This is a genomic window from Pseudomonas sp. CF161 (genome assembly GCF_000416215.1).
Taxonomy (GTDB): Bacteria; Pseudomonadota; Gammaproteobacteria; order Pseudomonadales; family Pseudomonadaceae; genus Aquipseudomonas.
Genome location: NZ_ATLP01000090.1, coordinates 1 through 55,415, shown reverse-complemented (window position 1 = coordinate 55,415; position 55,415 = coordinate 1). Strand labels below are relative to the sequence as shown.

Here is a 55,415-nt window from a genome sequence, read left to right as displayed (position 1 = left end):
TGCGCGATGATGTTCAGAGCGGTGTCTTGGCCGCGCCGCTGGGATTTGTCGAGGATGGCTCGCGCTATTGCCTGTTCTCTCCCGCAGCGCTCAAACAGGGCAGCCTGGAAATGGATCTGCTGAACTGGTTGCAGACAGTGGAATGAGGGGCGGCGCGCTTCAACCGTCTGCTGCCAGACACAGGCCTCGCGGCCCAACCCCAAACGTAGCTTGAGCAAACGCGGCTAGGCGCGTTGATGCGGCAATAGGCGACTCTATTGGCGACCGTACTTCCAGGAGCTTTTCCAGTGTCTGACGTGCCGATCCATTTCGCTTACACAACACGCTTTAACGCCGTACTCGCCTACATTGACGCCCACCTCGAAGGTGACCTGTCGGTGAAGACGTTGAGCCAGGTGGCGAACTTTTCGGCGTTTCACTTCCATCGGCAATTCACCGCGTTCGTTGGCGTGCCTGTCTCACGTTATGTGCAACTGATGCGACTGCGGCGCGCGGCGCATCGCCTGGCTTGCGCCGCGGATCACTCGGTACTGGACGCCGCGCTCGGTGCCGGCTTTGAAAGTCCCGAGGCATTTTGCAGGGCGTTCAGGCGGGCATTCGGCATGACGCCCAGCGCGTTCAGGAAGGAACCGAACTGGCAGGTCTGGAGTGCGGTCTTCGCCATCCCTCACTTTTCTAGGACGATCATCATGCACGTACGAATCGTAGATTTCCCTGAAGTCAAAGTCGCAGCGCTGGAGCACTGCGGACCCGCCGGACTGGTCAATGAGAGCGTGGGTACGTTCATCAAATGGCGTATGCAGAGCGGACAGTCGCCGGTGGCATCGAGTCGCACCTTTGGCATTCCCTACAACAACCCCGATACGACACCTGCCCACGCATTCCGCTTCGCAATCTGCGGCGAGATTCACGAGGCCGTGGCGCCGAATGAGTTCGGCGTGCACGAAATTGTCATCCCGGGCGGGCGCTGCGTCGTGGTGCGACACACCGGGTCGCCGGATCACATCGGCGAAACGATCTATCCGATCTACCGCGATTGGCTGCCTGCCAGTGGCGAGGAGCTTCGTGATCATCCGCTGTTCTTTCACTACCTGAGCGCCTACCCCGAAACCCCGCAGGAGCAATGGCAAACAGACGTGTACATTCCGCTGCAATAGCGGGGCAGGCCGCTTTCGGCCCTGAACGGGCGTTGATGAATGTCTGTTCAGGGGCGAAAGATGCTTGCTCACACGTGCGGGAGGTTCTTCCGGAGAGGCGGAGGGCGCAGTTCACGGCCTGTCCCGGTGGCAGGCACTCATGAACCGCGCCAAGGGAAGGGTTACTGAGACACCGCCGACATCAGCAACTTGCGAATTTCCCCGGTAATGGCACTTTTGGTGCCCTGTTCCAGGATCCCCACCCGGCGTACCGCCAGGTCGCCCGGCAACGGCAGCACCCGCAGGCTTGGGTCTTTGTGCCAGTCGAAATTTTTCAGCAGCGGCACAATCGCCACCCCGACTTGCTGGCGCACCAGGTCGGCGATGCCGATGATCGAGTTCAGCTCCAGGATCTCCAGCGGTTCGACCGATTCACTCTTGATGATCGACTGCACCTTGCGACCCACTGCCGTGGACCTGTCGTAGCGAATAAACGGCTGGGTTCTCAGCAACTCCACCGCGTCGTTGATGCCGGCGGTCTGCGTGGCATTGGCGAGCATGACGATGGGTTCGTTGTAGAGCAGGGTCCAGCTCAAGCCACTGAAGTTTTGCCGCGCAGTCTCGATCAGCAGCGCGGCGTCGAGTTTGGCGGCCTGCACCAGGTTGACCACTTCGTCGGAACGGGCGGTCATCAGGTTGACCGATATCCGGGGGTGCAGTTTTTTCAGTTGCACCAGGCAATTGGCGAGCAGGCCCATGCCAGAGGTAATGCCGCCGATCGACACTTCGCCCTCCATGGCCTCGCCGTCGGGGGCTTCGGCGATCATTTGTTCGTAGTCCGCCAGCAGGCGCTTGGCCTTGGGCAGCAATAACACACCGTCGCGGCTCAGCTTGATCTGCCGCTGGCTGCGGTCGAACAGCGGGCGGCGCATTTCCTCTTCGAGTGCGCGCATTTGTTGGCCGACGGCGGCGTTGGTCAGTGCCACGCGGTCGGCCGCAGCGGCAAAACTGCCGTACTCGGCGACGGCGATAAACGTCTTGAAAAAGCGAATGTTGCTCATGGGTCAACTCGCAGCCGTGGGGAGGGGCTGATCGTAAAGGTTTTGTTTGCTCAGGTTAAAGTTTAATTAGTTTTTCTTTTTATAGCGCCCGGCCAATACTCAAGCCCGAACTGACTCGGCGAACTTTCCATGAGCAATCCAGATACCCATCCAGATACCAACCCCATCGACGCGGCCTTGCGTGCGGCCAAAAACGTGTATCACCTCGGCGCGACCACGGTGTACTCGCACCACGAGGACAGCCGTTTTGCCTACACCCTCTATGTGCCTGAAACCATCGAAGACAGCTCCCGGCCAGTGGACCTGGTGGTGTCGCTGCACGGCTCGACCCGTGCGATGGAAATTTATCGCAATGGCTTCGCGGAGTTTGGCCGCTGGAACGATTGTGTGATCCTGTCGCCACTGTTCCCGGTCGGCGTGCTGGGTGACAGCAATGGCGATGGCTACAAGCAACTGGTCGAGGGCGATATCCGTTACGACCAGGTGTTGCTCGACATGATCGCCAGCGTCGGCAAGCGCTACGGGCGCCGCTTCGATACCTTTGCGCTGTTCGGCTATTCCGGCGGCGGGCAATTCACCCACCGGTTCTGCTACCTGCACCCCGAGAAACTCTGGGCGGCGTCCATCGGTGCGCCGGGCTCGGTGACCCTGCTGGACGCCGAGCAGGACTGGTGGGTCGGCGTGCGGGACTTCGCCACGCGCTTTGGCAAACCGTTGAACCTGCAAGCCTTGCAGCAACTGCCGGTGCACATGGTGGTCGGCGATTCAGACCTCGAAACCTGGGAAATCACCCACCGTGAAGGGGGCAAACACTACATGGCCGGTGCCAACGCGGCCGGACGCACGCGCCCGGAGCGCCTGGCCAGCTTGAAGGCGAGTTTCGAAGCCGCCGGCGTGCACGTGCACTTCGACCTGCTGCCCAACGTCGCGCATCAGGGCATCAAGGCCATGCCGGCTGCCCAGGACTTCTTCGCCAAGGTCTTGCGCCGCAAGCGCAGCCTGGGCTGATACACCGCTGGTAGATGCACTCAGAACAGGCCGTATAACAATAACCAAGGATTCACTCATTCTGATGCCGGTCCTGCCCTGGCCCTCGCCACTGACCGGAAAATTTCTTCAAGGAGTCTTTCTCCCGTGAACAGTTACGTAAAGACGGCCCTGGCCGTCGCGATGTCGGCGTGCACCTTTTCCATGGCCGTCGCCCAAGACAAGGTCATCAGCGTCGGTCTCAATGGTGATATCCGCAGCACCGACCCGGGCGTCAACCGTGACGACAATACCGATGCGGTGATGATGCATATCGTCGAAGGTCTGGTGGCGTATCGCGAAGACACCAGCATCGCGCCGATGCTGGCCAGTGCCGTCGCGGTCTCGCCAGATGGCCTGCGCTACACCTTCAGTCTGCGAGACGGCGTGCACTTCCAGAATGGCCAGCTGTTGACGGCCAAGGATGTGCAGTGGACCTGGCAGCGTTACCTGGACCCCAAGACCCAATGGCGTTGCCTGGCGGAGTTCGACGGGCGGGGTGCGGCCAAGATTGTCGATGTCGCCACCCCTGACCCGAAAACCGTGGTGTTCACCCTGGACCAGGCCAACGGCTTGTTCCTCGCCGCGATGGCTCGCCCGGATTGCGCCGGCAGCGGCATCCTGCACCCGGACTCCCTGGCCGCCGATGGCAGTTGGCGTGCCCCGATTGGCACCGGTCCGTTCACCCTGGGCAAATGGCAGAAGGGCCAGTACGTCGAGCTGGATCGCTTCAAGGCATACACGCCGCGTGCCGAGGCCGAGGCGGACGGATACACCGGCAACAAGCAGGCGTTTGTCGACAAGGTGCGTTTCGAGGTGATCCCCGATTCGGCCTCGGCCAAGGCCGCGCTGCTCTCCGGTGGCGTCGACCTGCTGCCGGACGTGACGGCGATGGACGCCGCACAACTCAAGCAGGTCAAGAACCTGCAGATCCAGGTCAGCCCGATCATGACCATCAGCGGCCTGCTGTTCCAGACCCGTGACCCGTTGCTCAAGGACGTGCGCATTCGTCGCGCGGTGGCGCTGTCCCTGGATTACGCCCAGATGGTGGCGGCCTTGTCCGATGGCTTGTCGGTGGTCAACAACTCGGTGATCCCCACCGCCAGCCCGTACTACGACGACACCGCGCACCAGGGCTACAGCTACAACCTCGACGAGGCCCGGCGCCTGTTGAAAGAGGCTGGTTACGGCGGCGAAAAAATCCGCATGCTGGTCAACAAGCGCTACCCGCAGATGTTCGACATGGGGTTGCTCAGCCAGGCCATGACTCAGGCGGCGGGGCTGAATATCGAGATGGAAACCCTGGAGTGGGGCACGCAGCTGGAGCGCTACCAGACCGGCAGCTACCAGATGATGTCGTTCTCCTACTCGGGGCGTTTCGATGCGGCGCAGAGCTACGAATCCGTGATTGGCGACAAGCAGAAGGAACCGCGCAAGGTCTGGGACAACCCCGAGGCCCTGGCGATCTTGCGCGAGGCCCAGCGTGAGGTGGACCCCGCCAAGCGCCAGCCGCTGTTCGACAAGCTGCACACCTTGATGCTCAAGGATGTACCGCTGGTGGTCATCTACAACGGCACGGCCATCGGCGCCATGGGCAAGCGCGTTGAAGGTTATCGCTCCTGGCCCGTTGCCAAACCGCGCCTGTGGGGCGTGAAGCTGGCTGACACTTCCAAGTAAGGCGTAGCGCTATGTTTCGATTCATATTGCACAGGCTCGGCATGGCGGTGCCGACCCTGCTGTTGATCTCGGTGATTGTATTTGCCTTGATTCGCCTGATCCCCGGCGACCCGGCGCTGCTGATGCTGGGCGACATGGCCGACCCGCAAAGCCTGGCCGACATGCGCCGCAGCCTGGGGTTGGACCACTCGGTGGTGACCCAGTACCTGATCTGGATCAAGTCGGTGCTCAGTGGCGATCTCGGGATGTCCATCAGCAGCCGCCAGCCGGTATTGGAGTTGCTGATCGAGCGCTTCAGCGTCAGCGCCACAGTGGTGCTTGTCGCGGTGTTACTGGCGACCCTGCTCGCGGTGCCGGTGGGGTTGCTCGCGGCCTGGAAGCAAAACAGTGCGCTGGACTTGGGCCTGGTGGCTACGGCGACCTTGCTGCTGTCGGTGCCGAGTTTCTGGTTGGGCTTGTTGTTGCTCTATGTGTTTGGCATTCAGCTCGGCTGGTTGCCGGTGATCGGTTACGTCGGCTTCGCCAGCGACCCGCTGAAAGCCCTGACCTATGTGGTGCTGCCGATCATCACCCTGACCCTGGTGGAGTTCGGCGCGATTGCGCGGATGGCGCGGGCCAGCACCATCGAAGTGCTGCGCCTGGAGTACATCGCCCATGCGCGGGCCAAGGGGTTGTCGGAGGGGGCGGTGCTGTGGAAACACGCTCTGCGCAACGCCTTTGCGCCCACCTGGACCTTGATTGGGCTGATTCTCGGCAATTTGCTCGGCGGTATTGCGGTACTGGAAACCGTGTTCACCTTGCCCGGTATCGGCCGCTTGATGGTCGATTCGATCTTCTCCCGTGACTACCCGGTGCTGCAGGGTTGCCTGCTGCTGGTCACCTGCATCTACGTGTTGGTCAACCTGTTGGTGGATCTGTTGTATCCGCTGTTCGATCCAAGGGTGAAGCTATGAACCTCAAGACTCCTACCTTGCCGACCGAGCTGGATGCCCAGCCTCGACGTGCCTGGCGTTACCCGCCGTTGAATGCGTTGATCGGCGGCAGCCTGCTCGCGGCACTGGTGTTGCTGGCGTTGCTCGGCGTGGTGTGGACGCCTTATGACCCGCTCAAGCTGGACCTGTTGTCGCGCCTGCACGCCCCCGATGCCGTGCACTGGCTGGGCACCGATGAATTCGGCCGTGACGTGTTCAGTCGATTGATCATTGGTGCACGCACCAGCCTCTGGATCAGCCTGCTCTCGGTGAGCGTGGCGGTTATCTGCGGCACGGTAATCGGTATGCTTGCCGGCTACCTGCGCGGCTGGACCGACCGCGTGCTGATGATGCTCAACGATGCCTTGCTGGCGTTTCCGGGCATTCTCATGGCCCTGGGCATCATGGCCATCGTTGGTGCCAGCCAGTACGGCATCGTGCTCGCCCTGGGCATTGCCTATACCCCTTCAGTGGTGCGGGTGGTGCGCGGCAGTGTGTTGTCGTTGCGTGAGCTGGAGTTCATCGAGGCGTCTCGGGTGATCGGCAACTCCGAGCTGTACACCATGTTCCGCCATATCACCCCCAACTGCCTGGCGCCGCTGTGTGTGCTGGGCACCAGCATGTTCGGCTGGGCGTTGCTCTCGGAGAGTGCGCTGAGCTTCCTCGGCCTGGGTGTACCGCCGCCGGCCGCGACCTGGGGCAGCATGCTTTCGGCGAGCCGCACCTACATCTCGACAGCACCGTGGCTGGGGATCTTCCCGGGCATTTTTATCAGCCTGACGTTGCTGGCTATCAATCTGTTCGGCGATGCCTTGCGTGATCGTCTCGACCCGCGCATGAGGAAATGAGCATGAGCGTTCCAGTGCCATTACTGGCCGTTGAAAATCTACAGATTCGCGTCGGTGCGGACGGTCCGCTGGCCGTCGATGATTTCAGCTTCACCATGGCCCCTGGCGAGATTGTCGCGCTGGTCGGCGAATCGGGCAGCGGCAAGACCATGGCCGCACGCGCTGCCATTGGCTTGCTGCCGGCACCGATGCAGGTGTGTGGTGGGCGCATCATGTTCCAGGGCGAACCGCTGGACAGCGGCAATGCCAAGGCGATGCGTGAAGTGCGCGGTGCGCGGATCGGCATGGTGTTCCAGGAACCAATGGTCTCGCTCAACCCCGCGCTGACGATTGGCCGGCAGATGAGCGAGGCGCTCAAACTGCATACCACGCTGGATGCGGCGACCATCCGCGAGCGCTGCAGCGCCATGCTGCAACGCATCGGGATCAAGGATGCCGAGAAATGCCTGGGGTCCTACCCGCACCAGTTCTCCGGCGGCATGCGCCAACGCATCATGCTGGCCTCGGTGATGTTGCTGCGTCCGGCGCTGCTGATCGCTGACGAGCCCACCACGGCGCTCGATTGCCTGGCACAACTGGACGTGATCGAGTTGATGCTGGAGCTGACGCGCGAGCAAGGCACGGCGATTTTGTTTATCAGCCACGACCTGTCCCTGGTGGCGCGTTATGCCCACAAGGTGGTGGTGATGCGTGCGGGCAAGGCGGTGGAGCAGGGCCGTATCGAAGACATCCTGTTCGCGCCGAAGGCCGACTACACCCGGCAGTTGCTTGAAGCGCTGCCACGGCGCGGCGAGCTGGTGCCGTTGCCGGCCGCCGAGCATGCGCTGTTGCAGGTTCGGGATGTGTGCATCGAACACCCGGGGCCGCGCAGTTTCTGGGGGCGCAGCGTGCCCAAGCGCGTGGTGCATTCGGTGAACCTGAGCATCGCCCCGGGCGAGACCTTGGCCCTGGTCGGTGGCAGCGGTTCGGGTAAAACCACCCTCGGGCGGGCCGTGGTCGGGTTGGTCACGCCCTGCGCCGGGGCCATCCTGTTCCAGGGCGTGGATATCCTCAAGGCCGCCAACCGTGCACACCGCCTGCAATGCCAGATGATTTTCCAGGACCCGTATTCGTCCCTCGATCCACGCATGACCGTCGGCCAGATCATTGCCGAGCCGCTGCGCCATGAGCCGGGGCTGACGGCCGCGCAAAAACGCCAGCGAGTCACCGAGACCCTGGCTGACGTCGGCTTGCCCGAGCAGTTCCGTGAGCGCTTTGCCCATCAACTCTCCGGGGGCCAGCGCCAGCGCGTGGCGATTGGCCGGGCGCTGGTCAGGCGGCCCAAGCTGGTGATTGCCGACGAGCCGATTTCGGCGTTGGACATGACCATTCAAAAGCAGATTCTTGAGTTGTTCGAGCGCTTGCAACGCCAGTACGGGTTTGCCTGCCTGTTCATCTCCCACGACCTGTCGGCAGTGGAGCGCATTGCTCATCGGGTGGCGGTGATGAACCAGGGCGAAGTGGTCGAGATGGGGCCGCGCGACACCCTGTTCGACAGCCCGCAACATCCCTATACCCGCCGGCTGCTCGCAGCGGCCAGCCCCTTGGAGAAACGTGCGGATGGCAGTTACCGCCTCCGCGCCGGTGTGATTTAGGTACTGCTGCACCCCAGGCCATGTGTTGAACCCCAAACCTTCGTCAATCGGTGATTGGCGAAGCGGGCGAAGCCATGGCCGAAGAAAACAAAAACAACCCCACTCAACCTGTCTGCCAGGAACCTCCACATGAATAACCGCATCAACAAAGTTGTCACCCGTGCCAGCGTCATGGGCGTGGGTTTCATGCCCTTGTTTGCCCAGGCCGACTTTGTCGCCGACAGCAAGGCCTCGCTTGAATTGAAGAACTATTACTTCAACCGCGATTACCGCGAGTCCAGCGGGCAGAACAAGCGCGCCGAGTGGGCGCAGGGGTTTATTCTCAACCTCGAATCGGGCTTTACCGACGGTACGCTGGGGTTTGGCCTGGACGCGGTCGGCATGCTGGGCGTGAAGCTCGACTCGAGCCCGGATAACTCCGGCACCGGGCTGCTGGCGCGCTCCAGCGTGGCCGAGCCGGGCGCTCCCAGCTATGCGCGCCGTGCCCATGACAATTACTCCAAACTCGGCATCACCGGTAAGGCGCGCATGGCCCAAAGCGAGCTGCGAGTGGGCTACATGGTGCCGGACCTGCCCACCCTGCAACCCAACCTCAGCCGTCTGTTCCCGCAGAGTTTCAGTGGCACAGCGTTCACCTCCAAGGACATCGACAAGCTGACCCTGACCTTGGGCCAACTCGACCAGGTCAAGCAGCGCGACTCGACCCACTACGAGGACATGGGCCTTACCAGCCAATACGGCGCCTACAAAAGCAGCGCCAAAAGTGATGAGTTCCGCTACGCCGGCGGCGAGTACAAGCTCACGCCGACCACGCTCGTGACCTATCAGTATGCGCAACTGGAAAGCCTCTACCAACAGCACTACCTGGGTTTGAAAAACAGCTTCAAGTGGGGCCCCGGTACGTTCAAGACCGACATCCGTTACTTCAACGCCAGTGAAGACGCCGCGGCCCTGGCCGGCAAGGTGGACAACCGTGCGTTGAGTACCCGTATCGGCTATGGCCTCTATGGCCACAACCTCAGCGGCGGTTACCAGGAACAGTACGGCTCGACGCCGTTCACCTACGTGGACGGCACTAACACCTACCTGTTCACCGAGTACCAACTGGCCAACTTCTCCCAGACCGGCGAGCGCGTGTGGCATGCCCGCTATGACTATGACTTCGCCAACCTGGGCTTGCCGGGCCTGCTGTTCTCGACGCGTTACGCCAAGGGCGACAACGCCAAGGTCATCGGCTTCAAGGGCGAAGGGCGCGAGTGGGAGCGCGATTTCAGCCTTGGCTACGTGGTGCAAAGCGGCACGTTCAAGGATGTGTCCGTGCGTTGGCAGAACGCCAGCGCCACCAGCAACTTCACCCGTGACACCAACGAAAACCGCGTGATCCTGGGTTACACCGTGGCGCTCTGGTAGCAGTAACGGCGGGCAACAGGGTCAGCCTGTTGCCCGCCAAGGCAGTGGAAATGAGGGGATAGATCAGATGACGAGTTTGCCGTTGCGGCGGGCACTGCCCAGCCAACAACGCGTATCGGCGCGTGGCGTGAGTGATTTCATTGAGGCGGTGAACGCTGCGGGCCTGGAGTTGCACAGTTTCATGCTGTACCGCGACGGCGCGGTGGTGGCCGAAGCGTTTTGGGCGCCTTATCGCGCCGAGCGCTTGCATGTTCAGCATTCGGTCACCAAAAGCTGGGTATCCATGGCCATCGGGCTGTTGGTGGATGACGGCGTGCTGTCGCTGGAGGCCAAGGTGGTGGACTTTTTTGCCGCCGATTGCCCGTCACCCATCAGCGCCAATCTGGCAGCCATGACCGTGGGCGATTTGCTGACCATGCGCACCGGCCATCGCCAGGGCATTTCCGGCGGGGCCTGGCGTGGGCGCAGTGAAAGCTGGGTCAAGCTGTTCCTCGATGAACCGGTTGAAGACCCGCCAGGGCAGCAGTTTATCTACAGCAGCGCTTCGAGTTTCATGCTCTCGGCGATTGTCAGCGTGGTCAGCGGCCAGACGGCCTTTGAGTTGTGCAACGCCCGTATTTTCCAACCCATGGCCATGGGGACCATCGAATGGGACCTGGCACCTGGCGGCTTCAACACGGGCGGCAATGGCCTGAGTTGCAGCACCGAGGACTTGCTCAAGTTCGGCGTGCTGCACTTGCAACAAGGTAACTGGGAAGGGCAGCAGTTGCTGTCCCGGGAGTGGGTGGCCGACGCCACCCGTGGGCATGTCGATGATGTCTGGATGGGGGCCTTCGACGGCAAACACTACCAGGGCCGCGACTCGAGCGACGCCGCTGTCACGCGCCGCGAAGGCTACGGCTACCAGTGGTGGATGACCCTGCACGGTGGCTACTACGCCTCCGGGGTATTTGGTCAGCAGTGCATCGTCTTGCCACGCCATAACGCGGTGATTGCGTTTACCGCCGGGCTGCCCCTGGGCGAGCGGCGCTTGCACAGCCTGCTCTGGGAACATCTGTTGCCGGCGCTGGGCGTGCCCGCCGACGGCGCCGCGGATGCCGAGTTGGCGGCGCTGTTGGCAAACCAGCGGCGGCCGTCCCTCTCGGGGGCGTCGACCGCGCCGCGTCACGCCGAGTTCAACGGCACGTTTGTGATAGAGGCCAACGCCGATCACGTCAGCGAAATACGCTTGGTGCTGGGCCCTGACCATTGCGACTTCTACCTCACCGACCCCCGTGGCACCCACTGCATTCGCGCCGGGCTGGCCGACGGCATCGAAAGCCAGACCAGCATGACCGGCCATTATCTGCATCACCAATACCAGCCGGAACTCACCCCAGTGGTGGCGCAGGCGCGCTGGACCGACGACGGGGTATTAAACATGACCTGGCAGTTTGTCGAGATGGCGTTTTGTGACCGTGTCAGCTGCCGGATTGAACGCGGCATTTTGTACGTGGAGCGCAGCGTCAACGTTAACGCAGGCCCGTTGCAGCGCCCGACGCTGATCGGCCATCCAAGAACCGCTTTGCAGGAGTTGCTATGAACGATATTTCCAACCCGACGGGTGCCGAGTGTGGCGCGTTCTGGGCGCCGTTTACCCCGATGCGCCAGTTCCAGCAGCAACCGATGATGTTCGCCAGCGCTGACGGCATGTACTACACCACCACCGATGGGCGCCGGGTACTGGATGCCATGGCCGGGCTCTGGTGCGTGAATGCCGGGCATGGCCAGCCGAAAATCGTCGAGGCCATTCGCGAGGCGGCGGGGCGCCTGGACTTTGTTTCGTCATTCAAGATGAGCCACCCCCACGCCCTGGAGATGGCCGAGCGCCTGATCGACATCAGCCCAGCCGGCATGGAGCAGGTGTTTTTTACCAACTCGGGTTCCGAGGCCGTCGACACCGCGTTGAAGATTGCCCGGGCCTATCACCAGGCCCGTGGCGACAGCCGCCGCACCAAGTTTATCGGGCGTGCCAAGGGCTATCACGGCATGGGTTTCGGTGGGCTGTCGGTGTCGGGTATCGGCCGGCAGAAGCGTGACTTCGGTCCGCTGTTGGGCGAGGTCTCGCACCTGCCGCTGCCTTACGACGCGGGTATGCGTTTCAGCGCCGGGCAACCGCAGCAGGGCGTCCATTACGCCGACGCGCTGACCCAACTGTTGGAGATTCAGGATCCGAGCACGGTGGCGGCGGTGATCGTCGAGCCGGTGACCGGCTCCGGCGGGGTGTACCCGCCGCCCCAGGGGTATCTGCAACGCTTGCGCGAGATCTGCACCCGGCACGGCGTGCTGCTGATTTTCGACGAAGTGATCACAGGATTTGGCCGCGTCGGCGAAAGCTTCGCCGCCCAGGCGTTCGGCGTAACGCCAGACCTGATCACCACCGCCAAAGGCCTGACCAACGGCGCCGTGCCCATGGGCGGCGTGCTGGTCAGCGGAGCGGTGTACGAAGCGTTCATGGCCGGGCCGGCGAATGTCATCGAGCTGATGCACGGCTACACCTATTCGGCGCATCCACTGGCGTGTGCGGCCGGGTTGGCGACCATCGAGGTGCATCGCGAACTGGGCATCAATCAACACGTCAACGCGGTCAGCGGGCCCTGGCAGTCGGCGGCGCTGGCGCTGCGAGGTGTGGGACCGGTGCTGGACGTACGCACCATCGGTTTGCTGTGCGCCGTCGAACTCGAACCGCGCCCCGGTGCCGCCGGCGCGCGGGGCAGTGAAGTGGCGCAGTGGTGTTTTGAGCACGGCGTACTGGTGCGCGGTTCGGGCGACACCATCGTGATTTCACCGCCGTTGCTGATCAGCCGGCAGGAGATCGCCCAGGTGTTCGACACCTTGGCGGGTGCCTTGAGCCAGGTGGCCTGAAGGGAGTCAAGGGTATGTCCGATTTGTTTGAGTTCTACATTGACGGCGCCTGGGTCAAACCCCACGGCGAAACCGTCGAGACCGTGATCAATCCGTCCACCGAGCAACGGGTTGCGCGCATCATCCTGGGCGACGCGCAGGATGTAGACCGTGCGCTGGGCGCGGCCCGGCGGGCGTTTCCGGGGTTCGCCGCGAGTTCGCTCGAGGCACGTATCGACTTGCTGCAGCGCATCATCGAAACCTACAAGCGTCACAGCGAGGCGTTGATCGAGGCGGTGCATCTGGAGATGGGCGCGCCGCTGTCTCTGGCCCGAAGCGCTCATGTCCCGGCAGGCCTGGGCCACCTGGCGCAGGCGCTGGAAGTGCTGCGCGAGTACCGCTTCGAACGGCGCCTGGGCCAGACGCTGGTGGTGCGTGAGCCCATCGGCGTATGCGCCCTGATCACCCCCTGGAACTGGCCCCTCAATCAACTCACCTGCAAGCTCGCACCGGCCCTGGCCGTGGGCTGCACCGTCGTACTCAAGCCCAGTGAGTGTGCGCCGTTGTCGGCGCATATCGTCGCGCAGATCCTGCATGAGGCCGGGGTGCCGAAGGGGGTGTTCAACCTGGTCAACGGTAATGGGCCGGGGGTTGGCGCTGCGCTGGCCAGCCATGCCGAGGTGGATATGGTGTCGTTTACCGGCTCGACCCGCGCTGGCATCGCTGTGGCCAAGGCGGCGGCCGATACGGTGAAGCGTGTGTCCCAGGAACTGGGCGGCAAATCGGCGAATATCCTGCTCGACGATGCCTACCTGCCCAGCGCGGTGCTCCATGGGGTACAGGCCTGCATCCGCAACAGCGGCCAGTCGTGCAATGCGCCGACACGCCTGCTGGTACCGCGCGCGCAGCAACAGGCGGTGATTGATATCGCCCGGGAAGTGCTGGCCCAGGTGTGCTTCGACGACAGTCACCCGACTTCTGCCATCGGCCCCGTGGCCAATGCCCTGCAATTCGAACGGGTACAGACCATGATCGCCCAGGCCATCGCCGAGGGTTCGCGCTTGATCGCCGGGGGGCTGGGACGACCACCAGGGATTGAGCGCGGCTACTACGTGCAACCTACGGTATTTGCCGACGTCACCCCGGACATGCTGGTGGCGCGAGAAGAAATCTTCGGCCCGGTCCTGGCGATCATGCCGTACGACAGCGAAGCCGAAGCGATCGCCATCGCCAACGACAGCCCTTACGGCTTGTCAGGTTATGTCACCTCGACCAGCCTCGAACGCAGCCGCGGGGTTGCGCGGCAATTGCGCACCGGCATGGTCCACCTCAATGGCGCCCGCGCCGACCAGGCCGCGCCGTTTGGCGGCTATAAGCAGTCGGGGAATGGGCGTGAGTGGGGGGAGTTGGGGTTTGACGAGTACCTGGAGAACAAGTCGCTGTTTGGCTACTGACGGCTTCAGAGGTGTGCGAGGGGCGACAGTTAAATCAACCGCCCCTTGGCACTACGTCGTGCTCCGTGCTTCTTCCATGACCCACTCCACGAACGCCTTGACCTCAGCGCGTTGCATGGCGTCCGGCCGGGTCACCACGTAGTAGGCAAAGCGTGCAGGCCAGGGTTTGTCCAGGACTTGCACGAGGCGGCCGGCAGCGATTTCTTCTCGCGCATATTCCACTGGCACCAGGGCCAGCCCCTGGCCGGCCTCCGCTGCGCGAATCAGCAGAAAGTCATCTTCAAAAGCGCTCCCGCGTTCGGCGCGGGGGTCTTTGGCAACGCCATGTGCCGAGAGCCACAAGGACCAGTCTGCGCGGTCAGAGTCGTGCAGCAACGGCAAGTTGAGGCAGTCCTGGGGCTCAGTGATCTCGGCGCTGGCGGCCACCAGGGACGGGCTGGCCACCGGCACCAGCACCGGCGCCATCAAGCGCGTGACCTGCAGGTTGGGGTAGACCCCCAGCCCATGCCGTAGCGCAACGTCGACCCGGTCCCGGCGCATGTCCGTCACGTTGGACGTGGCTTCGACCCGCACCTCGATGTGCGGATATCGCAGGTTGAAACGGCCCAGGCGCGGCACCAGCCACGAAGCCGCGAACGTGGCAACGGTGCTGACGGTCAAGGTTTGCCGGGACTTGAGGTGTTCCAGGGACAGTACCGCCTCCTGAATCTGCTCGAACGCCTGGAGCAAGGCGGGATAAACCCCGGCCCCGGCTTCAGTCAGGCGCAAGCCACTTCTCTCACGGGTGAACAGCGCCATGCCTACCCGGTCTTCCAACAGCCGAATCTGTTGGCTTACCGCGCCTGACGTGACGTTCAGTGCCTGGGCCGCCGCCTTGATAGTGCCGCGCTGGCCAACCTCAACGAAGGTGCGTAACGCCAGGTAGGGCAGGGAGGTGGCCATTAGATTTAGTTTTCCTAAATTCGTCGACGAAAAATGATCGTTTCCGCTGTGCAGCTGCGGGTCCGATCATAAGCCTTGTTTAGCGAAGTTAAACAGCGTTAGAAAAACTATATCAATCAGGATGCCCTTATGAACCACCCTCGCTGGCGGCTCTGCCTCATATTGCTGTGCACGACTCAGTTCGTCGCACTGCTCGACTTTTCCATCACCATGATCCCTTTGCCGCAGATTCAGGAAAGCCTGGGCTTCACGCCGGGGGCCTTGCAGTGGGTGATCAATGCGTACGGTGTCGCCATTGCAGGCTTCTTGCTGTTGGGCGGGCGCGCCGCCGACATGTTTGGCCGCCGACGGGTGTTCCTGGCCGGGTTGCTGATCTTTACCCTGGGCTCGCTGCTCGGCGGTTTCTCACAGACCCCCGCGATGCTGATCGCCACCCGGGCCATGCAGGGCTTTGGCGCGGCGCTGTTTTCGCCCGCAGCGTTTTCGTTGCTGCTGGCGTTGTTTCCCGATCAGGCCTCACGCAACCGCGCATTGGGTGCCTGGACGGCGGTGGCGGCGAGCGGGTTTGTCGTGGGCCTGATCCTCGGCGGCATCATCACCGACATCCTCGGATGGCGCTGGGTGCTATGGATCAACGTACCCGTCGGTGTGGTGGTGATAGCCCTGGCCGGTTCCCTGCCGGCGGGGCAGCGCGATGCGACAATGGCCGCGAGACGCCTGGACCTTGGCGGCGCGATGTTGGTCGCAGCGGGTGCGGCCACCCTGGTGTTCGCCTTTGCCAACAGCGAGCACGTCGGGCTTGCGTCTCCCGTGACCTATGGACTGATTGCATTGGCCATGGGGCTGCTGGCGCTGTTTGTCTGGGTAGAAAGCAAGGTTGAATACCCGTTGATGCCGATCCCGGTTTTCTGGCGTCGCATGACCGGCGGCGCGAACCTGGTGTCGTTGCTCGCGAACACCGCGCTGGGTCCGACCTTTGTCGTGGTTGCGCTTTATATGCAGGAAATCCTCGGTTTTACCGCGACCCAGACCGGCTTGGGGCTGCTGCCGATGGCGACGGCGTTCACCCTCTCCAGTGCCTGGGCAGGGCCGACCTTGATCGCCAAATTAGACACGAAGCCGGTCATTCTGGGCGGCATGACCGTGTTTATTGCCGGCCTCGCGCTGCTGGGCATGTCGCTGGCGGTGGATGCGTCCTGGGCCGTTTCCATCCTGCCGGGTACGGTGTTGGCGGGTATTGGCTACGGCATCGCGTTTCCGGCGTGGACGGTGGCCGGTATCGAGGGCGTCGATGAGGCCGATCACGGGTTGGCGGGAGGCATGCTGACCACGACCCAGGAAGTCGGTTCTGCCGTTGGCCTGGCGGTGGGGGTCGCGGTGAGCATCGCGGTGCTGGCCGGTGGCGGCAGTTCGGTGCAGGGCTTCAGCTATGCCATTCTGGTCTCCGCGTGCATGGTCGTGCTCGGCGTTGCCTGTGCTGCGCTGATCCTGCCGGGCAAGGTCAACCCGCTGGAGCTTGCCCGCTGATCAGGCTGAAAAAGGCGACGCATCGCGTCGCCGCTTTGATTCAGCCGGCTGCTGTTCGCGACCGGTTGCTGCCCGGCATTTCCCGCCCATCATCAGCCCTCGGGAGCCTTGAGCTGCGAAAAGGCGGGCAGGGCTTTGTTTCAGCGCGCTATACAATTCCCACCCGCAAACCATAAAATGAGAAGCATTATCATTAATGCGAATCTCCCATGCACGACAACAGCCTGTTCTCCCCCGTCGCCCAGTTGTATGTGAACCATCACGGCTGGCTGCGGGGGTGGTTGCATCGGCGGTTGGGGCACAGTGCCGATGCCGAGGATCTGGCCCACGACACCTTTATCCGCGTGTTGCGCTCCCAGGAGGATGTGCGTGAGTTGCGCCAGCCCATGGCGTTCCTGGCGACCATTGCCAATGGCTTGCTGATCAATCGCTGGCGACGCCAGGCCATCGAGAAGGCGTATCTGGAGGCGTTGGCGGCGCGGCCGGAGGCGTACGAGCCGTCGCCGGAAGAGCGGCACTTGATGATCGAGACCCTGTTGCAGCTCGATTCGTTGCTGGTGGGGTTGTCGATGCGGGTGCGGCAGATTTTCTTTTTATCCCAGCTCGACGGGTTGACCTACCCGCAGATCGCCGCGCAGCTGAGCCTGACCGTGGCGCAGGTGCAGCGGGCCATGGGCAAGGCGTTCAGTGTCTGTTATGCGAGCCGTTTCGAATGAGTGAAGCGGTGGTTGATCCCCGGGTGCGCGATTGCGCCATCGACTGGATGGTGCGCATGCAGTCCGGGCTGATGGGCACTGCCGAGCAACAGGCACTGGAGCGGTGGCGGCAGGCGAGTGCCGAGCATGAATACGCCTGGCAGCGGGTCAGCAGTTTGCCGCTGCTGTTGCAGCCGGGGGCGAATCTGCTGGGCGATGCCACGGCGCGCCGGGCGCTGGAGGCGGCCGGGGCCGATCCGCAGCGACGGCGGCACGTGCTCAAGTGCCTGCTGGCCCTGGGCTTGCTGGGCGGGGTCGGCTGGCAGGGGGCGGAGTCGACCCTGGTGCGTTCGGCGCTGGCGACCTACCGCACCCGTATCGGCGAGCGGCAACGCTGGGCGCTGGCGGACGGTGGCGCGCTGTGGCTGAACACCGCCAGTGCGGTGAACCTGGAGTTGAGCGCAACCCAGCGCAGGGTGCAGTTGATCGAGGGCGAAATGGCCCTGGATAGGCCGGCTGCATCGGCCTCGCTGCAACTGCTGAGCGAGGACGCGGTGCTCTACAGCCATGGCGCCCATCTGCTGTTGCGTCAGGATCGGCAGGGCACCCAGGTCAGGGTGCTGCGCGGGTGGGTGCAGGTCAGTGCGCGCCATCACTCGGCGCCGGTGCCGCTGCACGCCGGTTGGCAAACCCGGGTCGACGGCCGGGGCGTCGCCGCGCCAAGCCCCGTGGATACGGTTCTGGCCCAGGCCTGGCTGCGGGGCATCTTGCCCGCCGAGCGCATACGCCTGGAGCAGTTGCTGGCGGAGCTGTCGCGCTACCGCCCAGGCATTTTGCGTTGCAGTGCAGAGGTCGCGGCCTTGCGCGTGAGCGGCAGTTTTCAACTGGACGACACCGATGCCGCATTGGCGTTGGTGGCCCTGGCGCTGCCGGTGCGTATCGAGCGCCGGACCCGTTATTGGGTGACGGTGGTGCCGGCCTGAAACTTTTTTTTCGTCGGGGCGATAGTTTTTCAGATCTGGCTTGGCCTTTAGGTATTACCCACCGAAACAGGTGGGTCTCGACCCCTAGGAGCCCTGCATGATTTTCCCCGCCCGAGCCTTGTGCACTCACACCCTTGGCGTGCTTTTCCTCAGTGTGCAGCCGCTGTACAGCGTGGCAGCGTTCGCCGCTGTCGAGCGTCAGCACTACAGCATCGAGGCCGGCCCGCTGGATCAGGTGCTGTCGCGGTTTGGCGCCGTGGCCGGCATCAGCCTGGCCGGCAGCGCGCTGCTCACGGCGGGCAAGACCAGCCCCGGGCTGCACGGGGAGTTCAACCCGGAGGCGGGCCTGACCCAACTGTTGAGCGGGACTGGCCTGAGCTATCAGCGCCAGGCCGACGGTGGTTATGCCTTGCGCGTGGGCCAGGGGCAGGGCGCGGTGGTGCTGCCGGCGCAGCAGGTCAAGGGTGAAAACCCCGAGCAGGCCGAGGTCTACCGGGCGCCGCGTTCGTCGGTGTATATCTCCGGCGAAGACATGCAGCGCTTTGGCGTGGTGTCGGTGGGGGATGTGCTCAAGGGCCAGCCCGGGGTCCAGGTGGGCGACAGCCGCAATGGCGGCGGCCTGGATGTGAACATTCGCGGGATCCAGGGCCAGAGCCGGGTGGCGGTGACGGTGGACGGTTCGCAGCAGGCGCTGGATGTGTATCGCGGCTATGCCGGCACCCAGCAGCGCAGCTACATCGACCCGGACATGATCAGCGACATCAGCATCGACAAGGGCCCGAGCCTGACCTCCAGCGCCATCGGCGGCACGGTGAAGATGCGCACCCTGGGCGTCGGCGACATCCTCAAGGACGGCCAGAACATCGGCCTGCGGCTCAAGGGTGACGTCTGGAACAACGGCGTGGCCCCGGCCTCCCGTGACCCGCACTCCCAGACCGAAGACCTGTACTCGGAACCGCACCAGAGCCGGGGCGGCCTGTTCGGCTCCGACGCCCAGGCCGGCAGCGCCGCGTTCGCCTATTCCCATGAACAGTTCGACGTGGTGGCGGCCTATGCCCACCGCAAGCAGGGCAACTATTTCTCCGGCAGAAAGGGCCAGGACCGCTACCGCACCTTTGACCGTTATGACCAGGAAGAAACCAGCGTGGCCACCACCTACAACGCTGGCGAAGAGGTGCTCAACTCGTCGGCCGAGACCGAGTCGGTCCTGCTCAAGACCACGATCCGCCCGGCGGACGACCACACCTTCGACTTCGGTTATCGCCGCTACGACGGACGCATCGGCGAGATCATGCCTTCGGATATTTTCCGCTTCGGCACCGGCGGCATTTATCAGTACCCCCTGGGCCACACCAAGATCGACACCTACACCGCGCGCTACAACTACCTGCCCTCGGGTAACCCGTTGCTGGACCTGACCGCCGACCTGTGGATGACCGACGCGCAAACCAGCCAGTTGACCTCCTGGTCGGCGCCGGCCTCCCAGGCCTTTCGCACCGACCGCGCCTGGAGCCGCCAGGCCAACCGCCGCACGGGCGGTGGCTTGGCCAACACCTCGCGGTTCGAGACTAATTACGGCGACTTGAAACTGGACCTGGGCGGCTCGTTCCAGCTGGAGGAGCTGCGCCCGCAGAAGGGCGTGCTCACCACCCAGGACGATATCAACGCCAACCGCAGCCTGCGCGAGGGTTCCCGGCAGGAGTTCAGCTTCAACGGCAAGCTGGAGTACAAGCCCCTGGACCAACTGACCCTGTGGGGGGGCGGGCGATACACCCATTTTCGCAGCAAGGATCAGGTCGCCCAGGCGACGGCGCGCAAGGAGGTGCGCGAGCACAAGTACGTGACGGTCAACAAGCCCGGCGACTACGGCTACCTGATGTGGTTCCCGGACCAGAACGGGCTGTACACCGACGCCACCGACCCGCGGCTGAACAACGGGATCGTCTTCAACAACACCAACTACCCGTTCGAGGGCACGCCCTATAACCAATACGGCGCCACCGATACCGACGTCGGCGACGCTCAAGTGGGCAGCGTGGTCAGCGGTTATAACTATTCCGGCAAGGACAGCAACAGCGGCGGCGCCTTTGCCCCGGCCTTCGGCATCAACATCGAAGTGCTGCCGGACACCTTCGTCTATGCCTCCTACACCCAGGGTATTCGCATGCCGTCGTTGTTCGAAACCGGCCACGGCGTGCAGCAGACGACCCCCGGCAAGGGCCTGAAACCCGAGCGCTCCAGCAACTGGGAGATCGGTGCCAGCACCCTGCAAAAAGGCCTGCTGTTCGATGACGACTCGGCGGCGATCAAGCTGGCCTACTTCAACAACAGCATCAAGAACTACATCACCCGCTACTACGACCCGAGCCCGGGCCTGTGGGGCCTGATGCGCTTCAGCAACACCGACAGCTATAAAACCAGCGGCCTGGAACTGCAAACCCGCTACGACGCCGGCCGGGTATTTGCCGACCTGTCGTCCACCTATTACCTGAAGACCGAAACCTGCGATGCGGCCTTCGCCGCCACCCTGCGCGCCACCGCTAACCCCTACCAGAAAACCAGCGACACGCCGAACTGCACCCCGGGCAGTTTCATGGGCTCCTACACCAACACCCAGAACCCGCCGCGCTTCGCCGGCAACCTGACCACCGGCCTGCGCTTCTTCGACCAGAGCCTGACCCTGGGCACCCGCATCACTTACACTTCGGGCCCCACGGTGACCGCCGACAAACCGTGGCAGACCGGCGCCACCACGCCCCAGCTGAACTACCGCGAAGTGGCGCTGTTCGATCTGTTCCTCAACTACAAGTTGCAGGAGCACGCCCAGCTCAATGTCTCGCTGCAAAACCTGACCGACCGCTATTACCTGGACCCGCTGGCGCAAAGTTTCATGCCGGCGCCCGGACGTACGTTGCGGGTGGGGCTGCAAGCCCGGTTCTAAGGCGATCAGGCCTGGGCGTTGACGCCGATCCGGGCCTGCAGCCAGTCCTGATACTGCGCCAGGCTGTCCGTCGCCAGGTCGCCGTTTTTCGCGCTCAGGGTCTTGCCCTCCAGGCGCCCGATCTGCAGCAGGTACTGCAAGCCGTTGGCGATATGGGTGGCGTCGCCTTTGCCGAGGGACTGCACGTCGGGCAGTTCGACCTTGTTGCTGCTGGGGTCGAAGGTTGCCCAGCTAGGGTTGGCGCGGTAACGGGCGGTCATCTCGGCCGTGGCGTTCTGGCTGTCGAGAAAGCTGGCGTCGAGTTGGGCCTGGAGTTGCGGCGTGGCGTTGGCGACCTCGATCCTGGCGGCCTTGAGGGTGCCGTTTTCCAGCGACTTTCTGAGGGCATCGACAGCCGGCAATGAAAATGAACTGCTTCCGATCATGGTGGTACTCCCTGGTTGGTATCCAGGGAGCACAGCAAAACCCGGGCCATGGAGGCGCAGCCTTAACCGGCAAGGGCCTGGCCTGAGCGCTGGGCGAGCAGGTGGCAGCGGCTTGCCGAAATTGGCCAGGGCCTGCCGCCCGGGCGCTTCCCGCTTATGCCCGGGGCGGCAGATTCAGCAGCCGGATCTCGAGGATTTCCACGCTTTCCCAGACCCGCTGCGTGATGTAGGGCTCGTCCTCAAGCCATTGATCCAGTTCCGCGCGCTGGGCAAAACCCAGGTGCACGTTGGAGCCGATCATTTTGCCTTGGGGGTCCAGCAGTACGCCGCCGCCGAGCAGTCGGCCCTGGTCGGCGAGTTGTTGCAGGCGCTGCAGATGCTGTTCGCGGCAGGCCATGCGGCGTTCCAGGGCATCGTCATAGTCGTGGGCGATCAGGGCAAAGGGCATGGCGGTGTCTCCGAGGTGGGGCGGGTACGGCAATCGCGCAGTACCCGCAGGTGGGGGATCAGGCGCGCTGGGCGAGCGCTGCGTGCGGGCGTTCGGCGGCAGGTTCGCTGGCCGGACGTGAAAGCAGGGCGGCGATCGCGGCCACCAGGGCCAGGCCACCGATGAAGTAGCCCACGGGCAGCCAGGCATGGCCGTCGCCGAGCAGCGCATAACACACGCTCGGCGAGAAGCCGGCGACGATAAAGCTCAACTGGGTGGCCAGGCCGACGCCGGTGTAGCGCACGCGAATGCTGAACATCTCCGCGTAGAAGGACGGCCACAGGGCGTTGGGCGCGCTGTAGACGATGCCTTTGAGCAGCACGGTGCTGAAGATGATCAGCCCGATCTGGCCTGTGGTGATCGACCACAGGAACAGGAACACCCCGGCACAGCAGGCCAGGGACCCGGCGGCGAAAATGCGCTTCTTGCCGATCCGGTCCGCCAGCAGGCCGAACAGCGGTTGGCAGACCAGGGCCACGACCTGGCTGGCGGCAATCGCCGAGAGCATGGACGCGCGGTCCACCTGCTGGTTATTGGTGGCCCAGGACAGGCCGAAGATAATCACCAGCGACGACACCGAGCAGATCAGGGCGCAACAGAACACCACGACAAAGGCGCGCCATTCCTTGCTGAACATCTCCAGCACCGGAATCTGCGAAGCGTCGTGTTTTTTCGCCATGAATTCGGGGCTCTCATCCACCCCACGGCGGATGATCCAGGTAATCGCCACCATCACCGCGCTCAGCAGGAACGGGATGCGCCAACCCCAGGCCAGCAGCTGTTCTTCCGACAGCATCGACAGCGGGATAAACACCGAGGTGGCGAGGATCGAGCCCATGGAGGCGCCGTTGATCAACCAGCTGGTGTAGAACGCCTTGTTCTTGCCGGGCGCGTGTTCCATGGTCAGCAGGCTGGCCCCGACCTGTTCGCCTCCGGCGGACAGGCCTTGCAGCAGCCGGCACAGCACCAGCAACGCCGGGGCCCAGGCGCCGATGCTGGCGTGGGTCGGCAGCAGGCCGATGGTGAAGGTCGCCAGGCCCATCAACAGCAGGGTCATCATCAGCACTTGCTTGCGTCCGAGGCGATCCCCCAGGTGCCCGAACAGCAGCGCGCCGATGGGCCGGGCGATGTAGCCGACGCCAAAGGTGGCGAGGGCCGCCAGGGTGCCGGCCATGGGGTCGTCGGACGGGAAGAAGATTTTGTTGAAGACCAGCGCCGCCGCCGAGCCATAAATGAAGAAGTCGTAGTACTCGACCACGCTGCCGAGAAAACTGCCGAAGGCGGCCCGGCGGGCCATGCTCCGGTTGTCGGGTTGAGGGCTATTCATAAGCAACCTTTATTGTGATTGTGGTGGTTGAACTCGGTGCTGCTCAGCGGGTGCCAAAGGGCGCCAGCTGGCTGCCGCCGCAGACGTGAATGACTTCGGCGGTAATAAATGCAGCGTCGCTGGAAGCCAGGAACGAGGTGGTGTTGGCGATATCCTCGGGGGTGGTCAGGCGCTTGAGGGGCGTGTCGCCAATGGAGCTGTCGGCCATGCGCTGGAAGCTCTCGGCATCGCGCCCATCCAGGGTAAAGGCCGAGGGCAGCAGCCCCGGGGCGATGGCATTGACCGTCACGTTGTGCGGCGCCAGTTCCCTGGCCATGGAGCGGGTCAGGCCCACCAGCCCGGCCTTGCACGCGACGTAGGCGGGCGGGCCGCCGGCGACCCAGCAGCGCGAGACGATATTGATCACCCGGCCGCTGGCCTGGGCCTGCCAGTACGGCGCGACCTTCTGGCACAGCAGGGCCGGGCCGCGCAGGTTCACCGCGAGCATGTGGTCCCACTGGGCGACGTCGAAGTCATAGATCGAACCCCGGTGATTGACCGCCGCGTTGTTCACCACCACATCGATGCGGCCGAAGGCGGCGCCGGCCTGGGCGACCATGGCGATGATCGACGACTCATCGCCGAGGTCGGCCTGAATCGCCAGGGCGCGCTGGCCCGGCTCCAGGTGCAGGGTTCGCAGCAGTCCCTGGGCGGCATCCAGATTCAGGTCCACGGCGACCAGGTCCAGGCCGTCGCGGCACAGGCGCGTGCAAATGGCGCGGCCCAGTTCGCCGGCGGCGCCGGTGACCAGGGCCACGCGGCGGTGGGTGTGGGGGCTGTTCATTGGCTGATGGCCTCGTGGCGGGAAGAGACGGTGGGCTGGTTGTCGAGCCCCATGTAGTGCCGGACCAGGGTCCGGTTGCGCGACAGTTTCTGCAGGTCGCTGTAGGTGCTGGAAAAGTCCTCGATCGACACCCAGTCGTTGAAACCACTGGCGCGCAGGGTGGCGAGCATCGCCTGCAGCGGCAGCACTCCGACGTCGGGCGGGCACCAGTCCCACTGCCAGCCCTGGCCCGGGCCGAGGGGGCGGTAGGCGACGTTTTTGATCTGGACGTGGGCCAGGTGCGGGCCCATCAGGTCCAGGGACAGTTGCACATCCTCGCGGCCCTCGATGGCCAGGTTGCCGATGTCATAAATGATGCCCAGGTGCTGGTGCGGGTAGTGTTCGGCCACGCGCATGGCCAGGGACGGGCTGGAGCAGATGGTGCGCTGGTGCACCTCCAGCACCAGGCGCACGCCCTGGGCCTGGGCCCGCGGCAGGATCTGGTCGAGGAAGCAACGCATCCGGGCATAGGCCTCGGGGTAGCGTTCGCCTTCATAGCTGGGGGCCCACAGCCGCAGCCGGGCCTGATCGGCGAGGGCGGCGAGGTCGATCATGCGCAGGGTCTGGTCGAGGTCGCCCACGGTCAGGTAAGGGCTGAGGCCAAACACCTTGAGGCCCAGGGCCTGGCAATGGCGCTGGATGCCCTCGATCGCCGCGGCATTGGGGGCGATGGTGCAGCGATTGTTGCTGCGGGCGTTCCAGGGTTGGCTCGGGTCGAGCGGGCGGGTGTCTGCCACGCGCCACTCGACCCCCTGGTAACCCAGGCGGGCCAGTTCGTCTGCCAGCGCCTCGGGGCTGAGGCTGGGCAGGGACGCGCTGGAGGCGCCTAGTCGCGGCTCGGGGTGGGTCATGGAGCAGGTCCTCGCAAGGTCGGTCGGTGAAGTCTGGAGGCATGCTAAATCAAAGATTTGGTTGATTAAATTGATATAAAATCCGCTGTTAATTAACCTGTGGGTTGACTAAAAAGGTGCATCCCCGCCGTGAGCCAATCTTCGATCAACCTGCGTCATCTGCGAGTCTTCACCGCCGTGGTCAGCTCCGGCAGCCTGGTCACCGCTTCGAAACTGCTGCACATCACCCTTTCCGCCGTGTCCAAGAGCCTCAAGGAACTGGAACAGGAGCTGGGGGTGCAGTTGCTGGTGCGGGGGCGCAAGGGGGTGCGCTTCACCGAGGCCGGGGAGGCCTTCCACAAGCATGCGGCGCAGACCCTGGCCAGTTTCAACCAGGCCATGGACCCGACCCGGGTCGACACCCAGGCCCCGCAACTGCTGCGGGTCGGGGCGTTGCCCACGGCGGCCGGCTACATGCTGGCGCCGGTGGTGGCGCAGATGCGCGAGCGCTATCCCCAGGTGCGGGTCCAGGTGCTGTCCGGGGTCTACGATTTTCTGGTGGGCAAGTTGCGCACCCATGACATCGACCTGATCGTCGGGCGCCTGATCGGTCGCGACATGCTCGGCGTGGCCTTTGAAGCGCTGTACGAAGAAGACCTGCTGCTGGTGGTTCGCCATGACCATCCCCTGGCCAAACGGGAACACCTGGTGCTCGATGACCTGCTGCCCTATGTGCTGCTGGCCTCGCCCCAAGGCACCCTGGTACGCATCAGCGTGGATAATTTCCTGCTGTCCAGCGGCGCCGCGAGTGGCTTCCAGATGCTCGAATCTCTGAGCGAAACCTTTTCCCGGGTCTACCTGCAGGATTACGACGCGGTCTGGTTCGTGCAGCGCGGGGTGGTCGACCTTGACCTGCGCCTGGGCGTGGTCCGTGCGCTGCCGTTTGCCAGCCCGCTGCTGCGGGCCCCGGTGGGCTTGACCACGCCCACCGATCGCCCGCTCTCGGAAGCGGCCCGGCACTTCATCCAGTTGCTGCGTGACTGGCGCGCTCGATAAGCGCCTGGCGCGGGTGCTTGGCAGGTTTTAGAAGGTCCCGCGCAGGGTCACCGCGACGTTGCGTGGGTCGCCGTAGTAGTAACCGGTCGCGGTCGCGGCCACCTTCTTGTAGTAGTGCTTGTCGAAGATATTGTTGGCGTTGAGTTGCAGCGAGTACTGCTCGTTGAAGCGGTAGCCCAGCAGCGCGTTGTACACCGCATAGCCGCTTTGGGTGGCCTCGGCGCTGCCGTTGCGCGAGTAGATGTCGCTTTGGGCGCTGACCCCGCCGCCGACGGTCCAGGCCCCGTATTGCCCCGGCAGGCGGTAGCTGGAGAACAGCTTCAGCTGGCGCTTGGGGTCGGTGGAGCGCAGGACGTTGCCGGTGTTGCCGACGGTGTCCTTGAGGTACTCGGTGGTGGTGTAGGTGTAGCCGCCGCTGACCTGCCAGCCGGGCAGCACTTCGCCGGACACTTCCAGCTCGACGCCGTCGCTGCGGTTCTTGCCGGCGGCGACCTTGCAGTAGCCGGCGGTGTAGTTGGGCGGGCAGGGGTTGGGGCTGCTCAGGTCGTCCAGGGCATTGCCCACCTGGTTGATGCGGAACACCGCGAGCGAGGTGTTCAGGCGGCCGCCGTAGAACTCGCCCTTGATCCCCATTTCATAGGCTTCGCCGGTGACCGGTTCGAGCACTGAACCGGCGGCGTCGGTGGCGCTTTGCGGGTTGAAGATTTCGGTGTAGCTGCCGTACAGGCTGAAGTTCCGGTTCAGGTCGTAGATCAGCGCCGCGTACGGCACCACCTGCCGGTCGACACTGTATTGGCCGGAACTCCTGGTGTTGTTTTCCTGCTCGTAGTCGTACCAGTTCAGGCGCGCGCCGATGATGGCGGTCAGCGGGTCAGCCAGGGAAATGCGCCAGGTGGCGTGGGCCGCTTCCTGGGTGGTACGGGTGCGCACCGGGTGGGCGCTGATGTTGATCGAGGGCTCGGCCAGGCTGGTTTTCGGGTCCCACTGGCGGATGTCGAAGACCCCGGAGGTAACGAAGTTGGTGGCCGAGGCATAGGAGTCGTTGCGGATGCGTTCGACACCGACCATCAGCTCGTGCTCGCGACCCAGCAGTTCGAAGGGGCCGTTGAGGGTGGCGCTGAGGTTGGTCTGCTGGCTTTCGCCGCCGTCGCCTTCGGTGACCTGGTAGTTCATCAGGTAGGGGTTGGTGCTGCTGGCGCGGGTGAAATAGGTCTGCTTGAAGCCGTTGTCGTCCAGCTCGAACTGGGTGCGGGTGGCCGACAGCTTGAGGGTCCAGTCGTTGTCGAAGTTGTGCTCCAGCTCGCCGAAGGTCTGCAGGTTGCTGCGGTTCCAGCGGTTCCAGTCGGCGCCCAGGTACGTGCTGCGCGACAGCTTCAGCGGCGAGCCGTCGAAGTTGGCCGGCAGGCCGCCCCAAGACCCCGTGGCCTCAAGCTCGGTGTACTCGATGCCGGTGGTGAAGGTGGTGCGCTCGTCGAGGTCGGCGGCCAGGGCGCCGTAGAACACGTTCTTGCGCTCCATGCGGCTGTCCTGGAACGAGTCCTTGTCGTCGTGCACGGCAATCATCCGTCCCCGGATTGCGCCGTTGTCGGTGAGCGGGCCGGAGAGGTCGGCGACGTAGCGTTGCGCGTCCCAGGAGCCGGCGGTGACCGTGGCCGAGGCCTGGAAGTCGCGAGTGGGGCGCTTGCGCACCAGGTTCACCGTGCCCGACGGGTTGCCCGCGCCACGCAGCATGCCGGTGGCGCCGCGCAGGACTTCGGCGCGGTCGATGATCGCCGAGTCGCTCTGGATAAACGAACCGCCGCCGCTGCCCTGGACCACGGTGGCGCCGTCGTACTGGATGGCGTCGATCTGGTAGCCGCGCGAGTAGTAGGTCACCCGCTCGCTGTCGGTGTAGTCGACGACGATGCCCGGGGTCTGCTCCATCATGCTCGTCAGGTTGGTGATGTTCTGGTCGTCCAGGCGCTGGCGGGTCAGCACCGATACCGATTGCGGCGTGTGGCGCAGGGTCTGCGGCATTTTGCCGATGGTCACGGCGCCGGTGGTGTAGGAGCCGGAGTGCTCGGTGGTGGCGCCCAGGAGCTCGCTGGAGATGGTGGTGGCGCCCAGCTCCAGGGCGGCGCCGCTGGCCGTGGCCGGGACGAGGATAAAGCTGTTGGCCGACTGCTGCTGGATCTGCACGCCACTGCCCTGCAACAGCAGCGACAGGGCCTGGGCATTGTCGTGGGCGCCGCTGACGCCCCGGGTCTGTTTGCCTTGCAGGCTCGTGGCGTCATAGGACAGGTTCAGCCCACCCTGGCGCGCCAGTTGTTCCAGGGCCTGGTCCAGGGGGCCGGCGGCGATGTTCCAGGTGCGGGCCTGTTGCGCGGTTGCGGGTTGCTCGGCACGGGCCAGCGAGGGCAGGCCGGCGCTGGCCATGGCCAGGCCGAACAGGGCGCCACGGATGGCGCGCTGCAGCGGGTCGGGTTGAGCAACGCTTGGGTGAATCATTCGAAACTCCTGTGGGAAGAGGGCGGCGAAAATTGCCTTTATTCCTACAGGCCGAACGCGAATGAGAAAGTACCTCATTTATCTTTGAACAATTTCAACTCGCTGAAACATTGACCCAATAGCGGGTGCGGTAGTCGACCCGGACCGGCAGGGTTTTCGCGATCAGGGCGAGGATCTGGTCGGTGTCGGCCAGTTGATAGGTGCCGGACACCTTCACCCCGGCGACCTCGTCGGCGCAGCGCAGCAAGCCCGGGCGATAACGCGAGAGTTCGGCGATGAACTCGCCCAGGGGCATCTGCTGCACGCTCAGCACGCCTTCGCTCCAGCCCCAGGGATCGCCATGGGTGATCGCCGGCCGCACCTGGCCGCTGGCGCTGAACAGCAACTGTTCGCCGGGGGCGGCGATGCGCAGGGCGCGGCCGTTGGGGGCATACAGCATCACATCGCCGCGACGCACGGCGAGCACCGTGTCTTCGCCCCGCTGGCGCACCAGCAGGTGGGCGTTGAGGGCCTGGAGCATGCCGTCGCGGGTGGTCACCCGCAACGGACGCGGGTCCTTGCCGGTGTCGATCGCCACTTCGCCCTGGACCAGGCTCAGGTTGCGCAATTGTTTGTCAAAGCGCAGGTCGATGGCGCTGGCGGTGTTGAGCTGGATCTTTGCACCGTCGGCGGTGTGGTAGGTGCGGCGTTCGCCGGTGGCGGTGTGACGGTCGGCCAGCAACGAGGGCAGCCCGAGCTGTTCGCGCCCGACCCAGCCCAGGCTGCCGGCGGCGCACAGCACGCCCAGCAGCTTGAGGGTGTGGCGGCGGCTGGTGTGGTGGCTGGCGTGGTGGCGCTGGGTGCCTTCCAGGGTGCGCCGGCTGAGGTCGCGGGGCAGGCCGCTGAACTCATCGCACATGGCCTCGACCTGGGTCCAGGCCAGGGCGTTATGCGGGTGCTGCTGCAACCAGTGCTGGAACCCTTGTTCGGTTTCGGCGCTGGGTGGGTTGTAGCGCCGTTGCACCAGCCATTCGATGGCCTGTTCGACGTGGGCCTGGCCCGGGGTGATTTCAGGACTGTGCATAGCGCCACCGGTAGCAGGTTGCCATGGCCTTGGCCAGGTCGCGCTCGACGGTGGCGCGGGAGATGCCCAGGTGCTCGGCGATGGTCTTGCAGCTCATGTCATCGAGCTGGGCATGCAGGAACACCTGGCGCACCCGTGGCTTGAGCAGCATCAGCAGTTGGTCGAGGCGCTCCAGGGTGTCGAGAATCACCCAGCGCTGTTCTTCCGACGGTGCTGCGCTGGGCGGCATCAGCGCCAGGCTTTCGAGGTAGGCCTGCTCCAGGGCACGGCGCCGGTACTGATCGATCATCAGCCCGCGAGCGATGCTGCTCAGGTACGCCCGGGGCTCCTTGAGCGGGTGCGCGTGGCTCGCCTTGAGCAGGCGCACGAAGGTGTCCTGGGCCAGGTCGGCGGCATTGGCGTGGCAGCCGACGCGACGGCGCAACCAGGTCGTGAGCCAGGAATGGTGGGAGCGATAGAGCAGGTCCACTTCAGAGGAATTCAGGGTGTCTCTCGTGTGCATCGTGGATCGGGTCCTGCCCCAGGGGGTTGTTATTGAAAATCGTTCTCATCTTATGCGTTCGCTGCCCGATAACGCAATTAGCAATCGTTCGCTATTTCGTCGTTCGGCTGACCATTGGTCGACTTCGCGGCGGCGGGCCAGAGGCTCGCAGAGCCGCTGCTTTCTGCTAATGTCGCCGCCAGTTAATCTCCGCCCACCCGCGCTGACCCAAGGACGACCCCTCGATGGCCTACGAAATTCATATCCTCAGAACCGCCGACGCGGGCGAGATCAGCCTGCAAGAGTGGCACGCGGTGTGTGCCGCCGACCCCTCGCTGGAGCTGCAGGAGCAACTGGTCGGAATCAACCCGCGCACCGGTGAAACCATCGTTCTCGGTGAGACCGATGCCGCGTCCTGGCGGTCTCCGGTGAGCGGTGATGAGTACCTGTTCGACTATCGCCGCGGGCGCATTTCGTTTGTGCATGACGATGAACTGATCATCAAGGCCAAGGACATTGCCCGCGCCCTCGGTGCCCGGGTCGAGGGCGACGAAGGCGAAGCGTATTGAGGCCAAGGCCGTCACCGATCACACAGGAACCCTGGAAATGTCAGCTCAGCTTGCGACTCGCGGTTATCAGCAACTTCTGCAATTGCAGCAGCGAATCCATCAATTCACGGTGGCTGCCGCCGAAGAGCTGGAGGCCGACTTTACCCGCCACGACACACCGCTGTATGTCGGCACCCTGCAGTACCTGGCCCTGGCCCCGTTGCACGGCGGGCTGCACGTCGAGTTTTATGGCGAGGTGTATGACGAGCCCCTGTCCTGGACGCTGGAGTGCCTGAGCCGGCAAGAGGTGGCGGATACCCTGGTGTCCCTGACCTTCACCGGCCCCGACTCGGGCGCCAATGGCACCCGTGAATGGGAATTCACGTCCCTGCTCGACAGCGATGTGCGCTTTCCCGCGTTGCGCTCCCTGGTCATCAGCCCGACCGAGCCGCAGCACCATAACGCGTCGTTGATCCAGCGCGCCGGCAGCATCATGGAGGAGGGCGGCGAAGTCGCGCGCTTTTGCGCCAAGGCGCCGAACCTGACCCAGCTGGTGCTGCCCAACTCGCCCAACCGCGATTTTTTCCAGGTGCCGTTGCCGCAGTTGGCGACGCTGCGCATCGGCGGCAATTTCGACACCCAGCAATTTATCGACAACCTGGCAGCCTCGAGCAATCTGCCCAATCTGCGGTCGCTCGACTTCACCGAATCCACCGAACTGCAAAGCACCTGGGCCGATGTGCGCGCGGATGACCTGGTGACCCGTTTTTCGTCCTATCAGGCACTGTTTGCCAGCCCGGTCTGCGACGTGCTGCGAGCCCTGGTGCTGCGCAACAGTTGCTTGAGCCTGGAGCAGTTGCAGGCCCTCAACGCCCAGCGGCCGAACCTGCAATTCCAGGTGGTACAGGCGACCCATGGCGGCTATGTCAGCCATTTCGCCCGGGATGTCTTCCCGTGGCGGCACCTGGTGCAGGCGGATCCGGGGCAACGCTGAGCATGTCCGGCAGCGGCTACAGAAGACCCGTAGCCGCTGCCGGGCCCGCGAGGCTGCGCTGTCCCTTGCACCCACCGAATACCTTCTGATGGATCGCGGACGGCGCAACCGTTGATGGCGTTCAATCGAACTGGGTAAAAAACTCGCCGGAGATCAGGTCCTGCAAAAACTGCTTCTGGTCGGCCGTCACCAGGCTGCGTGGGGAGTAGCCGTGTTCGTCGGGGGGCGCCAGCAGGCGTGCCTGGGTTTCTTCGGCGACTTGCGCCAGCGCGGCTTTTTCCGCGTCGGACATGATCGCGAAGTAGTCGGGCATGGACTCCTGCAGGCGGATGGCGAAGTCCGGATCCAGGTAGTCGTCGTCGGTAAACATCAGGTGCCAGATGTAATCGAAAGCCAGGTTGGCGAGGGTTTTCATGGGGTGCGGCGTCCTTGCAGGGGCGAGGTGCGCTCAACGAAGGTTGGGCGCGTTGATTCAGTAGCCGGGGGCAGTTTAGGCCCCCGGGCAAAATCAATCCTGACTCTGAAAGCCATCATCGAAAATAGTTTCGATCGGCAACTGAAATACCCGCGCAATCTGGAACGCCAATGGCAGGCTCGGATCGTAGCGGCCGTTTTCGATGGAGTTGATGGTTTGCCGCGAGACATCCAGCAGCACGGCCAGGTCGGCCTGTGACCACTTGCGCTCGGCGCGCAGTTCCTTGAGTTGGTTTTTCATTGATAGCGATGGTTGGCGAGGCGCAGGCCGATCATCCACATCGCGCCCATTACCGGCCACACCCACAGCCAGGAGATGTGTGGGAAACCGACATTTTCCAGAAAACCGTAGCTGAAGGTCAGCAGCGCGGAGGCGGCAAAGGCAAACCCCAGGGCTTCGAACTGGATCCGCAGGTGCATTTCGTCCAGGCGCCGCAACTGGCGCACGATGGCCCAGCACATCAGTCCGGCCGGCACCACCGGGGTCAGGGTGATGAGGATGCGCAGCGCCATGCTGAAGTCCTCGGGGCGCCGCAGCAGGATCAGCGAACTGACCAATGCCAGTGCGTAGAGGCCCAGGGAGGCGGCCATTTCGTAGTAGTAGCGTTTCATCCATGTACTCCTGTATGTAAAACGTCCTTTACATGATTATGCAGTTTTGTGCGGATGTAAAGCTCGCTTTACATGGAGCGATTCAGGAGCGCGATGCTCGGCAGGCGAGCAAGGTCCGGAGGCTGACTGAGTGACCGATACAGCTACGTGGGCAGCCCGCGCAGCTGTATCGACGACCATCAGTCAGGCTGCGTCGCTTGGGCCGCTTCCAGCGTCCAGCAGGTCGGTGCCGTAGGAGTTATCGACCACGCACAACCAGCGGCCCGCGATGTGGCGGAACACATAGGTGGCGTGCCGGGTGATTTCACTGCTGGCCCCTGCCGGATCGGTGGTGTGCAGCAGGGTCTCCATAACCACCAGCGCCACGTCGCCGCCTTCGATCACCTGCATCTGGCCCTGGGTCACGTGGATGCTGTGGTTGAAGTGCTCGGCAATGGCGACAAAGGCCCGGCGGATAGCCGCTTTGCCGGTGACGTTGAGGCCGGGCTTGACCACCAGGGTGGCGTCGTCGGCGTAGAAGTCCATCAGGGCGTCGAAATCTTCGGCGTTGATCGCCCGGTCGGCGGCCTCGATGGTTTGCTGCAACAGGTGATGGGTGCGGTTCATGCTTGCTCTCCTGGGGTGGACGCCGGGCCAGGCAGGAATAAAAAACCCGCCTGGGGAGGCGGGTCTGGTGCTGATTAAAGCGCTATCCCACCGACTGGTCAGCGGTGGTAATAATCAGGCGGTGTACAGCTGGGCGTTGAACATTCATGGGCGAAAGTTGGCAGACACGGCAGCAGAGATCAACCACCGGCTCGCTTTATTTCAGCGCGCGCAGGCCCGGCAAAGACCCTCGGCCGATCTAGGCGAGGGGCGATATTTACTGATTTAATGCCGCAGCCCTTTCCATACAGCGCGTCTCCGCCATGAATAATTCCCAAGCCCAGGTCGCTGCCGGCGAGCCGCCCTCCACGGATGCGGCGGTGCGTCGCCGCTCATTGTTCGCCGGCTGCGGCGCCCACGCGGTGCACGATGGGCTCACTGATCTGATCTATGTCCTGCTGCCGATCTGGCAGGCGCAATTCGGCTTGAGCTTCGCCCAGGTCGGGCTGTTGCGCGGTGCCTACTCGGGGATGATGGCCGGCTTTCAACTGCTGGCCAGCCGCGCGGCACGACGTTGGGGCCGTGAGCGGATGCTGGTGGGCGGCACGGCCCTGGCCGGGCTGGCGTACCTGCTGGCGGGGCAGGCCGGGGGCTTGAGCGTGTTGCTCCTGGCCTTGCTGCTGGGCGGGCTGGGGGCGAGTACCCAGCACCCCCTGGCGTCGTCGCTGATCACCGATACCCATGAAGCGGGCGGCGGGGTCAAGCAAGCGTTGTCGCAATACAACTTCGCCGGCGACATCGGCAAGACCCTGATCCCGGGCCTGGTCGGTCTGTTGCTGACGGTGCTCAGCTGGCGCGCCAGCGTCACGCTGATGGGCCTGCTGGGCCTGGCCGCCGCCGGTCTGTTGTGGTGGCTGATTCCGTCCCGTGCGGCGACGTCTTCCATGGCGGCCAAGGCGCCGAAGGCGGTCGTCGGCCGGGGTTCGGCCAGCGGGCTGCGGGCGCTGATCCTCACCGGCACCCTGGACAGCGCGGTGCGCATGGGCTTCCTGACCTTCCTGCCATTTTTGCTGCAAACCAAGGGCGCCGGCACCGCGGGCATCGGGCTGGCGCTGACCCTGCTGTTTGTCGGCGGCGCCTTCGGCAAGTTGCTGTGCGGTTACCTGGGGGCGCGCATCGGCATGATGAAAACCGTGTGGCTCACCGAGTTCACCACCGCGCTGTTGATCGTGCTCGCGGTGTACCTGCCGCTGTTTGGCCTGATGCTGATGCTGCCGTTGCTCGGGCTGGCGCTCAATGGCACCTCGTCGGTGCTGTACGGCGCGGTGCCGGACCTGGCGGGCGCCGGCAAGCGCGAGCAGGCGTTCGCCATCTTCTACACCGGCACCATCGGCGGCGGGGCGCTGGCACCGGTGCTGTTTGGCCGGCTGGGCGACCTGACCGGCGTGCCGGATGCGCTGATGCTGCTGGCAGCGACCTTGCTGCTGACGCTGCCGCTGTCGTGGTTCATACAGCGCGGTCTGGATCGGGATGGGGTACAGGCTTGAGGTGTGCATGTCACCAATAGATAAAGCCTGCCCCGTGGTGCTGCGCCATGCTCCGGCGTTGCAGGTCCTGGCCTTTGCCCACCCCTTGGCGGGCTTGCAGCTGGTCAAGGGCAGCCTCGAACCGGGCGAAGCCAGCGCGGTTGCTGCGGTCCGGGAACTGGCCGAGGAAGCGGGGATAAAGGGCGAGGTGATCGCTGACCTGGGGCTCTGGGATGCGCCCCAGACCGGCCAGCGCTGGGCGTTTCATGAGTGTCGGGTCGGCCCTGACCTGCCTGACACCTGGACGCACTTTGCCGAAGACGACGGTGGCCATGAGTTCCGATTCTTTTGGCACCCCCTGGCCAGTGAGCCGTCTGCGCAGTGGCATCCCTTGTTCCAGGGCGCCTTGGCCTTTCTGCGTCAGCGCCTGGGGCCCATCTAGGCTCGCAGGCGCCCACTGCTGCCTAGCTCGCGTCCGGCGGGTGATAGGAGGCGAACCTTTGCCGATGCTGGATAGTGAGCGCGCTGGCGTGCGCCTGCGCCTGGGTGCCTGGCGACTGCCAGCTGCGGCGTTCGCCGCTGTAGGTGTGGATCACTTCAGCGCTGTCCCAGAACAGCTGTTGCAGCAGGCGTTCGAACTCATCCAGCCAGTCGTCCTCGACACTCCAGGCGTCCTTGTAATAGGCGGCGAAATGCAGCAGATGGCCGTAGTAGCACTGGCCTCGTGCGTTCGGCGTCAGGGCGAAGAGCGGCCTGGTCAGTAGCGCGCCGGCTACCGGCAAACGCTCGAGCACCGCCTGGTTATGGGCTTGAGCGTCTTCTGCGCCGCTCTAGCAATGGATGAACCCATGGAGGATGCTGCTCATGAGCGGTGGCGCATGGGGGAAACCTCGCGGGCCTTCAGTTCTGTCTGGCCAGGCGCTGGATCGAGCTGACGCCGGCCCGCATTTTTTCCACGGCCGAGGCGTTGGCGGAATGCACGTGAATCAGCGGTGGGCAAAAGCCGTCGAGGGCCACGGCTTCCTCGATCCACAGGATCACATCGTAGCCGGTGCCGCGCTCATCATCCCCCAGGTCATGGTCGAGGCTGATTTCGGTCACGCCGCCGGCCTTGAGCAGCGCGATGACTTCGTCCGGCCAGTAGGTCCGCACCCAGCCCTCGGGGGTCTGGCGCTCATCGTCGAGGTAGATTTTCATCGCTGGCTGCACTCCCTGATTGATCGACGGCGCCTTGCCTGTGAGGTGTGCAGGCGGCCTGATCGGTCTTTTTTCAATCTGATCCGTATTTTTGCGGGCTATCTGCGTCTGTAATCAGTACAGCCAGCGCCTCACACTAGCGCGAACTTTCGCGGCCTCGCAGCCGCCGTCACCCGCACTGATAATTTAGGATGCCCAATGTTCAAAATGGCGATGTTCCTCGGTGGATTTCTGGCTTTAACCATCCTGATCGGGATGCTCGCGACCATTTCTCCGGTCTAGGCCGTGCGCGGATTGCAGCCCTGACTGCGCGGGCAGCAAGGTGCTGCATCGGCCTTTTTTGCCTCAGCTCTGCGCCTGGCGGCGCGAAGTCACCACGCCGCTCGTACCCATCGGATCAGGCGGCGGCCTGGGCCTGCAACTGCAGGCTGCCATCCACGTCCTTGACCAGGCCACTGGCCACGAACAAGGGTTTTAGGCGCTTGTGCAGCTCGGGCTGGACGAATTCCTTGACCGTGTCCAGGGCCAGCTCGCCGCTGACTTCCAGCTCGGCCTTGGTGTAGGACAGCCAGGCTTTCTTCAGGGCTTGCAACACGTCGCTGCCGGCGGTGGAGGCGAAGCGGCGGTTGGCCGGCTGCCCGTCGAAGTTGAAGCTGTGCGCGTGCTCGTAACCGGTTTCGTCGCCGGCGCTGGCCAAACAGCGGCTGCAGGTGCAAGGGCCGTTGCCGAACGCTGTACGCAGATAGGTGTTGAAGTCCACCACCGGCTTGAGTGCCAGGCGTTTATCGACTTCGAACAGATCCCCGGTCATTTTTTCGTCATTACTCAACGTCCACTTCCTCACAGTCATGCGGCTGATTTTTACAGCGCGGCACAATAGCAGCCGGAGCGCTGACGCGGGTATTTTTTGCCCGTCCGGCGTGCGCCGACAAGCGCACGCCAGAGCCGATCAAAGGGCGCCGAGCATCAGGTCCAGGTTCTGCACCGCCGCGCCGGCCGCGCCCTTGCCCAGGTTGTCGAACACTGCCGCCAGCAGCACCTGGCCGCTGTGTTCGTCGCCGCAGACCATCAGCCGCACATCGTCGGAACCGTTCAGCGCCTGGGGATCGAGGTGCGTCAGGGCCTGCCCCTCGGCAGCGGGCAGCACCTGCACGTGGCGGGTTTCGGCGTAGTAGCTATCCAGGCAGGCCTGCAGGTGCCGGGCGTCGACCCCCGGTGCCAGCAACCGCAATTGCAGAGGGATGCTCAGCACAATGCCCTGGCGAAACGCACCGTAGGCTGGCACGAACAGTGGCCGCTGGCTGAGGCCGCTGTGTTGCTCGATCTCCGGCACGTGCTTGTGGGTCAGTTGCACGCCGTAGACCTGGAACGGCGTGGCCTGGGCCGCGTTCGGCCCCTCATAGGCCTCGACGCCGGCCCGGCCCTGGCCGGAGTAACCCGACACCGCATTGATGGTGACCGGGTAATCCCGGGGCAGCAGCCCAGCCTCGATCAGCGGACGCAGCAGGGCGATGGCGCCAGTGGGGTAGCAGCCGGGGTTGCTGACCCGCCGCGAGTGGGCAATGCGCTGCGCCTGTTGCGGGTGCATTTCGGCGAAACCGTAGGTCCAGTCCGGATGCGTGCGGTGGGCCGAGCTGGCATCGATCACGCGCACCGCCGGGTTTTCAATCGAGGCCACGGCGTCGCGCGCGGCGGCATCGGGCAGGCACAGCAGGGCGATGTCGCAGGCGTTGATCGCCTCGGCGCGGTGGTGCGGGTCCTTGCGGTGCTCGGGCGCCAGGGTCACCAGTTGCAGATCGCTGCGCGAATGCAGGCGTTGCTGGATCTGCAAACCGGTGGTGCCTTGGTCGCCGTCGATAAATACCAGGGGAGTGCTCATGGAGTTCTCGGACAGTGGAGAGAAGAGGCGCCCATGGTCAGGCAGCGGGTAAGATAGGAAAAGTTGAATTTAATAACGATAAGATTCAGTTTTTCTGAATGAGGAGTAGGTCATGCGTGAGATCAGCCTCGACCGGCTGCGGACCCTGGTGGCGATTGCCGACCTGGGTTCCTTTGCCGAAGCGGCGCGGGCGCTGAACCTGGCGCCGCCCACCGTCAGCCTGCATATCGCCGACCTAGAGGCGCGGCTGGGGGGCAAGCTGCTGTCGCGCACCCGGGGACAGGTCCAGCCCTCGGTGATCGGCGCCACCCTGGTGGAGCGCGCGCGCCGCCTGCTGGCCGATGCCGAGCAGGCGCTGCAAGAGGTGGAGCGGCAGATCCAGGGCCTCAGTGGCCGGGTGCGCCTGGGGGCCTCCACCGGGGCCATCGCCCAGTTGCTGCCCCAGGCCCTGGAAACCCTGAGCCAGTGCCACCCGGATATCGACGTGCAGGTGCGGGTCCTGACCTCCCAGGAAAGCTTGCAGGAACTGGCCGCGGGCTCATTGGAAATCGGCCTGGTGGCGCTGCCGCAGACAGCGGTCAAGGGCTTGCTGATCGAGCCCTGGCGCCGCGACCCGGTCATGGCCTTTTTGCCGGCGCGCTGGGAGTTGCCGGCCGTGGTCACCCCCGAATGGCTGTGCACCCAGCCGTTGATTCTGAATGACCACAGCACCCGCCTGGCGCGCCTGACCGCGGAGTGGTTCGCCGGCAGCGCGGCCCAGCCCACGGCGCGGATCCAGCTCAACTACAACGATGCGATCAAGAGCCTGGTGGCGGCCGGCTACGGCGCCACGTTGCTGCCCCACGAGGCCAGCACGCCGCTGCCGGACACCCGGATTGCCATGCGGCCGTTGCAGCCCTTGCTCTGGCGACAACTGGGGATCGCCCACCGCGACCAGCACATCGAACGCTCGATCCAGCACGTGCTGCACGTCTTGCGCGGCCTGAGTGCCGGGTAGGGCGCCTCAGCGGTAGTAGTACTTGGCGGGGTAGCTGTAGGTGCGCCCCTGATCGGCGCACCACTGGGGGAAGCTGCCGCTCGGTGCCCTGGAGTAGGCGATCCAGTCGGCGATCAGGTCCTGGTACGCCAGCAGTTCGGTGTGCAGGTGCTGCAAGCGCTCGGGCTCGGTGGCGCCGGTTATCAGGGCCTGGGCGCGGGCCAGCTCATCCAGCGCGTACTGGACCTCGCCGATGAAGTGGCTTTCATCGAGGTGGTGGGTGGCATGGTCGGCGCTGGACAAATGATGGTCGATCAGGCGCATGCGCACCGGGGTATCGGCCGGATTCAGGGCCAGGGCCCTGAGCAGCAGTTCATGCTCATTGCGCTGCAAGCCGAGCCAGCGCAACGGCACCTGGGCGTTGGGTTGCTCGTCGACCCAGGCTTGGAGCGTGGGCAGCAGGAACCGGCTCATCAGCGGCTGGTTCAGGAGATGATGCGCCTCGTGGGTCCGGGCGTTGGCTTCGAAAATGTCCACGGCCAGAGCCCGTCGGGTGGCGGTGTCGAACGACGATGCGCTCGCGAGGAACTGTTCCAGCGCGCTGAAGGCTTCACGCCGCAGGCCTTTTTCGCGCATGCGGCAATACTGCGCCAGCGCTTGCAGTTCGGGCTGGGCTTCGAAGTGCGCCGCCAGCGTCAGCAGCCCTTCGAAATTCGGTTGGTTCCAATACATTGCAGTCTCCAGACACAGGGCCGGCCCTTGTGCGATTCTCCTTCGGCGCGCCGCCATGGCCGCCTGCTGCGCGCCTATCCGCGAGGCGCCTGCCCCGCGGGGCCGCGCTATAGTACCCGCGCTCAACCCCGTCACCACAGCCCCTTTAACGCCCGTCAGGATTTGCCTTATGCCCCACAACCCCATCACCCGCATCACCTTCGACGACACCATGCTCTGCGTGGGCTGGGCCGATGGCCTGGAATTGCGCCAGCACCTGACCCGCTTCGACCGCTTGCGAGAAGCCAGTGACGCACAGCGCGCCGATTTTCAGATTATTGACGAGGGCACTTCGGTGGTTTGGCCGCACCTGGCTACCGACGGCGTGACCATCGATGGCATCGACTGGATCTGGGAGCACCTGTGCAATCAATCCCTGGGGCGTTTGCATGCCCTGGAGTGGCACCTGGACCAGGTGAGTGCCAAGGATCAGGCGATCGTCGCCCTCTGGCGCCTGGAGGCCGATGGCTACAACGGCGGGTTCTTGCAGTTTTTCTGCAACTGGGGCGACCAGACCTACGACCTGGCGGTGGCGGCCTTGCAGGCCATTGGCGCCGAGCGCACCCGGGAGCTGGTGAGCCGCCAGCGGCAACTGATCGATCACCTCGATGGCCATCCGCAACTCAAGGAGCTGTGGGACATTCCGGGGCTGCTCAGCGATGACGAGCACGAGTTGATCAGCGTCGAACTGGACGCGAAGCTGTGGGACGTCGCCATGGAAATCCCGGTCCTGGCGGTGCGGCATTTCTACCCGGGTTGAACCTGTTCCGGCACCGGCGTCAGCAACGGCCGACCGGCAAAAAACGCCTCCAGGTTGTCGATCACCAAGTGCAGGGTGGCGTTGACTGCCTCGGGCGAGCGTCCGGCGATGTGCGGGGTCAGGATCAGGTTATCCAGGCCCAGCAGCGAGCTCGGGACTTCGGGTTCGCCTTCGACCACATCCAGGGCGGCACCGGCAATCTGCCGCTGCCCCAGGGCCTGGGCCAGGGCGCTGCTGTCGACCACGCTGCCCCGGGCGATGTTGACCAGGTAACCCTCTGGCCCCAGGGCCTGCAGCACCGCCGCATCCACCAGGTGCAAGGTCCCGGCGCCGCCGGGGGTGGCGACGATCAGGAAGTCGGCCCAGGCCGCCAGCGCCTGCGGTGTCGGGAAGTACTGCAAGGTTGAATCCGGCCGCGGGCGCCGGCTGTGATAGGCCACCGCCATGGCGAACCCGCCGGCGCCGCGCCGGGCAATCTGCTGGCCGATATTGCCCAGGCCGAGGATCCCCAGGTTCTTGCGCGACAGCAGCGGCTGCGGCTGGCGCGATTGGCGCCACAGGCCGTGGCGCACCGCCGCGTCGGCCTGGACAATGCCGCGCACCAGGGCCATCAGCAGCGCCATGGCATGGTCGGCCACCGACTCATCGTTGGTTCCCGGGCCGTGACTGACCTGGATCCCGCGGGCGCGGGCGGCGGGCAGATCGATCTGTTCATAACCGGCGCCCTGGGCACAGATGATGCCCAGGTTCGGCAGTGCCTCGATTTCCGCCGCCGCAAGCCCGGTGGAGCCGTTGGTCAATACGCCCTGGACCTTCGGCCCCAGGGTCCTGATGGCCTGGGCCCGCTCCTGGGCGGTGAGCGCCAGGTGCAGGGTGAAGCCCGCCGCTTCAAGGCGGGCAAGGCTGGGTGGTGCCAATTCAATCAGAACCAGAAGGTCTCGGGCCATGGCGGTGCGCTCTGGGTCGGGGGAGGGGGCGACCTGTTTACCCTAGACGATCAGGCGGGCGTGTCACCCGCCACGCGCAAAGAATGAGGCGGCCCCTCGACCGCGACGGTCTGCTGCACCGAGTCCCTGGCGGCCACCCGGGCGGCGAAGGCCTGGAGGTGGGCCCAGGGCGTGAGATCAAGGCCGATGCGCCGGGCCCAGGTCAGCATCACGAACAGGTAGGCGTCCGGCGCGGTGAAGGCGTCGCCCATCAGGAACTGCCGGCCTGCCAGATGCCGATCGACATAGGCCAGGCGCGGCGCCACATGGACCCGGGTCTGGGCCTGGCCCTCGGCGGTCCGGGACAGGAAGTTGGCGGCGACCCCGTTGTGGCGCTCGGGGGTGATGAAGTTTTTGTGCAGGTCGGTGGCGATAAAGCTCAGCCATTCCAGTTCGTGATAACGTCGCCGCTCGCCGGCGGCTGCCAGCAGGTTTTTCTCGGGGGCCTGGTCGGCGATCCAGGTCAGGATGGCCAGGCATTCCGTCAGCCGGTCGCCGTCCTCCAGGGTCAGTGCGGGCACGCAGGATTTCGGATTGATCAGGTGATAGTCGCCCTGGGCCCAGGTCTTGTTGGCCAGGTCGACCCGCTCGGCGCGAAACGGCACGCCGGCCTCATGCAGCAGAATATGCGCGGCCATGGAACTGGCGCCGGCGGCATAGAATAAATTCAGCATTGTGGTGCTCCTCAAGTCATCAGAGCCGCATCTTCTCAAACCCCTGGATCCGGTGAATCCCGTGAAAACGCAGACCAAGCGTGCGCAAATGCAGCCATGTTGAACTGGCAGGATCTTCAGTATTTTCTGGCGGTGGCCGAGCACGGTTCGCTGTCCGCGGCGGCGCAGGCGCTGGGGGTCGATCACACCACCGTCAGCCGGCGGGTGGCGAGCCTTGAGTCTGGCACCGGGCTCAAGTTGATCGACCGCTTGCCGCGCAGCACCCGGCTCACCGAACAGGGGTTGGCCCTGGTCCGGGCGGCGGCGCCGATGGCCGTTATCGCCAACGAGGTGCAGCGGCATGTGCGCGGTCAGGGCTCGGGTATTTGCGGCACGGTGGTGATCAGCGCGCTGCCACTCCTGGCGTCCCTGGTAATCGCCCCCAGCCTGGCGCGCTTGCGTTGCAGCCACCCGCAATTGCAGGTGGTGCTCAGTGCGACCCCGGCCCTGGCGTCCCTTGAACGGGGCGAGGCCGACCTGTCGCTGGGCCTGGTGCGGCCCGAGGCGCAAGGCCGTGTCGTGCGCAAGGTGGGCCAGTTGCCATTGGCCCTTTATGGGCATGCGGGCCAGGTCGGCACCGCGCCCGAGGGCTGGGTGTTTATCGGTTTCGAGCGCAGCCTGGAGCACATTGCCCAGCAGCGCTGGCTACAGGACGTCGCCGGCGCGCGGCCTTTTGTGCTGCGCAGCAACGATGTGCAGACCCAGTACCAGGCGGTGAAATCCGGGCTCGGCCTGGGGCTGTTGCCCTGCCTGCTGGGCGATGCGGACGAGCAACTGGTCCGGCTTCAGGTCGATGCCGCGCCGCTGACGCGCACGTTGTGGCTGTCGGTGCACGCCGACATCCGCAAAACGCCGGCGGTGCGGGTGGTCATGGATCATCTGATCGCCACGTTCGGCCAGCTGTGAGTGCTGGATAACGCATATTTTCTTGGCAGGGCGGTGCCGGGCGTTTAACGTGCGCCGGCACCCTTTGACCGTACTGTTTCAACACCAGGGAGAGGCACCCGCCATGAGCATCAGCAACCCGACACTGCAGCATTATCCGTTCCTGGCCGAGATGGCCCGGGACTCGTACTACCCGCCGCACCTGGTCGCCAAGGGCCAGCAACTGCTGACGGCCCTGTGCGCCAGCATCGAAGCCCAGGCCCCGCAGGACCTGGACGCCTTGTACGCCCTCACTCACGCCACCACCGAGCAGTTCAACAGCCTCGCCGAAGCGTTCGACGAGCAAGGCAGCGAGATCGAGACCGTCGCCCGTGAGTGCATCGGTGCCGACGTCGCGGCGATTGCCACGGCCTACGGTTTCGATGCCGACATTGAAGAGCTGATCAGCCCGCGCGACTGGTGAGCCGGCGCTGACCGCGCCTCACTCCTCCCGGCCATGGGCGTTCGCCGCCAGTTGGCCGGTATCGACCCGCACGAACACCGAGTCGCCGATGGCCGTCAGCACGTCGCCGGCGTAGACCTCGCAGATCACCCGACTCTTGCGCCCGACCGGGCCGTCGACCCGGGCGCGCAAGGTCAGGGCGACGCCCATCGGCGTCGGCTTGATGAACTTGATGCCCAGGTTGCCAGTGACGCAGTCGATGCGCGGCAGGCTGCCGGGCTCACGGTTTTCCGCGCGGTAGTGGTAGGCCATGGCGGTCCAGTTCGAATGGCAGTCCACCAGCATCGCAATCAGCCCGCCATACACCAGGTCGGGCCAGCCGCAATATTTGGCCTCGGGGGTATGTTCGGCGAGGACGTGTACCCCGTCCTCGTGCCAGTGGCTCTTGATGTGCAGCCCGTGGGGGTTGCTGCTGCCGCAGCCGTAGCAGACGCCTTCAGGCGCGGCGCTGTCTTGCAGGGGGAGATCGTCCATGGATGCACCTTGTTGTTTTTGGAAAAGGTTGCCTCGGCCTTGAGCCGTGGCCGGCGAGTCGCGCGTTCGCGCTGAGCGCCCTCGAGTCGGGGATGATAATTGTTCGATTGGCCTGGCGCTGCCCATGCCGGCAAATAATCAGCGCGGCCCGCCAGCCTACGGGCTGATTGCGCCTCGGGTCACCCCTGAAATCGGCGAGTAGGTCGCAATTTTGCTGAAGACGGATCGCGTCCGTGGCGGTTGGGGCCTATCATCCGACGCGCCGTGAACCTTCACCGGCCCTGACTCGACCGAGCCCCCTCTGCACCCCCTGGATACGGACGCCCCATGCCTCGATCAAAACTGCTGGTCACCCTGGTTGTCGTGCTGATCGGCGCCGCGGCGCTGTGGTACGTGTGGATGCTGGTCAGCGCCAAGCTTGAGCTGGGCGGCGCCAGCCCCGACCAGCAAACCCTGGGCCAGGTGCAGGAGACTCAGCAGCGCGCCATGACCCAGTACTGCACCGGCGTGGTCGCCACGCCCCAGGGCACCTGGCTGGTGGCGCGGGTTGAAGCGCGCTCCAACCTGTTGCCGGCTGCACCCGAGGCGCTCGACCTGGATGCGCTGGTCTATGGCAAGGCCGGCGAGCCCAAGGAAGAGGAGGGCTCGGGGGCTTTTGCGAGCTTGCTGCAGCCCCGCGAAAAGGAGGTTTCATTTATCTCCCGGCTCGACGCCAACGGGCAGTTTCAGCGAATCGCCCAGGTCGGCGAGGTGGCGTGCCTGGTGGCCAGCCCGGACGGCAGCAGCGTGTTTCTGCTGACCGGCCTGAAGCGCCCGCAGACCGCTGGCCGCGACGATGCAATCGGCCAGACCGTGGTCCTGCGCAGCGACGATCAGGGTAAAAGCTGGACCTGGCTGCGCCAGGGGCTGTTTCCCCAGGTCGAATCACTGGCTGAGAACCTCAGGCCATATTTCCATGGCCCGGATGAGATCTGGGCCCTGGGCACCCCCAGCGGCCTGGACAATGAAAACGGCACCGACCGCCCCGGTGCCATCGCCACCGGGCTGTTCTACTCGGCCGATCGTGGGGCCAGCAGCACGCCCATCGTCGCCGCCGAGTCGTTGCTGGTGCCCGCCGAGTACGCCCACGGTACGCGGCCCGAAGTGCGGGAATGGCACAGCGGCGACCCCTATGGCGAGATCCGCAACCATGTCGTGCAGCTCGATGCCCAGCGTGCGGTGCTCTGGGTTTCCCAGCGTTTCTGGGGCAGCCACCCGGACGGCGTCAGCGACCACATCGCGGCCACTGTCACCACCCGCGCCCAGTTGCAACGCAGCGGTGGGCACTGGCAGGTGACGTCGGTGCAGCGCGAAGACGGCCTGTACGTCGATGCCCTGGAAGACAACGGCGCCGGCCGCATCGTCGGCGTGATCGACCAGGGGACCGGGAGCCGCGATTGGGTGGCCGAGCTGGACACCAGCACCTTTGCCTGGCGCGTGTTGAGCGAGCTGCCCAGCGTGTTTGCGCCGCTGGCTTCGGACAGTCACCTGCGGGGCGGCAACTTCTGGGTCGGCCGCAACAGCCTGGTGGCCAACACCTGGAGCGAACACCGGCCGCCGCGCTGGCTTTACGGGTGGTCGGACGCCAGCATTTCCGCCAGCGCGACCTTCTACTCCAGGGATTGGGGTCAGTCCTGGCAGCGTTTGGCCATCGACGGCTACCTGGGCACCCTGGGCTTCCAGGGGGCCGAGGACCGGGTGATCTGGGCCAAGGGCAACTGGTACAACAGCAACGACCTCGGGGTCTATTCCTACGGTTTGCAGTGAGGGCGAGGCGGTGTTGCCAGGCATCGGACCAGGCGGGATGACCCGCGATTACGGCCAGCGTACCTGCGATCGCTGTGGCCAGCAGATCACCGCTTACTGCCCCTCGGTGCAGACGTTCTCTGCCATCGGCGCTTATCTGGACCTGGGCCGGGACGCGGTGCTGGCCAAGATCGTCGAATGGGAAGGGGTGCAGATGCAGGTCCTGATCCAATACTACGAACACCGCATGCAGCCCACCTGCCAGGTCAAAGTCGCCTTCTGCGCATTTTGCGCTGGGCCGTTGCGCACCTGGCGCGCCCGGCAATGCATGCATTGCCTGCGCGACTGGCACTGAGCGGGCGGCACTGCGGCGGCTGACAGGTCCGCTGTTTGTGCAACGGCGGGGGCGGCCAATGCCGCCGGAAGTTGCTAGCCTGTGCCCCCCGTCGACCCGGTGCACAAGGAGCCCACAGTGCCTAATGCCGATCAGTTAAGCGCTAGAGCGAACGAAACAGAACCTGTGGCGAGGTAGCTTGCTCCCGTGGGGCCGGCCGGGGCTCCGGGGCGTAGCAGTCGCCTTTTTGGGGCCGCTGCGCGCCCCAGCGGGAGCAAGCTCCCTCGCCACCATGACAGTGCTTGCCCTTAACTGACTGGCATTACCCACAGTGCCTGTTTTTGAAACCCCGAGATTGATCGTTCGCCCGCTGTCGCAACCTGACCTGCCGGCATTGACCGCGATCCTCAGTGACCCGCAAGTGATGCAGTATTCGATCCGTGGCGTGTGCGACGCGCAGGCCACGGCGCAGTTTATCGACGGGTGCCTGGGGTGTTATGCGAGCCATGGCATGGGCCCCTGGGCCCTGGAAGACAAGGCAAGCGCCGAGCTGGTGGGATTTTGCGGGGTGGCCCCGGAAACCGTGGCCGGGATCGAGGAGGCCGGGCTGGGTTATCGCCTGGCTACCCGCTACTGGAACCGGGGGCTGGCGTCCGAAGCGGCGCGGGGCGTGATCGATCACGTGTTTGCCGCCGGGCAGGTGGAGTCCCTGGTGGCGATTATCGAACCGGCCCACGGCGCCTCGCTGCGGGTGGCCGAGAAGGCCGGCTTCAGCGAATTCGAAGAACTGGAGTTCCACGCCCGGCCAGTGCGGCTCTACCGTTTGCAGCGGCAGGCGTGGAGTCGCTGAGGACGAGCCGGGCGGTTAGAAGTCCCAGCGAGTGCTGAGCATGAAATTGCGCGGTTCGCCGTAGGCGGCGGAGTTATAGAAGCCGATGTTGGTGTAGTACGACTTGTCGAAGATGTTGTTGACGTTCAGGGTCGCCGAGAGGTTTTTGCTGATCTGGTAGCGGGTCATCAGGTCCACCAGCCAGTAGGCGTCCTGGGACACATCTTCGTACTTGCCCAGCGGCGTGTTGTAGATCGGCTGCCAGCCCACGCTCTGCCAGCGCACGCCGCCGCCCACGGTCAAGCCGTCGAGGCGGCCGCGCAATTTGTAGCTGGTGTAGAGGCTGACCTGGTCTTCAGGTTCGAAGGTGGAGATCTTGGCGTCGTTCTCGTCGCGCACGACCTTGTGGGTGTAGCCGGCCTGGACCTGCCAGTTCGGGGTCAGCTCGCCGGAAAGCTCCAGCTCATAGCCCTTGGTCGTGGCCTTGGTGCCCTTGAACGCGTAGTTGGTCGGCTGGGGCCGCAGGTTGTTGTAGTCGTCGTCGGGCATCGCGCGGTTGGTCTCGTGGATCTCGAAGTACGCCAGGCTGGTGTTGAGGCGGCCTTCGAAATACTCGCCCTTGAGGCCCAGTTCGTAGTTCTGCCCTTCGTCGGGTTCGAGGATCTTGTCGTCGCGGTCTTTGTTCCAGCTTTCCTGGGGCATGAAGATGTCGGTGTAGCTGGCGTACAGCGAGTAGGTGTCGTTGAGGTCATACACCGCACCGACATAAGGCACGAAGCGCCCCGACTCGCGGTAGGACGGGGTCAGGCCGGTCAGGTGGTAATTGACCACGCGCCCGCCCAGCAGCAGTTTCAGGTCGTCGCTGAGGTTGAGCCGGGTGCTCATGTAGGCACCGGTCTGGCGCACCACTTCGTCGATGCGGTATTGCAGCGGGCCCCAGTCCGGCTCCGCGAGTTTGCCGTTCCAGTGGTTGAAATCCACCACGTTGCCGTTTTGGTAGGTGACGTCCCAGTAGCTCTTGCCGGTCCAGTGCGAGGTGCCGATGGAGCCGCCGAGCACCAGTTCGTGTTCGCGCCCGAACAGGGTGAACGGGCCGCTGACATACAGGTCGCCGGAGTCGCTGGTGGTTTCGCCGATGTATTTGCCCGGGGTGATCTTGGCCGTGCCGTCGGCATTGGGCAGGTCGCCCTGGATCGAGCCGAGCACCGCGTGGTAGCCGTTGATCTTGTGGTCCAGTTGCAGCTTGGTGATCCAGCCATCGCCCAGGTCGTGCTCCAGGGTGGCGAAGGCGGTGCGGGTGTATTGCTCCCAGCGGCTCCAGTCGGTGGCGTTGTTGAACGAGCGCGAGACTTGGTTGTGGCCACCGCTGGAATTGATCAGCGGGAAGCTGCCGGACCAGCTGGAACCCTTGGGGTTGGTGTCCTGGTAGTCGCCGCCGACGGTCAGCAGGGTGTCGGGGGAGAGGTCGAATTCAAGGATGCCGTAGTACACCGAGCTGTTGCGCGAGTAGTGGTCCATGAACGAGTTCTTGTCCTGATAGGCCGCCACGGCACGCCCGCGGACATTGCCGGTTTCGGTCAGGGGCCCGCCCAGGTCCAGCTCGCTGCGGTAGTTGTCCCAGGAGCCCATGCCCAGGCTGGCGTGGCCCTGGAAATCGGCACTGGGCTTCTTGCGCACCAGGTTGATGGTGGCGCCCAGGGAGCCGGCGCCGCTGAGCAGGCCGGTGGCGCCCTTGAGCACCTCGACCCGGTCGTAGATCGCCATGTCGCTCAGGGTGTTGCCCGCCGAGTAGGCGACGTTGCGCACGGTGGACGGAATCCCGTCGTACTGGAAATTGTTGATCGAAAACCCGCGGGCGTAGTAGTTGGTGCGGTCGCTGTCGAAGGCCGAGACGGTGATGCCCGGGGTGTGGCGCATCACGTCGTCGACGTTGTTGAGGCCGAAGTCATCCATGTGCTGGCGGGTGATCACGGTGATCGACTGCGGGGTTTGCCGGGGCGTGAGCACCAGCCGGGTGGCGGTGGCGATGGTGCCGGGGGTGTAGGAACCGCTGCCTTCGGTGACGGTGCCCAGCTGGTTGCTGACGATGTTGGTGGCGCCCAGTTCCAGGCTGCCGGCGCCTTCGGGCAGGGGTGTCAGCATCACCGCATTCGGGCCGTTGCGCTCAAAGCCCAGGCGGCTGCCGGCCAGCAGTTCTTGCAGGGCCTGCTGGGTGCTCATGCGGCCATTGACCCCCGGCGACTCGATGCCCTGGGCCATGCCTGACGCATAGGCAATCTGCAGCCCGCTCTGCTCGCTCAGCTGGTCGAGGGCGTTGGCCAGCGGCTGGCGGGCAATGGCGAAGGCGTGGGTGCTGAGCACGTGATCGTCCGGCGTGGTGGTCGCCGGCTCGACGGCCGCAGCCTGGGCGCAGGCCAGGCAGATGGCCAGGGCCAAAGTGGAGGTGGCGTAGCTGGGCTTGAGTGTTGGGAAGTGCATGCGGACACCGTGCTAATAAGAATTATTTGCAAAAGCAAACTCCTTGACGGGTTGGCATCACCAAAGCCGTAAAACTTTTTTCAGGAATTTCACGGCCGGCTTTTTTCAGCGGATGACCAGGATCCCACCCGGCAGGCGGGTGAGTTGGGCCGAGGCCACCTTGCTCAAGGCCTGGGCGACCGCCAGCGGGTCGTCCAGCTGGTAATTGCCGCTGACCCGGCTCTGGGCCACGCGCTCGTCGAGCACCAGGATCGGCGCCGGGTAATAGTGCCGCAGCTCCCTCAGCACCTCGGCCAGGGGCCGGTCCTGGAAGGACAGGCGGCCATTGACCCAGGCCATCTGCCGTTCGCCGCCCTCAAGGTTCAAGGCTTGCAGTTGCCCGTCCTTGAGTTGCTGCCAGTTGCCGGCCTGCAACAGCGCCTGCTGGCCGCTGTGGTTGGCAAAGCGCACCCGGCCTTCACGCACCGCCACCGTTACCCCTTGTTCACGGCGACTGACGCTGAACTGGGTGCCGACCACGGTCACCGTGGATTCGCCGGCCTCGATGGTCAGCGGGCGGGTGGTGTCGTGGAAGGCTTCGACGTACAACTCGCCGCGCAACAGGCGGATGTGGCGCTGTTTGTCGTTGATCTCGGTGCTGATGGCGCTGTCGCCCCCGAGCACCACATGGGAGCCATCGGCCAGTTCCAGGCGCTGCACCTGGGCCACGGCGCTCAGGTGATCGGCTTGCAGGCGCAGGGGCACGTCGGCCATCCAGCCGGCGCCCAGCATCAACACCAGCGCCGCTGCGCTGGCCAGCCAACGGCGGCCGTGGCGCACCCGGGGGCGGGCGGGGGGCAGTTCCAGGTCCAGGGCCAGGTGTTGCAGGGCCTGCTCGAACGCGCTGGCGTGCCACAGGGCTTGCAGCTCGGCATAGGCCTCGGCATGTTGCGGGTCGGCTGCGTGCCACTGTTCGAAGCGTTGGCGCAGCAGGGGGTTGTGGGCCATGGCCTCGCGTTGGCTGAACCAGTGGCTGGCCTGTTCTCGCAGCGCTGCGCTGGGCGGGGCATGGGGGCGCTGTTCAGTCATGGGGGCTCTGCAGGTCGGTGGCTTTGAGGCAGGCCTCAAGGGCGTGGCGCAGGTCTTTTTCCACGGTGCTCAGGGAAACCTGCAGGCGCTGGGCAATCTCGCTTTGCGCCAGGCCCTGGAGTTTATGCAAAACGAGGATTTGTTGCTGGCGTTTGGGCAGGGTCCCGAGCACCTGCTGGAAACGCTGCAATTGCTGCTGGCCCTGGGCATGGCTTTCCGGGCCCGGAGCCGTGGTAGGGACTTCGGCGACCCGATCTTCATCGCTGTAGGAGCATTCGAAGCGGCGCTTGCTGCGCTGGCTGCGCAGGTGGTCGAACGCCAGGTACTGGGCGGTCTGGTACAGAAACGGCCGCAGGTGCTCGATGGGCCGGGTGCCCAGGGCCTTGGCCACCTTGAGGTAGGTTTCCTGGGCCAGGTCCTCGGCCAGGCTGGCGCAGCCGACCACCCGCGACAGCATGCGAATCAACGCCCCGCGCTGATCGATAAACAGCACGCTGAGTTCTTGCTGATTGTCCCCGGTGTCCATGACCCTCTGCCCCCATGACCTGATGTGTCATCTGCATGACCGGCGGTATTCTAATGAGAATCCCTATCATTACCAGCTTAATCGCCCAGGGCCTGCGAACCGGCGTAGCCGCTGGCGCAGGCTGGACGCGGGGCCGCGAGGGCGTCGGGGGGTATCAGGGGCAGAGGCGGTGAAGGGAATGGCCAGCGCAGCCTCGCGTTGTTCGGCAGCGGCTACCGGGATGGCTCAGATCACTGTGCAATGCACAGCGCAAAATGGCGGAAGCTGTAGAAGCCTTCGGTTTCCGGCCACTGCGCCTGCTGCAGCGCCTCCAGGGCCTGGGGCCACGGCTGGTTGTTGAGCAACGCCTCGTACGTCGGCTCGCCCTTCACATTGACATAGAGCACCCGGCACGCCGTTACCCGGCTGGCGCTGGTCTGCTGTTCAAGGGTGCGCTGGATCAGGTCGAACAGCATTGGGGGCGGAGAGACGTCGACCCCGGCTGAGGTCCGCACGCCGATATTGCCCAGGTACAGCCGATGGGGTTGGCCGGCGACGGTGATGTCCGCAAGTTGCACCTGCTCTTCATCGGTCTGGTCCCAGAAGGCCGACAGAAACACATGCAACGAGTTGCGCATAAAGTTGCCCCAGGCATCGGCCAGGCCTTTTTCGCCTTCGCCCAGGCCTGCAAAACTTTCATTGATCAGCACGCCGGGCTCAACCAGCACATCGATCGACAGGCGCCCTAGTGTCTCCTGGGGATACCAGTGGGCGCGGATCGCGGGCAGCTCGCCATAGGGCAGGACCCACTCGTCCTCGGTGGCGCACTCCAGGCCATGGTTGGTGAAGAGTTCGAGCAGGGTTTCGGCGGGGTCAATCATGGGCACTCCAGGCCAGTGGCGACGTCGCTCGGCGACGATCAGGGCGTGCAAGTCTACGGGGTTGGCACCATCCTTTCGACGGGAAGTGGTGCGCGCGTGTTCAGATCACGCGCGCACCACAGGACCGGGGCGACTCGATGCCTTGCCTGAGCCCGCCCTGCCAGAGCGTGAACGGCTGCTTAGAACTGCGGGGTGTACTTCACGCTGAGCATGAAATTGCGCGGGTCGCCGAAGCTGTTGCTGCCATTGAGCTGGTTGTAGCCGGGTACGTAGTAGTGCTTGTCGAACAGGTTGTTGGCGTTCAGCGCCAGGCCCACTTCCGGGCTCAGCTGGTAGGCCAGGCGGGCGTTCCAGATGGTGCTGCCAGGCACGTCGAAGTCGCGCTCATAACCCAGGGTGTGGCTCTGGCTGGTAAAGCCCAGGCCGGTGCTGACCCGGCTCCAGTCGCCGCTGAACTGATAGTCGCCCCAGACCCGCAGCATGTGCTTGGGCGTCCAGAGGCTGAACACCTTGCCTTTGTTATCCGGGTCGACCAGGTACTTGGTGGTGTTGTAGGTGTAGCCGGCGGACAGTTGCAGGCCGTCGAGCACTTCGCCGCTGATCTCCGCTTCCACCCCCTGGCTGCGGACCTTGCCCGAGGCCACCGAGCAGTTGCCGCCGCCGCAGGCGCCGTTGGTGTTGGGGTCTTCGATGGCGCGGTTTTCCTGGTCGTAGCGAAACAGCGCCACCGAGGTGTTGACCCGGCCATCCAGCAGCTCACCCTTGAGGCCGAGTTCATAGTTGCTGCCGATCACCGGCTTGAGTGCGGTGCCGCTGGCGGTGCGCGCGGTCTGCGGCTCGAAGACGTCGGTGTAGCTGGCGTATACCGCCCATTCCTGGCTCAGGTCGTAGACCACGCCGGCGTAGGGGGTGACCTCGCCGGTTTCGGTCATGGAGCTTGGTTCGTTGACGGTGTAGGCGTGGGTGATGGCCTGCTCGTTGGCGTCTTTGTAGGAGTAGTCAAACCAGCTCACCCGCGAACCCAGGACCAGGGTCAGGCGGTCGATGGGCTTGACCCGCCAGCTGCCGTACAGGCCTTTCTGCCGCACTTCGTACTCGGCGTAAGTGGCGCGGCCGTCTGCGGTTTCCAGCAGCCCGCCGAAACTGACTGCGGGGCGGTGGTGGTCGATGTCGAAGACGCTATCGCTGCTGGGGTTGAAGGTCCTTGCATAACGGTCGTCGGTGGTCAGCTTGGAGTAGTTGCCGCCCAGGGTGATTTCCTGGTCCATGGACAAGGCTTCGAAGCGACCGGTGAGGTTCATGTCGAGGCCAAACTTCTCGTGGTTGAAATCGGTGTACCAGTCGGCATAAGTCATGCCGGTGCCGTCCGGCTTGAGTCCCTGAGCCGTGGACTGTACCCGCTGGTGGGTCGATTGGTTGTCTTCGCTCATGCGCACGGCGCCGACCTTGAGGGCCCAGTCGTCGTTGAAGTGGTGCTCGATATCGGCCTGCAGGGTGGTGACGTTGATCTGCGAATGGTTCCAGGTGGCGCCGCTGTAGGTGGAGCGTGGCAGGTTCACCGGGCGGCCGTCTGCATAGCGCGGCAGGCCGCGAACCATGGGCCGGGACTCGGCCTCGGTGCGGCTGATGGCCAGGCCCAGGGTGGTGGCGTCGCTCAGGTCGAAGTCCAGCGCGCCGTACAGCGAGTGGGTCTTGCTCCACTCGTAGTCGATAAATGAATGGCTCTGGTCTTCATCGGCCACTATGCGGCCGCGTAGGGTGCCGGCGTCGTTCAGTGGGCCGCCGGCGTCCAGTTGCAGGCCGTAGTGGTCCCAGGAACCGGCCTTGCCGGTGAGGGTCACGGTGGGCTTGGCCTGGCCGCGCTTGCGCACCAGGTTGATCGCGCCGCCCGGGCTGCCCGTGCCTTGCAGCAGGCCCGAAGCGCCGCGCAGGACTTCCATGCGGTCGAAGAAGATCAGGTCCTGGGTCGCCCAGTTGCCCAGGGAGTAGATATTGCGCGGGATCGGCACGCCGTCGTATTGCCAGTCATCGATCTGGAAGCCGCGGGAGGTCAGGATCATGCCCTTGCCGATGCCCTGCACACCCACCAGGCCGGTGGTCTGGTTGGCCGCGTCCTTGAGGTCGGTCAGGCCCTGGTCATCCATTTGCTTGCGGGTCATGACGCTGATCGACTGCGGGATTTCCTTGAGGCTGTGGGTGCCCTTGCCGATGGTCACGGCCTTGGCCGCATAGGACCCCGAACCTTCGGTGGTGGTGGGGTCGCTGACGGCGCGGTCGACAATGTTGGTCACCCCCAGTTGCAGGCTGGCGCCGTTGTCGGCAGCCGGTTCGACACTGAAGTTGCCCTGCTCGGTCACCCGCAGCTGCAGGCCGCTGCCCGTCAGTGCGGTGTGCATGGCCTGGTCGGGGCTCATCTGGCCGATCACCGCCGAGGCCTGCTTGCCCTGCACCAGCGCCGGTTCCAGGGACACAATGCGCCCGCTCTGGCTGGCGATGGCATTCAGCGTGGCGGCCAGCGGGCCGGCCGGCAGGTTGAACGGCAAGCGTTGTTCCTGCGCCAGGGCAGGGCTGGCCAGGGTCGCCAGGGCAACGGCGACGCAAAGGGCTTTAGGCCAAGGGTTGAGCACGGCATTCTCCTGATTGTATGAACTCGTCAGGAGATAGGTGGGACGAGAAATGAAAACCAGACACAAATAAGAAAGATTTTCAAAAAATAGTTGCCGCGTCACTTTCCGCGAATCAGGGTCAGCCACGGGCCGTAGCGATCGACCCGGATCGGCAGGGTCTCGGTCATGGCCAGCAGCGCCCGATCCGGATCGTTGAGCGGGAATACCCCTTGCACCCGCAGGTTGCGCACCTCGGGGGCGACCCGGACAAACCCTCGACTGTAGGGACGCAAGGCCTCCACCACGTGGTCCAGGGAGTCATCCAGCACGTTGAGCCGGCCGCTGAGCCAATCGGCGCGGTAGCGCTGATCGTCGTCCAGGGGGGTGATGCGGTCCGGGTAGAGCAGGGCTGCCTGGCCTTGTTGCAGCGTGCGTTCGGCACCACCGAACAGCTGCACGTGCACCGAGTGCTCAAGCACCACCACGCGGCTGGCGGCGGCTTCCTGGTTGACCAGAAAACGTGTGCCCAGGGCCTGCACTTCACCTTGGGCGGTGCGTACCCGCAGCGGTCGTTGCGGGTCGGGCGCGACCTGGATCACCAGTTCGCCATGGCGCAGGATCACCAGCCGTTGCCGGGCGTCGAAACGCAGGTCCACGGCGCTGTCGGCATTCAGGCTCAGGCGGCTGCCGTCGGCCAGGGTGAAGTCCTGGCGCTGGCCGCGACCGCTGTGTAAATCGGCCAGCAAGGCGTCGCCCAGCGGGCTGCGAGCTCCCAGCCACAGGCCACCCCCGAGCAGGCCCAGGCCAGCCATTGCGCGCAGCACGTCGCGCCGCGAACCCT

At 64.6% G+C, this 55,415-nt stretch carries 56 protein-coding genes (1 of these 56 running past the window's edge); 28 read left to right on the top strand and 28 right to left on the bottom strand.

Features of this window, described 5'->3' with window-relative positions; translation table 11 throughout:
* Both CF161_RS19020 and CF161_RS19015 read left to right on the top strand, forming a co-directional pair.
* A protein-coding gene (locus CF161_RS19020) for a LysR family transcriptional regulator (protein WP_020298225.1) crosses the window boundary here: on the top strand, positions 1-146 show its end. Its footprint begins 772 nt before the window's first position; 146 of the gene's 918 nt are visible here — the last part of the coding sequence; the start codon falls outside the window, past its left edge; its stop codon occupies positions 144-146.
* 141 nt (positions 147-287) lie between these two features.
* Positions 288-1,157 carry a GyrI-like domain-containing protein gene (locus tag CF161_RS19015; RefSeq protein WP_020298224.1) on the top strand — a complete coding sequence of 290 codons (870 nt, stop codon included), beginning with the start codon at positions 288-290 and terminating at the stop codon, positions 1,155-1,157.
* Between the two features lie 161 nt (positions 1,158-1,318).
* Here CF161_RS19015 and CF161_RS19010 read toward each other — a convergent pair whose 3' ends face one another.
* Positions 1,319-2,197, bottom strand: coding sequence for a LysR family transcriptional regulator (locus CF161_RS19010; RefSeq protein WP_020298223.1), 879 nt, complete (start codon positions 2,195-2,197; stop codon positions 1,319-1,321).
* Positions 2,198-2,326: 129 nt separating this feature from the next.
* Between CF161_RS19010 and CF161_RS19005 the strand changes: the two genes are divergently transcribed.
* The 9 genes from CF161_RS19005 to CF161_RS18965 all read left to right on the top strand — a co-directional run bounded on the left by CF161_RS19005 (position 2,327) and on the right by CF161_RS18965 (position 14,100).
* Positions 2,327-3,205 carry a poly(aspartic acid) hydrolase gene (locus CF161_RS19005; RefSeq protein WP_020298222.1) on the top strand — a complete coding sequence of 293 codons (879 nt, stop codon included), beginning with the start codon at positions 2,327-2,329 and terminating at the stop codon, positions 3,203-3,205.
* Positions 3,206-3,331: 126 nt separating this feature from the next.
* Positions 3,332-4,900, top strand: a complete 1,569-nt coding sequence (locus tag CF161_RS19000) for an ABC transporter substrate-binding protein (protein WP_020298221.1) — start codon at positions 3,332-3,334, stop codon at positions 4,898-4,900.
* Between the two features lie 11 nt (positions 4,901-4,911).
* Positions 4,912-5,853 (top strand): ABC transporter permease, encoded by a 942-nt coding sequence (locus CF161_RS18995; RefSeq protein WP_020298220.1) that lies wholly within the window; start codon positions 4,912-4,914, stop codon positions 5,851-5,853.
* Positions 5,850-6,719: an ABC transporter permease gene (locus tag CF161_RS18990; protein ID WP_020298219.1), complete on the top strand. Its 870-nt coding sequence runs from the start codon at positions 5,850-5,852 to the stop codon at positions 6,717-6,719. Before CF161_RS18995 ends, CF161_RS18990 begins: the two co-directional genes overlap by 4 nt.
* 2 nt (positions 6,720-6,721) lie before the next feature.
* On the top strand, positions 6,722-8,353 hold the full coding sequence (locus tag CF161_RS18985; RefSeq protein ID WP_020298218.1) for an ABC transporter ATP-binding protein: 1,632 nt from the start codon (positions 6,722-6,724) through the stop codon (positions 8,351-8,353).
* Between the two features lie 129 nt (positions 8,354-8,482).
* Entirely contained in the window at positions 8,483-9,763 is a 1,281-nt protein-coding gene (locus tag CF161_RS18980) for an OprD family porin (RefSeq protein ID WP_020298217.1), read from the top strand.
* Between the two features lie 67 nt (positions 9,764-9,830).
* Positions 9,831-11,345: a serine hydrolase gene (locus CF161_RS18975; RefSeq protein WP_020298216.1), complete on the top strand. Its 1,515-nt coding sequence runs from the start codon at positions 9,831-9,833 to the stop codon at positions 11,343-11,345.
* Entirely contained in the window at positions 11,342-12,667 is a 1,326-nt protein-coding gene (locus CF161_RS18970) for an aminotransferase class III-fold pyridoxal phosphate-dependent enzyme (protein ID WP_020298215.1), read from the top strand. The genes CF161_RS18975 and CF161_RS18970 overlap by 4 nt, the downstream gene beginning before the upstream one ends.
* A 14-nt stretch (positions 12,668-12,681) precedes the next feature.
* Positions 12,682-14,100: an aldehyde dehydrogenase family protein gene (locus CF161_RS18965; protein ID WP_020298214.1), complete on the top strand. Its 1,419-nt coding sequence runs from the start codon at positions 12,682-12,684 to the stop codon at positions 14,098-14,100.
* 51 nt (positions 14,101-14,151) lie between these two features.
* Here CF161_RS18965 and CF161_RS18960 read toward each other — a convergent pair whose 3' ends face one another.
* Positions 14,152-15,042, bottom strand: coding sequence for a LysR substrate-binding domain-containing protein (locus tag CF161_RS18960; RefSeq protein ID WP_020298213.1), 891 nt, complete (start codon positions 15,040-15,042; stop codon positions 14,152-14,154).
* Between the two features lie 129 nt (positions 15,043-15,171).
* Between CF161_RS18960 and CF161_RS18955 the strand changes: the two genes are divergently transcribed.
* The 4 genes from CF161_RS18955 to CF161_RS18940 all read left to right on the top strand — a co-directional run bounded on the left by CF161_RS18955 (position 15,172) and on the right by CF161_RS18940 (position 21,188).
* On the top strand, positions 15,172-16,569 hold the full coding sequence (locus tag CF161_RS18955; RefSeq protein WP_020298212.1) for an MFS transporter: 1,398 nt from the start codon (positions 15,172-15,174) through the stop codon (positions 16,567-16,569).
* Between the two features lie 209 nt (positions 16,570-16,778).
* Positions 16,779-17,285 (top strand): sigma-70 family RNA polymerase sigma factor, encoded by a 507-nt coding sequence (locus CF161_RS18950; protein ID WP_020298211.1) that lies wholly within the window; start codon positions 16,779-16,781, stop codon positions 17,283-17,285.
* Complete coding sequence (locus tag CF161_RS18945) at positions 17,282-18,247, top strand: DUF4880 domain-containing protein (RefSeq protein ID WP_043229831.1); 966 nt, start codon at positions 17,282-17,284, stop codon at positions 18,245-18,247. Before CF161_RS18950 ends, CF161_RS18945 begins: the two co-directional genes overlap by 4 nt.
* 97 nt (positions 18,248-18,344) lie before the next feature.
* On the top strand, positions 18,345-21,188 hold the full coding sequence (locus tag CF161_RS18940; RefSeq protein WP_020298209.1) for a TonB-dependent receptor: 2,844 nt from the start codon (positions 18,345-18,347) through the stop codon (positions 21,186-21,188).
* A 5-nt stretch (positions 21,189-21,193) separates the two neighbouring features.
* Here CF161_RS18940 and CF161_RS18935 read toward each other — a convergent pair whose 3' ends face one another.
* The 5 genes from CF161_RS18935 to CF161_RS32340 form a co-directional block, all read right to left on the bottom strand.
* Positions 21,194-21,613 (bottom strand): hypothetical protein, encoded by a 420-nt coding sequence (locus CF161_RS18935; RefSeq protein ID WP_020298208.1) that lies wholly within the window; start codon positions 21,611-21,613, stop codon positions 21,194-21,196.
* Between the two features lie 154 nt (positions 21,614-21,767).
* Entirely contained in the window at positions 21,768-22,061 is a 294-nt protein-coding gene (locus tag CF161_RS18930) for a YciI family protein (RefSeq protein ID WP_020298207.1), read from the bottom strand.
* A gap of 58 nt (positions 22,062-22,119) precedes the next feature.
* On the bottom strand, positions 22,120-23,427 hold the full coding sequence (locus tag CF161_RS18925; RefSeq protein ID WP_043229829.1) for an MFS transporter: 1,308 nt from the start codon (positions 23,425-23,427) through the stop codon (positions 22,120-22,122).
* A 43-nt stretch (positions 23,428-23,470) separates the two neighbouring features.
* On the bottom strand, positions 23,471-24,250 hold the full coding sequence (locus CF161_RS18920) for an SDR family NAD(P)-dependent oxidoreductase (protein WP_020298205.1): 780 nt from the start codon (positions 24,248-24,250) through the stop codon (positions 23,471-23,473).
* Positions 24,247-25,140, bottom strand: a complete 894-nt coding sequence (locus tag CF161_RS32340) for a sugar phosphate isomerase/epimerase (protein WP_020298204.1) — start codon at positions 25,138-25,140, stop codon at positions 24,247-24,249. Before CF161_RS32340 ends, CF161_RS18920 begins: the two co-directional genes overlap by 4 nt.
* Positions 25,141-25,269: 129 nt before the next feature.
* Between CF161_RS32340 and CF161_RS18910 the strand changes: the two genes are divergently transcribed.
* Positions 25,270-26,175 (top strand): LysR substrate-binding domain-containing protein, encoded by a 906-nt coding sequence (locus tag CF161_RS18910; RefSeq protein ID WP_020298203.1) that lies wholly within the window; start codon positions 25,270-25,272, stop codon positions 26,173-26,175.
* Positions 26,176-26,202: 27 nt separating this feature from the next.
* On the opposite strand, the gene CF161_RS18905 is transcribed toward CF161_RS18910, so the two are convergent.
* The 3 genes from CF161_RS18905 to CF161_RS18895 form a co-directional block, all read right to left on the bottom strand.
* Positions 26,203-28,662: a TonB-dependent receptor gene (locus CF161_RS18905; protein WP_020298202.1), complete on the bottom strand. Its 2,460-nt coding sequence runs from the start codon at positions 28,660-28,662 to the stop codon at positions 26,203-26,205.
* A 94-nt stretch (positions 28,663-28,756) separates the two neighbouring features.
* Positions 28,757-29,725 carry a FecR domain-containing protein gene (locus CF161_RS18900; protein ID WP_020298201.1) on the bottom strand — a complete coding sequence of 323 codons (969 nt, stop codon included), beginning with the start codon at positions 29,723-29,725 and terminating at the stop codon, positions 28,757-28,759.
* The gene (locus tag CF161_RS18895) at positions 29,712-30,227 is read right to left on the bottom strand and encodes a sigma-70 family RNA polymerase sigma factor (protein WP_020298200.1); all 516 of its coding nucleotides are present in this window, start codon (positions 30,225-30,227) and stop codon (positions 29,712-29,714) included. Before CF161_RS18895 ends, CF161_RS18900 begins: the two co-directional genes overlap by 14 nt.
* A gap of 224 nt (positions 30,228-30,451) precedes the next feature.
* On the opposite strand from CF161_RS18895, the gene CF161_RS18890 reads away from it, so the two are divergent.
* Both CF161_RS18890 and CF161_RS18885 read left to right on the top strand, forming a co-directional pair.
* The gene (locus tag CF161_RS18890; RefSeq protein WP_020298199.1) at positions 30,452-30,775 is read left to right on the top strand and encodes a hypothetical protein; all 324 of its coding nucleotides are present in this window, start codon (positions 30,452-30,454) and stop codon (positions 30,773-30,775) included.
* 37 nt (positions 30,776-30,812) lie between these two features.
* On the top strand, positions 30,813-31,748 hold the full coding sequence (locus tag CF161_RS18885; RefSeq protein WP_020298198.1) for a hypothetical protein: 936 nt from the start codon (positions 30,813-30,815) through the stop codon (positions 31,746-31,748).
* A 121-nt stretch (positions 31,749-31,869) separates the two neighbouring features.
* On the opposite strand, the gene CF161_RS18880 is transcribed toward CF161_RS18885, so the two are convergent.
* The 4 genes from CF161_RS18880 to CF161_RS18865 all read right to left on the bottom strand — a co-directional run bounded on the left by CF161_RS18880 (position 31,870) and on the right by CF161_RS18865 (position 33,440).
* A complete protein-coding gene (locus tag CF161_RS18880; protein WP_020298197.1) occupies positions 31,870-32,163 on the bottom strand; it encodes a hypothetical protein in 294 nt (97 codons plus the stop codon).
* Between the two features lie 93 nt (positions 32,164-32,256).
* The gene (locus tag CF161_RS18875) at positions 32,257-32,463 is read right to left on the bottom strand and encodes a helix-turn-helix transcriptional regulator (RefSeq protein WP_020298196.1); all 207 of its coding nucleotides are present in this window, start codon (positions 32,461-32,463) and stop codon (positions 32,257-32,259) included.
* Entirely contained in the window at positions 32,460-32,834 is a 375-nt protein-coding gene (locus CF161_RS18870; protein ID WP_020298195.1) for a hypothetical protein, read from the bottom strand. The genes CF161_RS18875 and CF161_RS18870 overlap by 4 nt, the downstream gene beginning before the upstream one ends.
* Before the next feature lie 183 nt (positions 32,835-33,017).
* On the bottom strand, positions 33,018-33,440 hold the full coding sequence (locus CF161_RS18865; protein WP_020298194.1) for an SgcJ/EcaC family oxidoreductase: 423 nt from the start codon (positions 33,438-33,440) through the stop codon (positions 33,018-33,020).
* On the opposite strand from CF161_RS18865, the gene CF161_RS18860 reads away from it, so the two are divergent.
* The 3 genes from CF161_RS18860 to CF161_RS18850 are packed head-to-tail and all read left to right on the top strand — an operon-like array spanning position 33,439 to position 35,387.
* Positions 33,439-33,708, top strand: coding sequence for a hypothetical protein (locus CF161_RS18860; RefSeq protein WP_020298193.1), 270 nt, complete (start codon positions 33,439-33,441; stop codon positions 33,706-33,708). The genes CF161_RS18865 and CF161_RS18860 overlap by 2 nt on opposite strands.
* Before the next feature lie 34 nt (positions 33,709-33,742).
* The gene (locus CF161_RS18855; protein ID WP_020298192.1) at positions 33,743-34,966 is read left to right on the top strand and encodes an MFS transporter; all 1,224 of its coding nucleotides are present in this window, start codon (positions 33,743-33,745) and stop codon (positions 34,964-34,966) included.
* A 7-nt stretch (positions 34,967-34,973) separates the two neighbouring features.
* Positions 34,974-35,387: an NUDIX domain-containing protein gene (locus CF161_RS18850; protein WP_043229827.1), complete on the top strand. Its 414-nt coding sequence runs from the start codon at positions 34,974-34,976 to the stop codon at positions 35,385-35,387.
* A 22-nt stretch (positions 35,388-35,409) separates the two neighbouring features.
* Here the strand turns inward: CF161_RS18850 and CF161_RS18845 are convergent, their stop codons facing one another.
* From CF161_RS18845 to argC, 4 genes are all read right to left on the bottom strand, one after another.
* Positions 35,410-35,739 (bottom strand): hypothetical protein, encoded by a 330-nt coding sequence (locus tag CF161_RS18845; protein WP_020298190.1) that lies wholly within the window; start codon positions 35,737-35,739, stop codon positions 35,410-35,412.
* Between the two features lie 106 nt (positions 35,740-35,845).
* Entirely contained in the window at positions 35,846-36,142 is a 297-nt protein-coding gene (locus CF161_RS18840; RefSeq protein ID WP_020298189.1) for a cyclic-phosphate processing receiver domain-containing protein, read from the bottom strand.
* Between the two features lie 397 nt (positions 36,143-36,539).
* Entirely contained in the window at positions 36,540-36,971 is a 432-nt protein-coding gene (locus tag CF161_RS18835) for a hypothetical protein (protein WP_020298188.1), read from the bottom strand.
* A gap of 120 nt (positions 36,972-37,091) precedes the next feature.
* Positions 37,092-38,021, bottom strand: coding sequence for an N-acetyl-gamma-glutamyl-phosphate reductase (gene argC, locus CF161_RS18830; protein ID WP_020298187.1), 930 nt, complete (start codon positions 38,019-38,021; stop codon positions 37,092-37,094).
* A gap of 112 nt (positions 38,022-38,133) precedes the next feature.
* On the opposite strand from argC, the gene CF161_RS18825 reads away from it, so the two are divergent.
* Positions 38,134-39,018, top strand: coding sequence for a LysR family transcriptional regulator (locus CF161_RS18825; RefSeq protein ID WP_020298186.1), 885 nt, complete (start codon positions 38,134-38,136; stop codon positions 39,016-39,018).
* 6 nt (positions 39,019-39,024) lie between these two features.
* Here CF161_RS18825 and CF161_RS18820 read toward each other — a convergent pair whose 3' ends face one another.
* Positions 39,025-39,729, bottom strand: a complete 705-nt coding sequence (locus CF161_RS18820; RefSeq protein ID WP_020298185.1) for a hypothetical protein — start codon at positions 39,727-39,729, stop codon at positions 39,025-39,027.
* Positions 39,730-39,898: 169 nt separating this feature from the next.
* On the opposite strand from CF161_RS18820, the gene CF161_RS18815 reads away from it, so the two are divergent.
* Complete coding sequence (locus CF161_RS18815; RefSeq protein ID WP_020298184.1) at positions 39,899-40,528, top strand: DUF4375 domain-containing protein; 630 nt, start codon at positions 39,899-39,901, stop codon at positions 40,526-40,528.
* On the opposite strand, the gene CF161_RS18810 is transcribed toward CF161_RS18815, so the two are convergent.
* The gene (locus CF161_RS18810) at positions 40,516-41,475 is read right to left on the bottom strand and encodes a 2-hydroxyacid dehydrogenase (RefSeq protein WP_020298183.1); all 960 of its coding nucleotides are present in this window, start codon (positions 41,473-41,475) and stop codon (positions 40,516-40,518) included. The genes CF161_RS18815 and CF161_RS18810 overlap by 13 nt on opposite strands.
* A gap of 50 nt (positions 41,476-41,525) precedes the next feature.
* Positions 41,526-42,188, bottom strand: a complete 663-nt coding sequence (locus tag CF161_RS18805) for a glutathione binding-like protein (RefSeq protein WP_020298182.1) — start codon at positions 42,186-42,188, stop codon at positions 41,526-41,528.
* 96 nt (positions 42,189-42,284) lie between these two features.
* Between CF161_RS18805 and CF161_RS18800 the strand changes: the two genes are divergently transcribed.
* Together CF161_RS18800 and CF161_RS18795 are read left to right on the top strand one after the other, a co-directional pair.
* On the top strand, positions 42,285-43,133 hold the full coding sequence (locus CF161_RS18800; protein ID WP_020298181.1) for a LysR family transcriptional regulator: 849 nt from the start codon (positions 42,285-42,287) through the stop codon (positions 43,131-43,133).
* A gap of 103 nt (positions 43,134-43,236) precedes the next feature.
* Positions 43,237-43,575 carry a DUF5713 family protein gene (locus CF161_RS18795; RefSeq protein ID WP_020298180.1) on the top strand — a complete coding sequence of 113 codons (339 nt, stop codon included), beginning with the start codon at positions 43,237-43,239 and terminating at the stop codon, positions 43,573-43,575.
* Positions 43,576-43,593: 18 nt separating this feature from the next.
* Here the strand turns inward: CF161_RS18795 and CF161_RS18790 are convergent, their stop codons facing one another.
* Positions 43,594-44,088 (bottom strand): PaaI family thioesterase, encoded by a 495-nt coding sequence (locus CF161_RS18790; protein ID WP_020298179.1) that lies wholly within the window; start codon positions 44,086-44,088, stop codon positions 43,594-43,596.
* 327 nt (positions 44,089-44,415) lie between these two features.
* On the opposite strand from CF161_RS18790, the gene CF161_RS18785 reads away from it, so the two are divergent.
* The 3 genes from CF161_RS18785 to CF161_RS18775 all read left to right on the top strand — a co-directional run bounded on the left by CF161_RS18785 (position 44,416) and on the right by CF161_RS18775 (position 47,057).
* Positions 44,416-45,894 carry a hypothetical protein gene (locus CF161_RS18785; RefSeq protein ID WP_020298178.1) on the top strand — a complete coding sequence of 493 codons (1,479 nt, stop codon included), beginning with the start codon at positions 44,416-44,418 and terminating at the stop codon, positions 45,892-45,894.
* A 37-nt stretch (positions 45,895-45,931) separates the two neighbouring features.
* Complete coding sequence (locus CF161_RS18780) at positions 45,932-46,228, top strand: hypothetical protein (protein ID WP_020298177.1); 297 nt, start codon at positions 45,932-45,934, stop codon at positions 46,226-46,228.
* A 334-nt stretch (positions 46,229-46,562) separates the two neighbouring features.
* Positions 46,563-47,057: a GNAT family N-acetyltransferase gene (locus CF161_RS18775; protein WP_020298176.1), complete on the top strand. Its 495-nt coding sequence runs from the start codon at positions 46,563-46,565 to the stop codon at positions 47,055-47,057.
* 15 nt (positions 47,058-47,072) lie between these two features.
* Here CF161_RS18775 and CF161_RS18770 read toward each other — a convergent pair whose 3' ends face one another.
* The 6 genes from CF161_RS18770 to CF161_RS18745 all read right to left on the bottom strand — a co-directional run.
* Positions 47,073-49,514, bottom strand: a complete 2,442-nt coding sequence (locus CF161_RS18770; RefSeq protein WP_020298175.1) for a TonB-dependent siderophore receptor — start codon at positions 49,512-49,514, stop codon at positions 47,073-47,075.
* A 105-nt stretch (positions 49,515-49,619) separates the two neighbouring features.
* Complete coding sequence (locus tag CF161_RS18765) at positions 49,620-50,582, bottom strand: FecR family protein (protein ID WP_020298174.1); 963 nt, start codon at positions 50,580-50,582, stop codon at positions 49,620-49,622.
* Positions 50,575-51,108 (bottom strand): RNA polymerase sigma factor, encoded by a 534-nt coding sequence (locus CF161_RS18760; RefSeq protein WP_020298173.1) that lies wholly within the window; start codon positions 51,106-51,108, stop codon positions 50,575-50,577. The genes CF161_RS18765 and CF161_RS18760 overlap by 8 nt, the downstream gene beginning before the upstream one ends.
* A 230-nt stretch (positions 51,109-51,338) precedes the next feature.
* Complete coding sequence (locus CF161_RS18755) at positions 51,339-51,968, bottom strand: DUF6348 family protein (RefSeq protein WP_020298172.1); 630 nt, start codon at positions 51,966-51,968, stop codon at positions 51,339-51,341.
* Positions 51,969-52,147: 179 nt separating this feature from the next.
* On the bottom strand, positions 52,148-54,595 hold the full coding sequence (locus CF161_RS18750; RefSeq protein WP_020298171.1) for a TonB-dependent receptor: 2,448 nt from the start codon (positions 54,593-54,595) through the stop codon (positions 52,148-52,150).
* Positions 54,596-54,693: 98 nt separating this feature from the next.
* On the bottom strand, positions 54,694-55,415 hold a 722-nt coding region (locus tag CF161_RS18745), incomplete at its 5' end, for a FecR family protein (protein ID WP_020298170.1).

Excerpts from the sequence above, each read along its gene's own strand:
- CF161_RS19010 (WP_020298223.1), bottom strand. The coding sequence starts at position 2,197 with ATGAGCAACATTCGCTTTTTCAAGACGTTTATCGCCGTCGCCGAGTAC.
- CF161_RS19005 (WP_020298222.1), top strand. The coding sequence starts at position 2,327 with ATGAGCAATCCAGATACCCATCCAGATACCAACCCCATCGACGCGGCC.
- CF161_RS18995 (WP_020298220.1), top strand. The coding sequence starts at position 4,912 with ATGTTTCGATTCATATTGCACAGGCTCGGCATGGCGGTGCCGACCCTG.
- CF161_RS18990 (WP_020298219.1), top strand. The coding sequence starts at position 5,850 with ATGAACCTCAAGACTCCTACCTTGCCGACCGAGCTGGATGCCCAGCCT.
- CF161_RS18985 (WP_020298218.1), top strand. The coding sequence starts at position 6,722 with ATGAGCGTTCCAGTGCCATTACTGGCCGTTGAAAATCTACAGATTCGC.
- CF161_RS18980 (WP_020298217.1), top strand. The coding sequence starts at position 8,483 with ATGAATAACCGCATCAACAAAGTTGTCACCCGTGCCAGCGTCATGGGC.
- CF161_RS18975 (WP_020298216.1), top strand. The coding sequence starts at position 9,831 with ATGACGAGTTTGCCGTTGCGGCGGGCACTGCCCAGCCAACAACGCGTA.
- CF161_RS18970 (WP_020298215.1), top strand. The coding sequence starts at position 11,342 with ATGAACGATATTTCCAACCCGACGGGTGCCGAGTGTGGCGCGTTCTGG.
- CF161_RS18965 (WP_020298214.1), top strand. The coding sequence starts at position 12,682 with ATGTCCGATTTGTTTGAGTTCTACATTGACGGCGCCTGGGTCAAACCC.
- CF161_RS18960 (WP_020298213.1), bottom strand. The coding sequence starts at position 15,042 with ATGGCCACCTCCCTGCCCTACCTGGCGTTACGCACCTTCGTTGAGGTT.
- CF161_RS18955 (WP_020298212.1), top strand. The coding sequence starts at position 15,172 with ATGAACCACCCTCGCTGGCGGCTCTGCCTCATATTGCTGTGCACGACT.
- CF161_RS18950 (WP_020298211.1), top strand. The coding sequence starts at position 16,779 with ATGCACGACAACAGCCTGTTCTCCCCCGTCGCCCAGTTGTATGTGAAC.
- CF161_RS18945 (WP_043229831.1), top strand. The coding sequence starts at position 17,282 with ATGAGTGAAGCGGTGGTTGATCCCCGGGTGCGCGATTGCGCCATCGAC.
- CF161_RS18940 (WP_020298209.1), top strand. The coding sequence starts at position 18,345 with ATGATTTTCCCCGCCCGAGCCTTGTGCACTCACACCCTTGGCGTGCTT.
- CF161_RS18935 (WP_020298208.1), bottom strand. The coding sequence starts at position 21,613 with ATGATCGGAAGCAGTTCATTTTCATTGCCGGCTGTCGATGCCCTCAGA.
- CF161_RS18930 (WP_020298207.1), bottom strand. The coding sequence starts at position 22,061 with ATGCCCTTTGCCCTGATCGCCCACGACTATGACGATGCCCTGGAACGC.
- CF161_RS18925 (WP_043229829.1), bottom strand. The coding sequence starts at position 23,427 with ATGAATAGCCCTCAACCCGACAACCGGAGCATGGCCCGCCGGGCCGCC.
- CF161_RS18920 (WP_020298205.1), bottom strand. The coding sequence starts at position 24,250 with ATGAACAGCCCCCACACCCACCGCCGCGTGGCCCTGGTCACCGGCGCC.
- CF161_RS32340 (WP_020298204.1), bottom strand. The coding sequence starts at position 25,140 with ATGACCCACCCCGAGCCGCGACTAGGCGCCTCCAGCGCGTCCCTGCCC.
- CF161_RS18905 (WP_020298202.1), bottom strand. The coding sequence starts at position 28,662 with ATGATTCACCCAAGCGTTGCTCAACCCGACCCGCTGCAGCGCGCCATC.
- CF161_RS18900 (WP_020298201.1), bottom strand. The coding sequence starts at position 29,725 with ATGCACAGTCCTGAAATCACCCCGGGCCAGGCCCACGTCGAACAGGCC.
- CF161_RS18895 (WP_020298200.1), bottom strand. The coding sequence starts at position 30,227 with ATGCACACGAGAGACACCCTGAATTCCTCTGAAGTGGACCTGCTCTAT.
- CF161_RS18890 (WP_020298199.1), top strand. The coding sequence starts at position 30,452 with ATGGCCTACGAAATTCATATCCTCAGAACCGCCGACGCGGGCGAGATC.
- CF161_RS18885 (WP_020298198.1), top strand. The coding sequence starts at position 30,813 with ATGTCAGCTCAGCTTGCGACTCGCGGTTATCAGCAACTTCTGCAATTG.
- CF161_RS18880 (WP_020298197.1), bottom strand. The coding sequence starts at position 32,163 with ATGAAAACCCTCGCCAACCTGGCTTTCGATTACATCTGGCACCTGATG.
- CF161_RS18875 (WP_020298196.1), bottom strand. The coding sequence starts at position 32,463 with ATGAAAAACCAACTCAAGGAACTGCGCGCCGAGCGCAAGTGGTCACAG.
- CF161_RS18870 (WP_020298195.1), bottom strand. The coding sequence starts at position 32,834 with ATGAAACGCTACTACTACGAAATGGCCGCCTCCCTGGGCCTCTACGCA.
- CF161_RS18860 (WP_020298193.1), top strand. The coding sequence starts at position 33,439 with ATGCTTGCTCTCCTGGGGTGGACGCCGGGCCAGGCAGGAATAAAAAAC.
- CF161_RS18865 (WP_020298194.1), bottom strand. The coding sequence starts at position 33,440 with ATGAACCGCACCCATCACCTGTTGCAGCAAACCATCGAGGCCGCCGAC.
- CF161_RS18855 (WP_020298192.1), top strand. The coding sequence starts at position 33,743 with ATGAATAATTCCCAAGCCCAGGTCGCTGCCGGCGAGCCGCCCTCCACG.
- CF161_RS18850 (WP_043229827.1), top strand. The coding sequence starts at position 34,974 with ATGTCACCAATAGATAAAGCCTGCCCCGTGGTGCTGCGCCATGCTCCG.
- CF161_RS18840 (WP_020298189.1), bottom strand. The coding sequence starts at position 36,142 with ATGAAAATCTACCTCGACGATGAGCGCCAGACCCCCGAGGGCTGGGTG.
- argC (WP_020298187.1), bottom strand. The coding sequence starts at position 38,021 with ATGAGCACTCCCCTGGTATTTATCGACGGCGACCAAGGCACCACCGGT.
- CF161_RS18825 (WP_020298186.1), top strand. The coding sequence starts at position 38,134 with ATGCGTGAGATCAGCCTCGACCGGCTGCGGACCCTGGTGGCGATTGCC.
- CF161_RS18820 (WP_020298185.1), bottom strand. The coding sequence starts at position 39,729 with ATGTATTGGAACCAACCGAATTTCGAAGGGCTGCTGACGCTGGCGGCG.
- CF161_RS18815 (WP_020298184.1), top strand. The coding sequence starts at position 39,899 with ATGCCCCACAACCCCATCACCCGCATCACCTTCGACGACACCATGCTC.
- CF161_RS18810 (WP_020298183.1), bottom strand. The coding sequence starts at position 41,475 with ATGGCCCGAGACCTTCTGGTTCTGATTGAATTGGCACCACCCAGCCTT.
- CF161_RS18805 (WP_020298182.1), bottom strand. The coding sequence starts at position 42,188 with ATGCTGAATTTATTCTATGCCGCCGGCGCCAGTTCCATGGCCGCGCAT.
- CF161_RS18800 (WP_020298181.1), top strand. The coding sequence starts at position 42,285 with ATGTTGAACTGGCAGGATCTTCAGTATTTTCTGGCGGTGGCCGAGCAC.
- CF161_RS18795 (WP_020298180.1), top strand. The coding sequence starts at position 43,237 with ATGAGCATCAGCAACCCGACACTGCAGCATTATCCGTTCCTGGCCGAG.
- CF161_RS18790 (WP_020298179.1), bottom strand. The coding sequence starts at position 44,088 with ATGGACGATCTCCCCCTGCAAGACAGCGCCGCGCCTGAAGGCGTCTGC.
- CF161_RS18785 (WP_020298178.1), top strand. The coding sequence starts at position 44,416 with ATGCCTCGATCAAAACTGCTGGTCACCCTGGTTGTCGTGCTGATCGGC.
- CF161_RS18780 (WP_020298177.1), top strand. The coding sequence starts at position 45,932 with ATGACCCGCGATTACGGCCAGCGTACCTGCGATCGCTGTGGCCAGCAG.
- CF161_RS18770 (WP_020298175.1), bottom strand. The coding sequence starts at position 49,514 with ATGCACTTCCCAACACTCAAGCCCAGCTACGCCACCTCCACTTTGGCC.
- CF161_RS18765 (WP_020298174.1), bottom strand. The coding sequence starts at position 50,582 with ATGACTGAACAGCGCCCCCATGCCCCGCCCAGCGCAGCGCTGCGAGAA.
- CF161_RS18760 (WP_020298173.1), bottom strand. The coding sequence starts at position 51,108 with ATGGACACCGGGGACAATCAGCAAGAACTCAGCGTGCTGTTTATCGAT.
- CF161_RS18755 (WP_020298172.1), bottom strand. The coding sequence starts at position 51,968 with ATGATTGACCCCGCCGAAACCCTGCTCGAACTCTTCACCAACCATGGC.